Origin of the sequence: Synechococcus sp. NB0720_010 (genome assembly GCF_023078835.1) — a bacterium.
Lineage (GTDB): Bacteria > Cyanobacteriota > Cyanobacteriia > PCC-6307 > Cyanobiaceae > Vulcanococcus.
The window spans coordinates 1611356-1666700 of sequence record NZ_CP090898.1; the positions used below are offsets into that span (position 1 = coordinate 1611356).

The 55345-nt window shown below is 64.7% G+C and carries 53 protein-coding genes (2 of these 53 cut by a window edge); 21 read left to right on the top strand and 32 right to left on the bottom strand.

Going from position 1 to position 55345, the window contains the following annotated elements; genetic code table 11:
• The 3 genes from LY254_RS08475 to LY254_RS08485 all read right to left on the bottom strand — a co-directional run.
• A protein-coding gene (locus LY254_RS08475; protein WP_010313928.1) for an NAD-dependent epimerase/dehydratase family protein crosses the window boundary here: on the bottom strand, positions 1 to 1071 show its 5' portion. It extends 123 nt beyond the left edge of the window; the window shows 1071 of its 1194 coding nt (coding positions 1-1071); it begins with the start codon at positions 1069 to 1071; its stop codon lies off the left edge, out of view.
• Between the two features lie 56 nt (positions 1072 to 1127).
• A complete protein-coding gene (gene psb34 / locus LY254_RS08480; RefSeq protein ID WP_247476626.1) occupies positions 1128 to 1295 on the bottom strand; it encodes a photosystem II assembly protein Psb34 in 168 nt (55 codons plus the stop codon).
• Between the two features lie 69 nt (positions 1296 to 1364).
• Entirely contained in the window at positions 1365 to 2111 is a 747-nt protein-coding gene (locus LY254_RS08485) for a thiazole synthase (RefSeq protein WP_232197223.1), read from the bottom strand.
• A gap of 120 nt (positions 2112 to 2231) precedes the next feature.
• Between LY254_RS08485 and LY254_RS08490 the strand changes: the two genes are divergently transcribed.
• A complete protein-coding gene (locus LY254_RS08490; RefSeq protein WP_247476628.1) occupies positions 2232 to 2759 on the top strand; it encodes a hypothetical protein in 528 nt (175 codons plus the stop codon).
• A gap of 1 nt (position 2760) precedes the next feature.
• On the opposite strand, the gene LY254_RS08495 is transcribed toward LY254_RS08490, so the two are convergent.
• The 3 genes from LY254_RS08495 to rpmI are packed head-to-tail and all read right to left on the bottom strand — an operon-like array spanning position 2761 to position 3913.
• Entirely contained in the window at positions 2761 to 3282 is a 522-nt protein-coding gene (locus LY254_RS08495) for a tetratricopeptide repeat protein (protein ID WP_010313921.1), read from the bottom strand.
• Between the two features lie 41 nt (positions 3283 to 3323).
• Positions 3324 to 3671, bottom strand: coding sequence for a 50S ribosomal protein L20 (gene rplT, locus LY254_RS08500; RefSeq protein ID WP_010313919.1), 348 nt, complete (start codon positions 3669 to 3671; stop codon positions 3324 to 3326).
• A 44-nt stretch (positions 3672 to 3715) separates the two neighbouring features.
• Positions 3716 to 3913 carry a 50S ribosomal protein L35 gene (gene rpmI, locus LY254_RS08505; RefSeq protein WP_010313917.1) on the bottom strand — a complete coding sequence of 66 codons (198 nt, stop codon included), beginning with the start codon at positions 3911 to 3913 and terminating at the stop codon, positions 3716 to 3718.
• A gap of 92 nt (positions 3914 to 4005) precedes the next feature.
• Here rpmI and LY254_RS08510 point away from each other — a divergent pair, with 92 nt between their 5' ends.
• Positions 4006 to 5514 (top strand): SpoIID/LytB domain-containing protein, encoded by a 1509-nt coding sequence (locus tag LY254_RS08510; protein WP_247476629.1) that lies wholly within the window; start codon positions 4006 to 4008, stop codon positions 5512 to 5514.
• A gap of 24 nt (positions 5515 to 5538) precedes the next feature.
• Positions 5539 to 6858, top strand: a complete 1320-nt coding sequence (locus LY254_RS08515) for a glycosyltransferase family 2 protein (RefSeq protein WP_247476631.1) — start codon at positions 5539 to 5541, stop codon at positions 6856 to 6858.
• On the opposite strand, the gene LY254_RS08520 is transcribed toward LY254_RS08515, so the two are convergent.
• The 5 genes from LY254_RS08520 to tig form a co-directional block, all read right to left on the bottom strand.
• Positions 6843 to 8672: a DNA polymerase III subunit gamma/tau gene (locus LY254_RS08520; RefSeq protein WP_247476633.1), complete on the bottom strand. Its 1830-nt coding sequence runs from the start codon at positions 8670 to 8672 to the stop codon at positions 6843 to 6845. The genes LY254_RS08515 and LY254_RS08520 overlap by 16 nt on opposite strands.
• A gap of 9 nt (positions 8673 to 8681) precedes the next feature.
• Complete coding sequence (locus LY254_RS08525; RefSeq protein ID WP_247476634.1) at positions 8682 to 9386, bottom strand: lecithin retinol acyltransferase family protein; 705 nt, start codon at positions 9384 to 9386, stop codon at positions 8682 to 8684.
• Positions 9387 to 9392: 6 nt separating this feature from the next.
• Positions 9393 to 10748: an ATP-dependent protease ATP-binding subunit ClpX gene (gene clpX, locus LY254_RS08530; protein WP_247476635.1), complete on the bottom strand. Its 1356-nt coding sequence runs from the start codon at positions 10746 to 10748 to the stop codon at positions 9393 to 9395.
• Between the two features lie 101 nt (positions 10749 to 10849).
• On the bottom strand, positions 10850 to 11530 hold the full coding sequence (gene clpP / locus LY254_RS08535) for an ATP-dependent Clp endopeptidase proteolytic subunit ClpP (RefSeq protein WP_029626062.1): 681 nt from the start codon (positions 11528 to 11530) through the stop codon (positions 10850 to 10852).
• Positions 11531 to 11568: 38 nt separating this feature from the next.
• Positions 11569 to 13017 carry a trigger factor gene (tig, locus tag LY254_RS08540; RefSeq protein ID WP_247476636.1) on the bottom strand — a complete coding sequence of 483 codons (1449 nt, stop codon included), beginning with the start codon at positions 13015 to 13017 and terminating at the stop codon, positions 11569 to 11571.
• A 430-nt stretch (positions 13018 to 13447) separates the two neighbouring features.
• Here tig and LY254_RS08545 point away from each other — a divergent pair, with 430 nt between their 5' ends.
• From LY254_RS08545 to LY254_RS08555, 3 genes are all read left to right on the top strand, one after another.
• Positions 13448 to 14527, top strand: a complete 1080-nt coding sequence (locus LY254_RS08545) for an aspartate-semialdehyde dehydrogenase (RefSeq protein WP_247476637.1) — start codon at positions 13448 to 13450, stop codon at positions 14525 to 14527.
• The gene (dapA, locus tag LY254_RS08550) at positions 14524 to 15441 is read left to right on the top strand and encodes a 4-hydroxy-tetrahydrodipicolinate synthase (RefSeq protein WP_247476638.1); all 918 of its coding nucleotides are present in this window, start codon (positions 14524 to 14526) and stop codon (positions 15439 to 15441) included. Before LY254_RS08545 ends, dapA begins: the two co-directional genes overlap by 4 nt.
• Before the next feature lie 85 nt (positions 15442 to 15526).
• A complete protein-coding gene (locus tag LY254_RS08555) occupies positions 15527 to 17527 on the top strand; it encodes a ribonuclease J (protein WP_247476639.1) in 2001 nt (666 codons plus the stop codon).
• A gap of 14 nt (positions 17528 to 17541) precedes the next feature.
• On the opposite strand, the gene LY254_RS08560 is transcribed toward LY254_RS08555, so the two are convergent.
• Positions 17542 to 18252, bottom strand: a complete 711-nt coding sequence (locus LY254_RS08560; protein ID WP_247476640.1) for a hypothetical protein — start codon at positions 18250 to 18252, stop codon at positions 17542 to 17544.
• A 58-nt stretch (positions 18253 to 18310) separates the two neighbouring features.
• Positions 18311 to 19294: a tRNA lysidine(34) synthetase TilS gene (tilS, locus tag LY254_RS08565; RefSeq protein WP_247476641.1), complete on the bottom strand. Its 984-nt coding sequence runs from the start codon at positions 19292 to 19294 to the stop codon at positions 18311 to 18313.
• A 62-nt stretch (positions 19295 to 19356) separates the two neighbouring features.
• Between tilS and LY254_RS08570 the strand changes: the two genes are divergently transcribed.
• The 3 genes from LY254_RS08570 to LY254_RS08580 all read left to right on the top strand — a co-directional run bounded on the left by LY254_RS08570 (position 19357) and on the right by LY254_RS08580 (position 24451).
• On the top strand, positions 19357 to 20112 hold the full coding sequence (locus LY254_RS08570) for a DUF561 domain-containing protein (protein WP_247476642.1): 756 nt from the start codon (positions 19357 to 19359) through the stop codon (positions 20110 to 20112).
• Between the two features lie 105 nt (positions 20113 to 20217).
• Positions 20218 to 22227, top strand: coding sequence for an excinuclease ABC subunit UvrB (gene uvrB / locus LY254_RS08575; protein WP_010313886.1), 2010 nt, complete (start codon positions 20218 to 20220; stop codon positions 22225 to 22227).
• 103 nt (positions 22228 to 22330) lie between these two features.
• The gene (locus LY254_RS08580) at positions 22331 to 24451 is read left to right on the top strand and encodes an HAD family hydrolase (protein WP_247476644.1); all 2121 of its coding nucleotides are present in this window, start codon (positions 22331 to 22333) and stop codon (positions 24449 to 24451) included.
• On the opposite strand, the gene LY254_RS08585 is transcribed toward LY254_RS08580, so the two are convergent.
• Positions 24448 to 25479, bottom strand: a complete 1032-nt coding sequence (locus LY254_RS08585) for an LCP family protein (protein ID WP_247476646.1) — start codon at positions 25477 to 25479, stop codon at positions 24448 to 24450. The genes LY254_RS08580 and LY254_RS08585 overlap by 4 nt on opposite strands.
• 63 nt (positions 25480 to 25542) lie before the next feature.
• Positions 25543 to 26724, bottom strand: a complete 1182-nt coding sequence (gene purT / locus LY254_RS08590) for a formate-dependent phosphoribosylglycinamide formyltransferase (protein ID WP_247476648.1) — start codon at positions 26722 to 26724, stop codon at positions 25543 to 25545.
• Positions 26725 to 26768: 44 nt separating this feature from the next.
• On the opposite strand from purT, the gene LY254_RS08595 reads away from it, so the two are divergent.
• Positions 26769 to 26945, top strand: a complete 177-nt coding sequence (locus tag LY254_RS08595; RefSeq protein ID WP_247476649.1) for a cytochrome B6 — start codon at positions 26769 to 26771, stop codon at positions 26943 to 26945.
• Between the two features lie 4 nt (positions 26946 to 26949).
• Here the strand turns inward: LY254_RS08595 and LY254_RS08600 are convergent, their stop codons facing one another.
• Positions 26950 to 27192, bottom strand: coding sequence for a hypothetical protein (locus tag LY254_RS08600; RefSeq protein ID WP_247476651.1), 243 nt, complete (start codon positions 27190 to 27192; stop codon positions 26950 to 26952).
• A 2111-nt stretch (positions 27193 to 29303) separates the two neighbouring features.
• Between LY254_RS08600 and LY254_RS08605 the strand changes: the two genes are divergently transcribed.
• The 3 genes from LY254_RS08605 (at position 29304) to LY254_RS08615 (ending at position 30009) form a co-directional block, all read left to right on the top strand.
• Entirely contained in the window at positions 29304 to 29453 is a 150-nt protein-coding gene (locus LY254_RS08605) for a hypothetical protein (RefSeq protein WP_247476652.1), read from the top strand.
• A gap of 116 nt (positions 29454 to 29569) precedes the next feature.
• Positions 29570 to 29782 (top strand): hypothetical protein, encoded by a 213-nt coding sequence (locus LY254_RS08610; RefSeq protein WP_010313856.1) that lies wholly within the window; start codon positions 29570 to 29572, stop codon positions 29780 to 29782.
• Positions 29779 to 30009, top strand: a complete 231-nt coding sequence (locus tag LY254_RS08615) for a hypothetical protein (RefSeq protein ID WP_029626059.1) — start codon at positions 29779 to 29781, stop codon at positions 30007 to 30009. The genes LY254_RS08610 and LY254_RS08615 overlap by 4 nt, the downstream gene beginning before the upstream one ends.
• On the opposite strand, the gene mraY is transcribed toward LY254_RS08615, so the two are convergent.
• Together mraY and LY254_RS08625 are read right to left on the bottom strand one after the other, a co-directional pair.
• The gene (gene mraY, locus LY254_RS08620) at positions 29992 to 31053 is read right to left on the bottom strand and encodes a phospho-N-acetylmuramoyl-pentapeptide-transferase (protein ID WP_247476654.1); all 1062 of its coding nucleotides are present in this window, start codon (positions 31051 to 31053) and stop codon (positions 29992 to 29994) included. The genes LY254_RS08615 and mraY overlap by 18 nt on opposite strands.
• A gap of 44 nt (positions 31054 to 31097) precedes the next feature.
• Positions 31098 to 31373, bottom strand: a complete 276-nt coding sequence (locus LY254_RS08625) for a DUF3134 domain-containing protein (protein WP_010313850.1) — start codon at positions 31371 to 31373, stop codon at positions 31098 to 31100.
• A gap of 102 nt (positions 31374 to 31475) precedes the next feature.
• Between LY254_RS08625 and LY254_RS08630 the strand changes: the two genes are divergently transcribed.
• Both LY254_RS08630 and LY254_RS08635 read left to right on the top strand, forming a co-directional pair.
• Complete coding sequence (locus LY254_RS08630; RefSeq protein WP_247476655.1) at positions 31476 to 31727, top strand: hypothetical protein; 252 nt, start codon at positions 31476 to 31478, stop codon at positions 31725 to 31727.
• Positions 31727 to 32926, top strand: a complete 1200-nt coding sequence (locus LY254_RS08635; protein ID WP_247476657.1) for an argininosuccinate synthase — start codon at positions 31727 to 31729, stop codon at positions 32924 to 32926. Before LY254_RS08630 ends, LY254_RS08635 begins: the two co-directional genes overlap by 1 nt.
• Before the next feature lie 8 nt (positions 32927 to 32934).
• On the opposite strand, the gene LY254_RS08640 is transcribed toward LY254_RS08635, so the two are convergent.
• The 4 genes from LY254_RS08640 to LY254_RS08655 all read right to left on the bottom strand — a co-directional run bounded on the left by LY254_RS08640 (position 32935) and on the right by LY254_RS08655 (position 35176).
• On the bottom strand, positions 32935 to 33243 hold the full coding sequence (locus LY254_RS08640; RefSeq protein ID WP_247476659.1) for a hypothetical protein: 309 nt from the start codon (positions 33241 to 33243) through the stop codon (positions 32935 to 32937).
• 76 nt (positions 33244 to 33319) lie between these two features.
• Positions 33320 to 33688, bottom strand: coding sequence for a 30S ribosomal protein S6 (rpsF, locus tag LY254_RS08645; RefSeq protein ID WP_029626057.1), 369 nt, complete (start codon positions 33686 to 33688; stop codon positions 33320 to 33322).
• 88 nt (positions 33689 to 33776) lie between these two features.
• Positions 33777 to 34238, bottom strand: coding sequence for a Tic20 family protein (locus LY254_RS08650; RefSeq protein ID WP_010313838.1), 462 nt, complete (start codon positions 34236 to 34238; stop codon positions 33777 to 33779).
• A gap of 26 nt (positions 34239 to 34264) precedes the next feature.
• Positions 34265 to 35176, bottom strand: coding sequence for a shikimate dehydrogenase (locus LY254_RS08655; protein ID WP_247476660.1), 912 nt, complete (start codon positions 35174 to 35176; stop codon positions 34265 to 34267).
• Positions 35177 to 35229: 53 nt separating this feature from the next.
• On the opposite strand from LY254_RS08655, the gene dnaK reads away from it, so the two are divergent.
• Complete coding sequence (gene dnaK, locus LY254_RS08660) at positions 35230 to 37125, top strand: molecular chaperone DnaK (protein WP_010313834.1); 1896 nt, start codon at positions 35230 to 35232, stop codon at positions 37123 to 37125.
• A gap of 126 nt (positions 37126 to 37251) precedes the next feature.
• On the opposite strand, the gene pstS is transcribed toward dnaK, so the two are convergent.
• Genes pstS through psbQ form a run of 3 tightly spaced genes read right to left on the bottom strand, consistent with a single transcriptional unit; the run spans position 37252 to position 39864 of the window.
• Positions 37252 to 38247: a phosphate ABC transporter substrate-binding protein PstS gene (gene pstS, locus LY254_RS08665; RefSeq protein WP_247476661.1), complete on the bottom strand. Its 996-nt coding sequence runs from the start codon at positions 38245 to 38247 to the stop codon at positions 37252 to 37254.
• 52 nt (positions 38248 to 38299) lie between these two features.
• A complete protein-coding gene (locus tag LY254_RS08670; protein ID WP_247476662.1) occupies positions 38300 to 39334 on the bottom strand; it encodes an FAD-binding oxidoreductase in 1035 nt (344 codons plus the stop codon).
• Between the two features lie 44 nt (positions 39335 to 39378).
• A complete protein-coding gene (psbQ, locus tag LY254_RS08675; RefSeq protein ID WP_010313827.1) occupies positions 39379 to 39864 on the bottom strand; it encodes a photosystem II protein PsbQ in 486 nt (161 codons plus the stop codon).
• A gap of 117 nt (positions 39865 to 39981) precedes the next feature.
• On the opposite strand from psbQ, the gene purU reads away from it, so the two are divergent.
• Positions 39982 to 40854, top strand: coding sequence for a formyltetrahydrofolate deformylase (gene purU / locus LY254_RS08680; RefSeq protein ID WP_247476664.1), 873 nt, complete (start codon positions 39982 to 39984; stop codon positions 40852 to 40854).
• Positions 40851 to 42143 (top strand): O-antigen ligase, encoded by a 1293-nt coding sequence (locus LY254_RS08685; protein ID WP_247476666.1) that lies wholly within the window; start codon positions 40851 to 40853, stop codon positions 42141 to 42143. Before purU ends, LY254_RS08685 begins: the two co-directional genes overlap by 4 nt.
• Here the strand turns inward: LY254_RS08685 and LY254_RS08690 are convergent.
• The 3 genes from LY254_RS08690 to acnB are packed head-to-tail and all read right to left on the bottom strand — an operon-like array spanning position 42140 to position 47753.
• Positions 42140 to 43666, bottom strand: a complete 1527-nt coding sequence (locus tag LY254_RS08690) for a radical SAM protein (RefSeq protein ID WP_247479835.1) — start codon at positions 43664 to 43666, stop codon at positions 42140 to 42142. The genes LY254_RS08685 and LY254_RS08690 overlap by 4 nt on opposite strands.
• A 56-nt stretch (positions 43667 to 43722) precedes the next feature.
• Complete coding sequence (locus LY254_RS08695; RefSeq protein ID WP_247476668.1) at positions 43723 to 45132, bottom strand: ClC family H(+)/Cl(-) exchange transporter; 1410 nt, start codon at positions 45130 to 45132, stop codon at positions 43723 to 43725.
• Between the two features lie 5 nt (positions 45133 to 45137).
• Complete coding sequence (gene acnB, locus LY254_RS08700; protein ID WP_247476670.1) at positions 45138 to 47753, bottom strand: bifunctional aconitate hydratase 2/2-methylisocitrate dehydratase; 2616 nt, start codon at positions 47751 to 47753, stop codon at positions 45138 to 45140.
• 137 nt (positions 47754 to 47890) lie between these two features.
• Here acnB and LY254_RS08705 point away from each other — a divergent pair, with 137 nt between their 5' ends.
• Together LY254_RS08705 and LY254_RS08710 are read left to right on the top strand one after the other, a co-directional pair.
• Positions 47891 to 48964, top strand: a complete 1074-nt coding sequence (locus tag LY254_RS08705) for a 3-deoxy-7-phosphoheptulonate synthase (protein WP_247476672.1) — start codon at positions 47891 to 47893, stop codon at positions 48962 to 48964.
• Between the two features lie 144 nt (positions 48965 to 49108).
• On the top strand, positions 49109 to 49444 hold the full coding sequence (locus LY254_RS08710) for a hypothetical protein (protein ID WP_247476674.1): 336 nt from the start codon (positions 49109 to 49111) through the stop codon (positions 49442 to 49444).
• Here the strand turns inward: LY254_RS08710 and LY254_RS08715 are convergent.
• The 4 genes from LY254_RS08715 to LY254_RS08730 form a co-directional block, all read right to left on the bottom strand.
• Positions 49434 to 50102 carry a diacylglycerol/polyprenol kinase family protein gene (locus LY254_RS08715; protein WP_247476676.1) on the bottom strand — a complete coding sequence of 223 codons (669 nt, stop codon included), beginning with the start codon at positions 50100 to 50102 and terminating at the stop codon, positions 49434 to 49436. The genes LY254_RS08710 and LY254_RS08715 overlap by 11 nt on opposite strands.
• 19 nt (positions 50103 to 50121) lie before the next feature.
• Positions 50122 to 51087: an RpoD/SigA family RNA polymerase sigma factor gene (locus LY254_RS08720; RefSeq protein ID WP_029626052.1), complete on the bottom strand. Its 966-nt coding sequence runs from the start codon at positions 51085 to 51087 to the stop codon at positions 50122 to 50124.
• A 193-nt stretch (positions 51088 to 51280) separates the two neighbouring features.
• The gene (gene ppk1, locus LY254_RS08725) at positions 51281 to 53425 is read right to left on the bottom strand and encodes a polyphosphate kinase 1 (protein ID WP_247476678.1); all 2145 of its coding nucleotides are present in this window, start codon (positions 53423 to 53425) and stop codon (positions 51281 to 51283) included.
• Between the two features lie 48 nt (positions 53426 to 53473).
• On the bottom strand, positions 53474 to 54715 hold the full coding sequence (locus tag LY254_RS08730; protein ID WP_247476680.1) for an MFS transporter: 1242 nt from the start codon (positions 54713 to 54715) through the stop codon (positions 53474 to 53476).
• A gap of 288 nt (positions 54716 to 55003) precedes the next feature.
• On the opposite strand from LY254_RS08730, the gene moaC reads away from it, so the two are divergent.
• Positions 55004 to 55345 carry the 5' portion of a cyclic pyranopterin monophosphate synthase MoaC gene (gene moaC, locus LY254_RS08735; protein WP_010313800.1) on the top strand. The gene runs 177 nt beyond the window's last position, so the window shows 342 of its 519 coding nt (coding positions 1-342); it begins with the start codon at positions 55004 to 55006; its stop codon lies off the right edge, out of view.

The following is a 55345-nucleotide window of genomic DNA, read 5'->3' on the forward strand; positions in this document are numbered from 1 at the left end:
ATCCAGGGTGGTGGGGTTGAGGCCCAGCTCGATGAAACAGCGGTTATCAACGATCAGGTCGTTTTCCACCGCCTCGTTGCGGGGGTTGGGGAGGTTGTTGACCTGGGCTCCGGTGAGGGCGGCGACTTTCTTGGCGAGCTCACCCACCTGATGGCTTTCGGTCATCTGGTTGAAGATCTTCACCCGCTCTCCCTTGCTGGGGGGGTTCTCCAGGGCCAGCTGGACGCACTTCACCGAGTCACGGATGTGGATGAAGGCGCGGGTCTGGCCGCCGGTGCCGTGCACGGTCAGGGGATAGCCGATGGCCGCCTGCATCAAGAAGCGGTTGAGCACCGTGCCGTAGTCGCCGTCGTAGTCGAAGCGGTTGGTCAGGCGCGGGTCGCGGTCGGTGGCTTCGGTGTTGGTGCCCCAGACGATGCCCTGGTGCAGGTCGGTGATGCGGACCTGGTCGTTTTTGTTGTAGTAGAGGAAGAGCAGCTGATCCAGCGTCTTGGTCATGTGATAGACGCTGCCCGGGCTGGCCGGGTGGAGGATTTCCTCCTCGAAGCGGCTGCCATCGGGCTGGGGCACCTCCACCTTCAGGTAGCCCTCGGGGATGGTGGCGCCGCGGTGGGAGCCATAGCCATAGACGCCCATGGTGCCCAGGTGCACGACATGGCAGTCGAGGCCGGTCTCAACGATGGCGGCCAGCAGGTTGTGGGTGCCGTTGACGTTGTTGTCGACGGTGTAGCGCTTGGTGGCGCTGCTCTTCATCGAGTAAGGCGCAGCCCGCTGCTCGGCGAAGTGCACCACGGAGTCGGGTCGCTCAGCCAGCAGCAGATCCACCAACCGCTGGTACTCATGGGCGATGTCCATGTGCACGAAGCGCATGGGCTTGCCGCCGATCTCCTCCCAGGCCTTCAGCCGCTCGCCAATGCTGGTGATGGGAGTCAGTGACTCCACTTCGAGGTCAATATCGATCTTGCGTCGGCTCAGGTTGTCGACGATGACCACATCGTGGCCCTGGTCGGCCAGGTTCACGGCACAAGGCCAGCCACAGAAGCCGTCACCGCCGAGAACGAAAACCTTCACCGCTGGACTCCTGCTGAACGAGCATTTGCTCCGTCAGGGCAAGCTACTACAGGGATTCAGCTGATTCCTACCGCAACGGCCATCATCAGGATCACCAACAGAGCGCCGCCGATTAGGAGCACTTTGCTGTTGGCGCCACGGGCCTCACCGGCCTCGATCACCTCCATCCGGGGCTCCCGGGCGAAGGCATTGAGCCTGCCGCCGTCCTCTTCTGTGACCTGCATCGCATGGGCAAGTGGTTGAGGCGACAGTACGGACGAAGTCGGGACTTGACTCGCACCTGTGCGGAAGCTTTATGTGCCGACCCGTCCGCCCGTGGGGGAACTGGGGTTGGCCTCGCCGCGGATGGGCAGACGGCCGGCATGAAAGGCGGTGCGTCCGGCTTCGCAGGCCATGGCCATCGCCCGGGCCATGGCAGCTGGATTCCCAGCTAGGGCGATGGCGCTGTTGATGAGCAGCGCATCGGCTCCCATTTCCATCGCTTGGGCGGCTTCGCTTGGAACGCCCAGGCCGGCATCGACGACGACCGGAACCGAAGCGTTCTCGATGATCAGGGCGATGTTGGCGGCATTGCGGATGCCTTGGCCGGAACCAATCGGTGAGCCCAGGGGCATGACCGTCGCGCAGCCGGCCTCCTCCAGCCGTTTGGCCAAGAGGGGGTCGGCATTGATATAGGGAAGAACGGTGAATCCCTCCTTCACCAGCTGTTCGGCGGCCTCCAGGGTCCCGATTGGATCGGGCAGCAGGTGTTTGGAGTCGGGGATCACCTCCAGCTTGACGAAGGTGTTGTCTTCTTGTCCGGCCAACTTCGCGAGTTCTCGCCCCAGTCGGGCCACGCGAATGGCTTCCTCGGCGGTGGCACAGCCGGCGGTGTTGGGGAGCATCCAGATTCGACTCCAATCCACCGCTTCCATCAGGCCTTCATGGCCTGCGGCTTGGGACTGCACCCGTCGCACGGCCACGGTGACGATCTCGCAGGCGCTTGATTCGAGGCTGGCCTGCATGGCCTGCAGGCTGGGGTACTTACCCGTGCCCGTCATCAAACGGCTGCGGAAGTGTCGCCCGCCGATGATCAGGTCGTCAGCGTGCAGCGGCTCTGCAGACACAGGGATGTGATCAGCTGTGTTGAGACCGTACCGCGCAGCCCTGTCGTCCTTAGCGTGGGGCCACTTGATGGCGCCACCGTGATCCCTTTGCTGTTGGCTGCAGTCCCGCTGACCACCGAGGCCATTGCTCCCAGTCAGAGCACTCCATACGAGGAAAACTTCGGCATGGCGGCCACCGTCCGCCAATTTGATCCGGTCGCGCGTGCGGCGCAGTTGGTGCAGGAGCTGCCTCGGATTTGGTCGGGTAGCTACACGCCTTTTGGCACCGCTCAAGCGGCCAGCGCACGCTTGACCCTTTCGTCGCTGAGGGCCTTAGGGCAAATGGTGGATGTCCGAGGCGAGATCACCCTTGGCTCCTCCACCATTCCTGTGCAAGGCAACTTGAATGCGGCGTCGGATCAATTGGACTTGTTGCTGCTTGGGAATTACCCCAGCGCAGATCTCCAGGACGGCGGCTCGTTCGCGGGTCTGCAGGGCTTCACCTTGTCTGGATGGTCTGCCCCTCGGCTGACGAACCCTGGCGGACAACTCGTGATGACTCCGGAGACCAGCGCCGCTCCAGCCATTCGCGGTCTGTGGTGATCTAGGCGGCCGTGCGCTCCAGCCGCTTGAGCCGACGCTTTGCTGTTTTGTTGGCGGCGTCGAGCTCGAGCACCTTGGCGTAGGTCTCTTTGGCCTCGTCGCTTTTCTGTTGCTTTTCCAGCGCGAAGGCCAGGTTGTTGAGGGCGACGGGGTAGTCCGACTTGGCCCGCAGGGCTGCGCGGTAGTGCTTGATCGCGCCGCTGTAATTGCTTTGGGCCGCCAGGGCAAAGCCCAGGGCGTTTTCGATCAGGGCCTGGGCCTCGCTGGGTTCGCCGCTGGCTCGCTTGGCGGCGAGCTTCAGGTTTTCCGTGGCTTGCCCGTAGAGGCGTTTGCGCAGCTGAACTGAGGCCAATTCGTAGAGGTCGCCGGCACTCTTGTCGCCGGCCTTGGCCTGTGCTTCGAGGCGTGCCAGTGCGGACTCGTCGCGGCGGACCCGCAGGATCTGCCGTGCGACGAGCACCGCTGCGGTGCCCAGCAACAACAAAAGCCCAATCAGGTAGGCCTGTGGGAGTGAAACATCCATTGACCGACCGGACTGGGCTTAGTTGTGATTGAAGGGGGCGTTCAGCTCTTGGCGGCGCCCACGACAGTGGCGAAGCTGGTGGGATCCAGCACGGCCAGCTGGGCCAGCATCTTGCGGTTCAGCTGCACGTCAGCCTTCTTCAGGCCGCCGATCAGACGGCTGTAGCTCAGGCCATTCAGGCGAGCAGCAGCGTTGATACGGGCGATCCAAAGACGACGGAAGTCGCGCTTGCGGCGGCGACGGTCGCGGTAGGCGTTGCAGAGCGCCTTCATCACCCGCTGGTTGGCGGTCCGGAACAGGGTGCCGTTGCCACCACGGAAGCCACGCGCAAGGCGAAGGATCTTGTTGCGGCGTTTACGGGCGACGTTGCCCCTCTTAACGCGGGCCATGAATAGTTCTCAGTGAATGTTGAAACTGCTGTGAGGTGAAGCGATCAGCTGTAAGGGAGCATGGCCTTCACGTTGTCCGCATCACGCTCGTCAACCACGGCCATGGTGCCGAGGAAGCGCTTGCGCTTAGGGCTCTTGTGATCGAGCAGGTGATTGCGGAAAGCGTGCCGGCGCATGAACTTCCCGGTGCCGGTCGCTTTGAACCGCTTGGCGGCTGCTTTGCGGGTCTTGAGCTTCGGCATTGTCTACGCGCTCGTGCACAAACGATGAGAGTAAGACTTCAGAGTGCCTTCCGCCAACTCCCCCTAGGGTTTGGCTCGGATCCAGTCAGGCGATGCAGCGTTCCTTGATGGCGGTCCTCGCCGCGTCCTGTCTCCTGGCGGGCTGCCAAGGAACGGATGCCCAGGCCCAGGCCCTGACCCACCGGCCAGTGCCCGCCCCGCCAAGGGTGGATGGTGCCCAGCCCGTGCTCTGGGTGGCTCTAGCGGACCATCTGGGGGCCGCGCCGCTGCAGCTGGTGGCGGCTGCTTCTGTGGTGAGGCTCAGCGATGCCTCCGGCTTTCAAGCCAGTGGCCAGCGCCTGTCCTTGCGCTGGAGACCCAAGCCGCTGAGCGAGCCGCTCACGATTCGCCGGCGGGTGCTGGGGCCGTTCTCCAGCTTTGAGACCGCTGAGCAGGCCGCCCTGGCTTGGCGTCGTCTCGGAGCAAAGGCGGTGGTCGCCCACCCCGGGGAGTGGGAGGTCTGGGCTGCCCCGGACCAGCCTGTTCCGCCGGCCTACGGCTCCAAGGTTGAAGAGAAGGTTGTCAGTGAGGTCTTGACCCTGCAGCTGGAACGGCCCGATGGCTGGAGAGATCTCCAGGGGCCTGTTCGGATTGAAGCCTCCGCTGGCCTGCGCTGGCAGGGCGGGGTCTTCCAGGGGCCCTTCCGCCTGCAGCCCGACGCCTATGGCAGTTGGACCCTGGTGGAGCAGGTGCCCTTAGAGCGCTATCTCCACGGTGTCGTGCCCCATGAGATCGGTGCTGGAGCGCCGCCTGCGGCTTTGGCTGCCCAGGCGGTGTTGGCGCGCACTTGGGCTCTGGGCAATCAGCATCGTTTTGCCCTGGATGGCTACCACCTTTGCTCGGATACCCAGTGCCAGGTCTATAGCGATCCACGCCTGGCCCGCGCTGGGGTGAAGCAGGCCATTCGATCGACCCAGGGCCAGGTGCTGACCTGGCAGGGGCAACCGATCCATGCCGTGTATCACGCCAGTAACGGAGGAGTCAGTGCAGATGAGGACGAGGCCTGGACCTTGCCCGAACTCGCCTATCTGGAGCCCGCTTTTGATCGGGCCGGAGGCCCTCCCCAGGGATTGGCTTTGCCCCTGACCCAGCGTCAGCAGGTTCGATCGGTCTTGGCGGCGACAGCGGGTGTCTATGGCCAGAACCACCCCTACTTCCGCTGGCAGCGCGTCCTCGGGCAGGACACCTTTGCCCGTGCCCTGGGTACGGGAGCGGCCGCCGTTGGATCGCCGGTGAAGCCGGTTGTTCTGGAGCGGGGCCCGAGTGGTCGCGTGGTGCGGTTGGCCCTCAGGGGGCCCCTGGGAGAAAAGGTGCTGGTGCGGGATGCCATCCGCCGCACCCTGCGTGGCTTACCCAGCACCCTTTTTGTGATTGAACCCGCCGGGGCAGGTCTTTGGCGCTTCGAGGGAGGTGGTTTTGGCCATGGCGCTGGTTTGTCTCAGGCCGGCGCCATCGATTTGGGAGGACGGGGTTGGAGCGTGAAGCAGATCCTTCGTCACTACTACCCGGGAACTGAGTTGGTTCCTCTGCCAGCCATCAAGGCTGCGAAGGGGGGCTCTTAGAGTCCGCACATCCTTGGGATCGCCATGGCCGCTGGGGGCACAGCCACAGGAGCGCGCCGACTGCAGGCCTCCCTCTTTCTCCTCTGCTGTTGCGGTGCGGCAGCGGTTCCCCATCGTCTGCCTGCCTCCCAGGCCCTCTGGCCTGCCACGGCCCTGACGCTGCTGCTGGGTCTGTACGTCCTGCGCGCTGTCTTTCTTCCAGCGCTGAGAGGTGCGAAGGCGGAAGGCCCAGCCGTCTTGGAGGCGTTGCCCGCCGTTGATCTGGTGGTGGCAGCCCGCGATGAAGAAGCTGTGATTGGTCGCTTGGTGGAGCGACTGGCCGCCCTGAGTTACCCGGCCGATCGCCTCAAGATCTGGATCGTCGATGACGGCAGCGAAGACCGCACTCCAGAGGTCCTGAGCGAGTACCAGGCCCGTTTCCCTCAGCTCCAGGTCCTGCGCCGTCCCCGCGATGCGGGCGGCGGCAAGTCGGGTGCTCTGAACGCGGTGCTGCCGAACCTCCAGGGGCGTTGGCTCTTGGTCCTGGATGCCGATGCCCAGTTGCAGCCGGATCTGCTGGAGCGTTTGGTTCGCTTTGCCGAGCAGGGCGGTTGGTCCGCCGTGCAGCTGCGCAAGTCCGTGGTCAATCCCGACCTCAATTGGTTGACCCGCGCCCAGGCCATGGAGATGGCCCTCGATGCCGTCATCCAGCAGGGGCGACTGTTTTCTGGCGGTGTTGTTGAGCTTCGCGGCAATGGTCAATTGCTCCAGCGGGAGGCGGTGCTCAGCTGCGAAGGCTTCAACGAAGCCACCGTCACCGATGACCTCGACTTGAGTTTCCGTCTGCTGGTGCAGCAGCAACCGGTTGCCCTGCTCTGGGATCCCCCGGTGCAAGAGGAGGCGGTGACCGCCTGGAGTGCCCTCTGGCGCCAGCGGCAACGTTGGGCCGAGGGGGGACTGCAGCGTTTCTTCGATTACTGGCCTCAGCTGACCGGAAGCGAGGTCTCTGCGGCGCGCAAGCTCGATCTGAGCTGCTTTTTTCTGCTGCAATACGCCCTGCCCGTGATGGCCGCAGCCGATGCCCTCATGGCCCTGATCACGCGCACGCCACCGCTGAGTTGGCCCCTGTCCTTTGTGGCCTTTGGCCTCTCGGGCGGAGCGATTTTGGCGGGCTGCTCCCGCCGCTCCGAAGGGCCGGACCTACCCGCGATGGGCCCGATCAACCTGGCCTGGGGCATTGCCTATCTGGGCCACTGGTTCGTGGTGATTCCGTACACCACCCTCCGGATGGCGCTGCTACCCAAGCGGCTGGTCTGGGCCAAGACCCTGCATGTAGGGGCTGAGCCTGATCAGGCCGCGGCTTGATCGTCGCTTAGTTCCGGCAGGGGATCCTGCAGGTCCACCACTTCGCCGTTGAAGAATTCGGCCAGCCGTTTGGCCTGGTCATCGATCAGCCCATGGGGTTTCCGTTCAGGCGGTGCTGCTGGTGTTGCTGCCGGTGCTGCTGACGTGGGTGCCGGAGTCGGAGCCTGAGCTGGAGCTGGAGCTGGAGTCTGGGGCTGGGGAGGGTTGGCAGCGGCTGGAGGCTCCTGCGGCGGCGGTGTCTGCGCTTGAGGCGCGGGCTGTGGCGCAGGCGCGGGAACGGGTGGGGCCGGCGCGACGGGTGCTGCTGGTGCTGCGCCGGCCTCGAGAACCACCTGCCTTGGGCTGCCCAGGGCGGAGGCGACGGCTTTCTCCAGCAGGGGTAGGCGGCTCTGGACCATGGCGGTCCAGTTGCCGGCGACCTGGACGACGGCGCGCTGGCTGTCGAGGCGGGCCAGGGAGGCCTGCTGGGAGAGGAGCATGCGGGTCGAGGGCAGCTCCAGCCCCGCCAGGATCTGCTGCCAGAGGGCGGCCAGATCCGGGGTCTCCGTGCTAATCGCCGTGACCGGTTCAGGGGCAGGAGCGGCAGCTGGCGGAGCTACGGGCGCAACGACGACGTCTGGGGCCGGTGGCGCGGGAGCCGGGGCCGCTGGTGTGGGCGTTGCCGCCTGCGGGGTCGGGCGGGGGCTGGTCGTGGGGACACTGGTGGCGACCGCGACGGCGGGTTCAGCCAAGAGACCCAGGAGAAGCACCTCAAGCCAGAGCCGGGGCTGCACGCTTTGGCGCAGTTGCTGTTCGCTGCCTTTGAGTTGCGCCTGCCAGCGCAGCAGGGTCGCTTTGCCGATGCTGCGGGCGAGCTCCGGCAGCTCCCCTCGGATTTGGGGCGAGAAGCTCGTGAGCTCCAGGCGATTGGGGGCAACCCCCGCGAGCACCAGATCCCGCAGCAGGCCGGCCATTCCCTGCAGCACGGCACCGGGTTCGCGGCCGCGCTCGAGCAGGTTGCGGATCGCTTCGATCACCCCCAGAGGCTCAGCCCCGGCGAGGGCCTGGGCCAGTTGCAGCAGTTCCTGCTCGGGCACGGCCCCCAGCAACTCCCAGACCGCCGTCGGTTCGACCGGCCCAGGTAGCAGGCTCAGCTGATCCAGCAGGCTTTCGGCATCCCGCAGGCCCCCCTGGGCCCGCTGGGCCACCACATGCAGGGCTTCTGGCGTGATCTGGATGCTCTCTTCCTTGGCAATCCAGCCCAGGTGCTGCTCGAGGGCATCGAGGGGAATGCGCCGGTAGTCGAAGCGTTGACAGCGGCTGAGGATCGTGGGCAGCACCCGCTGCGGGTCGGTGGTCGCCAGGACGAAGACCACCCGCGGGGGCGGCTCCTCCAAGGTCTTCAGCAGGGCGTTAAAGGCCGCGGTCGAGAGCATGTGGCACTCGTCGACGACGTAGACCTTCCAGCGGGCTTGAACCGGGGCGAATCGAGAGCGTTCAATCAGCTCGCGGATGTTGTCGACCCCGGTGTTGGAGGCGGCGTCGATCTCGATGACATCGAGGGCATTGCCGTTGGCAATGGAGGTGCAGAGCTCACAGCTGCCGCAGGGCTCTGGGGTCGGGTGATCCGAGCTAAGGCAGTTGAGAGAGCGCGCCAGGATGCGGGCGCTGGAGGTTTTCCCTGTCCCTCGGGGCCCACTGAAGAGGTAAGCCGGCGCAATGCGACCGGAGCGCAGGGCATTGCCCAAGGTCGCGGCGATCGCCTCTTGCCCCACAAGCTGGTCAAACCGCTGCGGGCGGTACTTGTGGTGGAGCGGTTGGTAGGCGGCCGGCATCGCTGGAGGCTACTGGCCCTCGACGCCTCTGTTCGGGTTTGAATCCTGCTGCTGATCTGTCAGGAGGCGCTCGAGCTTGGCTTCCATCTCCTCCACCTCGCTGAGCTGATCCGCCAGGGTCTGAGCAGCCAGGCGCAGTCGCTGGAATTGGGGTTGCTCAGCTCCGGCCCCCCAGCGCTCTTCGGCGCGGGACAGCTCGGACTCCAGTTTGGTTTGCAGCTTCAGCCGCAGGGCATCGAGTTGCTCCAGGCTGCGTCTGACGAGTTCGCGTCCCTTCTCCAGCTGGCTCGCCTCCAGGCGTCGCCCCTGACGCAGGAGCAGCTTCGCGCCGCTCAGGACCGCAGCAGGCATGAACTGGCCCAGGGCGAGGGCCCCCCAGCTGCCGGCCTGGAGGACCTCCTCCACCTGGGCGCTGCGATGGCGTCCGGTTTTGCACCAGTGGGCGAAGTGTTCGCAGTTGTTGAAGAGCAGGTTGTAGTTCTGCTCTCCCAGTCGCCCCATGGCTCGGCGCAGGGTTTGCCCTGCCGGCAAACAGGCCCCCTCGGGGTAGGACACCACCGTTAAGGGCTGGCCGCGGCTGAATGCGTCGAGGGGGCTGCGCAGAATCTGGCGCCCCTCCAGGTAGTGGGCGACGCTGCCGTCCCCGAGGTCGATGCCGTGGTGATTGAAGAGACCGTGCTGCCGCGGCACCTCAAGGTGATCAGCGGCAGCCACGGAGCCCTAGGCCGATTCCTGTTGCGCGGACTCGCTGCCCGGAAGAGGGAGGACCTTGGCCTGGGTGCGTTCCTCCACCAGGGCCCGGGTGACCGTGAAGGCCTTGGTGCTCTTGTCGGACGGCAGCTCGTACATCAGGTCGAGCATCAGTTCCTCGACGATCCCGCGCAACGCCCGGGCGCCGGTCTTGCGGCGGTGGGCCTCGGCGGCGATGGCTTCAACGGCCCCGGGCTCAAACTCCAGCCGCACGTCGTCCATGCTCAGCAGCGTCTGGAACTGCTTCACCAGGGCGTCGCGGGGCTCGGTGAGAATCGCCTCGAGTGCGTGGTTGTCGAGGGGCTCGAGCACGGCGTTCACCGGCATGCGGCCGATGAACTCGGGAATCAGGCCGTACTTGACCAGGTCGTCGGGCTGGAGGTGGCGCAGGACCTGGGCGGCCTGTTGGTCCTTGCTCTGGCGGCCGCGGCGACCGCCTTCGGGGATGAAGCCGATGGCGTTCCGGCCCATCCGGCGCTGGACCACGTCATCGAGGCCGACGAAGGCACCACCGCAGATGAACAGGATCTGGCTGGTGTCGATCTGAATGCAGTCTTGGTAGGGATGCTTGCGGCCCCCTTGGGGGGGGACGTTGGCCACGGTGCCCTCCAGCAGTTTCAGCAACGCCTGCTGAACGCCCTCCCCGGAGACATCGCGGGTGATCGAAGGGTTCTCGCTCTTGCGGGCGATCTTGTCGATCTCGTCGATGTAGATGATTCCGCGCTGGGCCTGGTCAACGTCCAGGTCAGCTTTCTGCAGCAACCGCAGCAGGATGTTCTCGACGTCCTCCCCGACGTAGCCGGCTTCGGTCAAGGTCGTGGCATCGGCCACGGCGAAGGGCACATCCAGTAACTCGGCCAGGGTCTGCGCCAGCAGGGTTTTGCCGCAGCCCGTGGGGCCGATCAGGAGGATGTTGCTCTTGTGCAGCTTGGTGGCGGTTTCGTTGCTCTCGCCCTTGCCGTCGCCCTGCCAGGCCAAGCGCTTGTAGTGGTTGTAGACCGCAACGGAGAGGACCTTCTTGGCTTCCTCCTGCCCCACGACCTGGGCGTCGAGGTGGGCCTTGATGTCTTGGGGTTTGGGGATTTCGGCCAGCGTCGGAGCAGGCTTGCTGGCTTTTTTGGCGGGAGCTTTGCCCTTGGCTTCCTGGGCTTGGCGGCCAGCGCCGGCGCCACCATGGCCCTCAACCAGCTCTTCGTCGAGGATCTCGTTGCAGAGATCGATGCATTCGTCGCAGATGTAGACGCCAGGGCCGGCGATCAGTTTGCGCACCTGGTCTTGCGACTTCCCGCAGAAAGAGCACTTCAGGTGGGCGTCGAACTTGGCCATCGGGCAAGGGCTGTGGCGGCGTTGAGCGGGAGGGCTTCGGGGCGGTGTCCCGAAACTTCAGGATCGGTGCGATCCAGCGCTTCGTCAGCCGTCCTTAAGGATCAAACCGGGGTCGTATCGGTGACGACACGATCGATCAGGCCGTATTGAACCGCTTCTGCCGGGGAAAGGAAGTAGTCGCGGTCGGTGTCTTCAGCGATTTTCTCCAGGGGTTGGCCGGTGTGTTCGGACATCAGGCCGTTGAGGGTCTCCTTCAAATAGAGGATTTCCTTGGCCTGGATTTCGATGTCGACAGCCTGTCCCTGGGCTCCGCCAAGGGGTTGGTGGATCATGATCCGCGCGTTCGGGAGCGCCAGGCGCTTGCCCTTGGTGCCGCCGGAGAGCAGAAAAGCTCCCATGGAGGCGGCCAGGCCGTAGCAGATGGTGACGACGTCGGGCGCGACCTGCTGCATGGTGTCGTAGATCGCCAGACCCGCTGTCACTGATCCCCCAGGGGAGTTGACGTAGATCTGAATGTCTTTCTCGGGGTCCTCTGCCTCGAGAAACAGAAGCTGGGCAACCATGGCGTCGGCCACCTGGTCATCAATGCCGCTGCCCAGAAAGATGATGCGTTCCCGCAGCAGACGGGAATAGATGTCAAAGGCCCGATCGCCTCGGCCGGATTGCTCAACCACGGTGGGGAGCACACCCGGTGCGGCGGTCGGACCAGTGACGATCGAGGATTGGGGCCCTTGGCCCAGCCAGCGGTTCTGGATTGGGTGAGGAGTGCTGGCGTTGATCACTCGGCCGGACTGGAGTCAGTCCGGCCAATCTATGGGGATCAGGCCTCGGTGGTGGTCGCCTCGGCGTCGTCGGCCTTGGCTTTTTTCTTCGCAGCCGGCTTGGCTTTGGCCTTGGGCTTCTCCTCGGAGGCCTCAGCCGCCTTCTCCGTGACGGTGGAGTTGCTCTCGAGCCAGCCCAGGAGCTTCTCGCGCATCAGATCCTCCTGAACCGCTTGGCGCAGACGGTTGGGATCAATCCGGGAGCTGTCGCTGAAGCCCCGGCTCAGTTCCTTGACCTTGGCGTCGATCTCGCTGGCTTCCAGTTCCAATTTCTCGGCCGCGGCGAGGGCCTTGAGGGCCAGGCTGCGCTTGAGGCGCTCCTCGGCTTCAGGGCGGGAGCTTTCGCGCAGGCTTTGGATCAGCTGAGGGGTGAAGAGCTTTTTGACGTCCATCCCTTGCTGGGCCAGTTGGCCAGCGGTTTGCTCCAGGAGGGTGACGATTTCCTCTTGGACGAGGGTCTCGGGCAGTTCCACCTCCAGTTGCTCCACCAGGGCGGCGAGCAGGGCGTCGTGGCGGTTGGACTGGTGGCGGCGCTCGGCGTCTTCCTTCAGCCGGGTCTCCAGATCGCTGCGCAGTTCGGCCAGGGTTTCTTTGTCGCTGGCCTGCTGGGCGAAGGCGTCATCGAGGGCCGGCAGCTCACGGCTCTTCAGCTCGCTCAGGGTGATGTCGAAGCTGGCTTTGCGGCCGGCTGCATCCTCCTGGGCGTAATCCTCGGGGAACTCGCACTTAATGGTTTTGCTGTCGCCAGCCTTCATGCCGATCACCCCTTCCACGAAGCCGGGGATCATGCGGCCCTCTTCCAGTTCCACCTCCATGGCGTCGCCGCTTCCGCCTTCGATGGCTTCGCCGTTGTCGCTGTAGGTGCCCTTGAAGCTCAGGACCGCCACATCACCGGCGGCCGCGGCGCGGCCTTCGACCGGCACCAGGGTGGCCATCTGACGGCGGGACTGCTCGATCAGCTCATCGATGCGAGCTGGATCGAAGCTCACGGATTCAGCTTCAGCCTTCAGACCTTTGGTGCTTTTGAGCTTCGGAGTGGGCTCCACATCCATCTCAAGGGTCAAGGTCAGTTCTTGACCGGGCTCAAAGCGCTCGAGGAGGGACTCGAAGCCACCGTCCAGGGCGGGTTGGCCGATGGCGGGGATCTCGGCTTGCTTCAGGGCGTCCTTGAAAACGCTGTCGACGAGCGACTCAAGGGCAGTGGCCCGAATCTGCAGGGGGCCGATTTGCTGCATCAGCACAGCGCGGGGCACCTTGCCCTTGCGGAAGCCGGGGAGTTTCACGCTGCGGCTCAGCTTCTCGACAGCCGCGTTGTGGCTCCCTTGGGTGCGTTCACCAGGAACGGCGATCTCGATGGCCATTCGGCTGCCGGGACGGGCGCTGGTGCTCAGCTTCAGGTCTGCCTGTTTGGCAGTGGCTTTACTGGCGGTGCTAGCGGCAGGGCTCATGGATGTGATCGAAACGGCGGGCCGATGGGTCGGCTGGGGCAGCCCACGATCCTAATTAGTCACCTGTGACGAGCTCCAACAGGGCTGTACGCCTTCGGCCTTGGCCACGTATTGTTTTGAGCAAGAACCAGTGACCTGAAGAGTTTTGTGGCGGTGTCCCTCGGGACTCCGAGCAGCTTCTGCAGGTTGTGCATCCGCCTTTACCGGGATGCTCCACCGTTCGTCTTTCTCGGTCTTGGGTTCGTTGATCGCGCTCACCGTTGATTTTTCGCTCCACCCCTTTTCTCCTTCCACCTCCTTCTGCTGATCGACGCTTCTGATTCAGCCTTTCCCCGTTTCAGCCCTTCTCTCTGTTTGACGGATTCCGCCTCCGAGTGAGGCCCTGTTCAGATCCCAAGGCATAGAGCTCTCCTTATCCCTTGCACCTCCGTTGACTTCCACCGACGTCCGTTCGCTGCCCAGCCGTCCTCTGCATGTCGCCGTTCTTGGGGCGACGGGTGCCGTCGGCCAAGAGTTGTTGACCCTGCTCCAAGAGCGGGCCTTCCCTGTCGGTCAACTCACCCTGCTGGCCTCGCCCCGTTCGGCCGGACAAACCCTGGAATGGAACGGCCAGGTCCTGACGATTCAGCCCGTGAGTGCTGAGGCCTTCGCGGGCGTGGATGTCGTCCTGGCTTCGGCCGGTGGCTCCGTGTCCAAGCAGTGGGCGCCTGTGGCGGCTGCGGCTGGTGCAGTGGTGATCGACAACTCCAGCGCCTTTCGCATGGATGCTGGCGTTCCCCTGGTGGTGCCAGAGGTGAATCCCCATGAGGCGTTCCGCCATCAAGGGGTGATCGCCAATCCCAACTGCACCACGATTTTGATGACCCTGGCCTTGGCGCCTTTGGCCGCCCGCCGGGCCATGCGCCGTGTCGTGGTCAGCACCTACCAATCCGCCAGTGGTGCCGGTGCCCGTGCCATGGAGGAGCTCAGTGAGCTGAGCCGCACCGTCCTCGACGGTGGGACGCCCATGAGCAGTGTTCTGCCCTACTCACTGGCGTTCAATCTCTTCCTGCACAACTCTCCTCTGCAGGACAACGGCTACTGCGAGGAGGAGCTCAAGATGGTCAACGAAACCCGCAAGATCATGGGTTTGCCGGATCTGCGTATCTCGGCCACCTGCGTTCGCGTTCCGGTCCTGCGGGCCCACTCCGAGGCGATCAACATCGAGTTCTGTGAGCCCTTCCCCGTTGAGGAAGCGCGGACTCTGCTGAAGAGCGCCCCCGGCGTTGAGCTGATTGAAGACTTCAGCTCGAATCGCTTCCCCATGCCCACGGACGTCACCGGGCGTGATCCGGTGGCCGTTGGACGTATCCGACAGGACCTCAGCGAACCCAACGCCCTCGAGCTCTGGCTGTGCGGTGACCAGATCCGCAAGGGGGCGGCCCTCAACGCGATTCAGATCGCTGAGTTACTGCTTGATCCGGTGGCCGCTGCCGCCGCTGCTCAGGCCCCAGCTGGAGCGTCGGCATGAGCAAGGCCTTGACCCCAGGCGCCCACTCCCCTGCCCCCTTTGGTCGTGTGATCACCGCGATGATCACCCCCTTCGCGGCCGATGGCTCGGTGGACTTGCCGATGGCGGCCAAGCTGGCGAGCCATCTGGTGGATCACGGTTCCGATGGTCTGGTGATTTGCGGCACCACCGGCGAGTCCCCCACCCTGAGTTGGGATGAACAGCACCAACTGTTCTCCGCCGTGAAGGAGGCCGTCGGTGCCCGCGCCAAGGTGTTGGCGGGAACGGGCAGTAATTGCACGGCCGAGGCCGTCGAGGCCATCGGTGAAGCGGCAGCCCTCGGTGCCGATGGCGCCCTGGTCGTTGTGCCTTACTACAACAAGCCTCCCCAGGAAGGCCTTGAGGCGCATTTCCGGGCCGTGGCCCAGGCGGCGCCCCAGACGCCACTGATGCTCTACAACATTCCTGGCCGCACCGGTTGCAGCCTCAATCCAGAGACCGCCGCACGGTTGATGGATTGTCCGAACGTGGTCAGCTTCAAGGCCGCGAGCGGCACGACTGAGGAGGTCAGCGCCCTGCGTGCGGTCTGCGGCGAGCGTCTGGCGATCTACAGCGGTGACGATGCGCTGACGCTGCCGATGATGGCCGTCGGCGCCGTTGGCGTGGTCAGCGTGGCTAGCCACATTGCAGGCGATCAGATCCAGCGCATGGTCCAGGCCTTCCTGGCCGGAGAACTCAGTGCCGCCCTGGCCGTGCATGAGCAACTGCTTCCGCTCTGCAAGGCCCTCTTCTGCACCACCAATCCCATTCCCGTGAAGGCGGCTTTGGAACTGAGCGGTTGGCCCGTAGGTGCCCCACGTCTTCCTTTGGTTTCTGCATCGAGCGATGTGCGCGAACAACTCACCTCCGTCCTGGCAGCCCTGCGTCCCACTTGACGCCAAGGCCGACCTGACCTGTTGCTGAGCAACCCCTTTCTCAACGTTTGTTCCCCGTGCGGCTGAGCCGCCTCCCCTTTTCTGAATGACTTCTCAAACCCCTGGCCGTAACGGCGCCGCCAAGCAGCCCCACCTGCGGGTGATCCCCCTCGGTGGCCTCCATGAGATCGGCAAGAACACCTGTGTGTTCGAGTACGGCGACGACATCATGCTCGTGGATGCCGGCCTGGCCTTCCCCAGCGATGGCATGCACGGCGTGAACGTCGTGATGCCCGACACCAGCTATCTCAAGGAGAACCAGAAGCGCATCCGCGGCATGATCGTGACCCACGGTCACGAGGACCACATCGGTGGTATTTCCCACCACCTCAAGAACTTCAACATCCCGGTGATCTATGGCCCCCGGCTGGCCATGTCGATGCTCCAGGGAAAGATGGAAGAGGCCGGCGTCACCGACCGCACCACCATTCAGACCGTGGGTCCGCGGGACGTGGTGAAGGTGGGCCAGCACTTCTCGGTGGAGTTCATCCGCAACACCCACTCGATGGCGGACAGCTTCTCGCTGGCCATCACCACTCCGGTGGGAACGATCATCTTCACGGGTGACTTCAAGTTCGACCACACCCCGGTCGACGGTGAGTATTTCGATATGGCCCGCCTCGCCCACCACGGCGAGCAGGGTGTCCTCTGCCTGTTCAGTGACTCCACCAACGCTGAGGTCCCTGGCTTCTGTCCTCCTGAGCGCTCGGTCTTCCCCGCCCTCGATCGCCATATCGCCCAGGCCGAAGGCCGGGTGATCATCACCACCTTTGCGAGCTCCATCCATCGCGTCGCGATGATCCTCGAGCTGGCCATGAAGAACGGCCGCAAGGTCGGCCTCTTGGGCCGCTCCATGCTCAACGTGATCGCCAAGGCCCGTGAACTGGGCTACATGCGCGCTCCGGATGATCTGTTTGTCCCGATCAAGCAAATCCGTGATCTGCCCGATCGCGAGACCCTGTTGCTGATGACCGGTAGCCAGGGTGAGCCCTTGGCCGCCCTGAGCCGCATCTCCCGTGGCGAGCACCCCCAGGTGCAGGTCAAGAGCAGCGACACGATCATCTTCTCCGCCAGCCCGATCCCGGGGAACACCATCTCCGTGGTGAACACCATTGACCGGCTGATGATGCTGGGCGCCAAGGTCGTCTACGGCAAGGGCGAGGGCATCCACGTCTCTGGCCACGGTTTCCAGGAGGACCAGAAGCTGATGCTGGCCCTCACCCGTCCCAAGTTCTTCGTGCCGGTGCACGGCGAGCACCGCATGCTCGTCTGCCACAGCAAGACCGCCCAGTCCATGGGCGTTCCGGCCGACAACATGCTGATCATCGACAACGGAGACGTTGTTGAGCTGACGGCCGATTCGATCAAGAAGGGCGAGCCCGTCAAGGCGGGCATCGAACTGCTCGACGCCTCCCGCAATGGCATCGTCGACGCCCGTGTTCTCAAAGAGCGTCAGCAGCTCGCCGATGACGGCGTCATCACGATGCTCGCCGTGATCAGCACCGACGGTGTGATGGCGGCGCCTCCGCGGGTCAACCTGCGTGGCGTGGTCACCGCCGCGGATCCCCGCAAGCTCAGCCTCTGGACCGAGCGGGAAATCACCTGGGTGCTCGAGAACCGCTGGCAGCAACTGTCCCGGAACACCGGTGGCAAGGCTCCCGAAGTGGACTGGATGGGCGTCCAGCGCGAAATCGAAGTGGGTCTGCAGCGTCGCCTGCGCCGCGAACTACAAGTCGAGCCCCTGATCATCTGCCTGGTGCAGCCCGCCCCTGGTGGCACCCCGGCCTACAAGGGCCGCGCGGATGCAGAGCCCGACACCCGTCCGGCCCCCCGCGGTCGCCGCGACGGCAACCGTGATGGCAACCGCGACCGGGATCGGGATCGCACGCCCCGCCGTGAACTGGCTCCTGTCGGTGCTGCCGCCTCCGCCGCTTCGGCTGCGCCTGCGCCTGCGCCGGTGAAGGCTGCTCCTGTTGCGGCTGCTCCCAAGGTCGAGGAACCTGAAATCGCCGGCCGCACCCGTCGTCGCCGCTCCGCCGCGAGCTGACTGCTGCTGCGGCCCTAGGGCCGTTTCAGCCTGAAGAACCGCCTCCAGTTGCTCCCCTCATGGAGGGGCTCCTGGGGGCGGTTTTCGCTGAAGGGCAGCTCCACCACAAGGTTTCCTTGGCTGTAGTCGGGCCACTCACGCTCGGCTGGCGCCGCGTCGTCCGTTGGCTGAGGCTCAAGCTCAGGTTCATCGGCGAGGACCTCGACGTTGGGTGCGGCATCGCCCCAGGGCGTTGCCGGCGAGCCGTCAATCACCGTCGGCGTTGCGATGACGGGTGGTGGTCCACTGGCGGGCACCTCAGTCCAGGCCGCCTGCAGGGCGGTGAGGGCCTCCTGGGGTTCGCTCAGTTGGTTGAGCCAGGGGGTGGCAGGAAGTTCGGGCAGATCCCCAATCGCTTGCTGGGAGCTGGGCTCCTCCTGGGCTGCTGGTTGCAGTTGACAGCGCTGGAGCCCGGCCTGGGCGAGGTCCACCAGGGTGGAGGGGGCCGTGCTGTCCGCGACAGCTTGGTAGTAGGCCTGCGCGTCCTGGGGCTGCCCCAGTCCGTAGAGGTGAATGTGACCCGTTAGTAGCTGGAGCCGGCTGAGGGCGGTCTCTGACTCAGGCCCAGAGGCGCTGGCTTGCAGCTCGTGCAGCAAGGCCTCAGCCCCCTGGAGCGCATCGCTGAAGCGCCCTTCTCCGTACGCCCGTTCGATGGCTGCGTAGCGATCACTGCTTGCGCTGCTCATGGCGTTGCGCCGTTCCCGCTCCGGTTTAGGTCGTTTTGCCAGACCTGGCCGCGCTTCTTCAGGGCTCCAACCAGATCAGCTCACGGTCCCAGCGCAGGGAGCGCCCCCTGCTGAGATCCCACTGGCCAGGACCGCAGTGGGGCGGCAGGCGATGGAGAAGCTGCTCCAACTGTTCCGCGTTGCCCAGGCTGAGGCCCTCGCGGGTCAGCCAGTGGTGCAGCAGCAGCCGTTGATTGCTGAGGGTCAGGCCGCTGAGGGGGCGTCGCCTTAACGCCGGCTGAGCCTGGGCCGTTTCGGTTTGCAGGCTGCCCAGGGCGAGATCCACCAACTGCTCGCCGCCGTCCTGCTCTTGGGCCAGCCGTTCGCTCAGTTGGCTGATGCGTTCGCTGGCTCCGGGGTGGAGGGCCTCAAGCACAGGCAGCACCTCGTGGCGGATCCGATTGCGACTGAAGCGCGGGTCGCTGTTGCTGGGGTCCAGCCAAATCGGCAGGCCCAGCTGCTGGCAGAGCTGGGCGGTGTCACTGCGGGAGAACCCCAGCAGTGGGCGGACCAGTTCAATCGTGCCGCTGAGCGTGCGCCGTTGCCGGAGGCTGGAGAGCCCGCGGCGATGGCTGCCGCGGGCGAGTTGGAGCAGGACCGTCTCGCTGCGGTCGCTGGCGGTGTGTCCGGTGACGACCCTGCGGCAGCCCAGGCGCTGGGCGTGGGTCTGGAGCTGCCCATAGCGCCAGTCGCGGGCTGAGGCTTCATCCCTCTTTGGACTCTCCCAGTCGTCGACCTGGATCGGCAGGCCCTGGTCCTGGGCCCAGGCCTGGAGTTCGCGGGCTTGCTGCTCGGCTTCAGGGCGCCAACCGTGGTTGCCATGCCAGAGCTGCAGCTGCCAGTGGTGGAGACGTTTCAGGTCGTTCAGGAGCCCCACCAAGGCCATGGAGTCTTGGCCACCGGAGACGGCCAGTAGCAGGGGCTCCCCATCGGGCAGCAGAGCCTGCTGCTGGAGCAGCTGCTGATGCAGGCGCCGATGCAGATCACTCCAGCGTTCAGCCATGCCCCCAGCCTGATTCGCCCTGGCTCAGCGTGTGAGAATCGCAAAACTCCATCTGTACTGGCATGTCCCGCCTCGATCGGCTGCCCGCTTCCCTTCGCATGGCCCTGGCCGAGAAGCGCGCTCTCAAGGTGATTGCTGGCCTCACCAACTTTGACGCCGCCAGCGTCGAGCGCATCAGCCGTGCGGCTGGCCTCGGTGGTGCGGATCTGATCGACGTGGCCTGTGATGCTGAGCTGGTGCAGCTGGCCGCCTCGGTCTCGGGCCTGCCCATCTGCGTGAGCGCCGTCGATCCTGAGTTGTTCCCCGCCGCCGTGGCCGCCGGTGCCGCCATGGTCGAGATCGGCAACTACGACGCCTTCTATCCCCTCGGCCGCATCTTTGATGCCGCTGAGGTGCTCTCCATCACTCGCCGCACCCGCGAGCTGCTGCCCGAGGTGGTGCTGAGCGTGACCGTCCCCCACGTGCTGCCCATCGACCAACAGGAGCAGCTCGCTGCTGATCTGGTGGCCGCCGGTGCCGACATCATCCAGACCGAAGGTGGCACCAGTGCCAAGCCCTTCAGTGCCGGCAGCCTCGGCCTGATCGAGAAGGCCGCTCCCACCCTGGCTGCTGCCCACAGCATCAGCCGCGCCGTCTCGGTGCCGGTGCTCTGCGCTTCTGGACTGTCTTCCGTCACCGTGCCGATGGCCATCGCCTCCGGTGCCGCTGGCGTGGGCGTGGGCTCCGCCGTCAACAAGCTCAACGATCAGCTGGCCATGGTCGCCGTGGTTCGTGGCCTGCGCGAGGCCCTGGGCAGCGCCGTCAAGGCAGCCGTCTGATCCTCAAGGCATCACCGCTTTGGACGTCACCCATGCCCTCCGGGGCATGGGTTTTTTGTTGGTTCGGCAGCCACACCGCCTGGGCGGTTGTCCGAGAATGCCCCGATGCCTAACCCGTTTGAAATCCACGCTCCCTACGAGCCCAAGGGGGATCAGCCCGAGGCGATCAAGGCGTTGGTGGCTGGCGTGGAATCAGGCGAGCGCTATCAGACCCTGTTGGGTGCGACGGGAACCGGCAAGACCTTCACCATCGCCAATGTGATTGCCAAGACCGGCCGGCCGGCCTTGGTCTTGGCCCATAACAAAACCCTGGCGGCCCAGCTCTGCAATGAGCTCAGGGAGTTCTTCCCGAAGAACGCCGTTGAGTACTTCATCTCCTACTACGACTATTACCAGCCGGAGGCCTATGTGCCGGTCTCCGATACCTACATCGCCAAAACAGCCTCGATCAACGAAGAGATCGACATGCTGCGGCACTCCGCGACCCGCTCTCTCTTTGAGCGCCGTGATGTGATCGTCGTGGCCTCCATTAGCTGTATCTACGGCCTGGGAATCCCCAGTGAGTACCTCAAGGCCGCCGTCAAATTTGAGGTGGGCGAGACCCTCAATCTCAGGAGTTCCCTGCGGGACTTGGTCAACAACCAGTACTCCCGCAACGACCTGGAGATCTCCCGTGGACGCTTCCGGGTGCGGGGGGACGTGCTGGAGATCGGCCCCGCCTACGAGGACCGCCTGGTGCGGATTGAACTCTTTGGTGATGAAGTCGAGGCCATTCGCTATGTGGACCCCACTACCGGGGAAATCCTGCAGAGCCTGGAATCGATCAGCATCTATCCGGCCAAGCACTTCGTGACTCCCAAGGAGCGCCTGGAGGATGCGATCAAGGCCATTCGCTCGGAGCTGCGGGAGCGCCTGGACGTGCTCAACGAGCAGGGGAAATTGTTGGAGGCACAGCGCCTGGAGCAGCGCACCACCTACGACCTGGAGATGCTCGAGCAGGTCGGCTACTGCAATGGCGTTGAGAACTATGCGCGCCATCTGGCGGGCCGCGAGGCGGGCACACCGCCGGAGTGCCTGATCGACTATTTCCCTGAGGACTGGTTGCTGGTGGTGGATGAGTCCCACGTCACCTGCTCCCAGCTGCAGGCGATGTACAACGGCGACCAAGCGCGCAAGGGCGTGCTGATTGAGCACGGCTTCCGGCTTCCCAGTGCTGCAGACAACCGTCCGCTCAAGGGGGATGAGTTCTGGGAGAAGGCCCGGCAGAGCATTTTTGTCAGCGCCACACCCGGGGATTGGGAGCTCAAGCAGAGCGATTCCGAGGTGGTCCAACAGGTGATCCGTCCGACCGGGGTGCTGGATCCCATCGTTGAGGTGCGTCCCACCGATGGCCAGGTGGATGACCTCTTGGGTGAAATTCGTACCCGTGCCGAGAAGAAGGAGCGGGTCTTGGTCACGACCCTGACCAAGCGGATGGCGGAAGACCTCACGGACTACCTCGCTGAGAACGGCGTCCGGGTTCGCTATCTCCACTCGGAGATCCACTCGATCGAGCGGATCGAGATCATCCAGGACCTGCGCAATGGCGAGTACGACGTGCTGGTGGGTGTGAACCTCCTGCGGGAGGGCCTGGATCTGCCCGAGGTCTCCCTGGTGGCGATCCTGGATGCCGACAAGGAGGGGTTCCTGCGGGCTGAGCGCTCCTTGATTCAGACCATCGGCCGGGCCGCTCGTCACGTGGAGGGGGTAGCCCTGCTCTACGCCGACAACCTGACGGATTCGATGGCCAAGGCCATCTCAGAAACCGAGCGCAGACGTGCGATTCAGCAGGCCTACAACGAGAAGCACGGAATCACGCCGACGCCCGCTGGTAAGCGGGGCGGCAATTCGATCCTGGCCTTCTTGGAGGTTTCCAGGCGCCTGAACGACGAGCAGTTGGAGCAGGCCACCGAGCAGGCCGAGCACAACGATGTCCCGCTCGATGCCCTGCCGGAGCTGATTCAACAGCTCGAGGACAAGATGAAATCAGCGGCAAAAAATCTTGACTTTGAGGAAGCCGCCAACCTGCGCGATCGCATCAAAAGCCTGCGCCAAAAGCTTGTAGGGAAGCCCTAAGTCAGCGAAAAGCGCGACGCGATCTCAGCTTGATCTTTCCCTTTTCTTCCGACTTCGCCTCTGGAATCGCGGCTAAAGGTGAGCTAATCGCCGAGGAGGCGAATTGGGTTACTACTTGCTCCATCTCCATTTGCATGGCCTGTTCCGCGGCCATGACCTGGAGCTGGGACGTGATGCAGATACCGGTGGTCAGACCACCTATGTGCTCGAGCTGGCCAGAGGATTAGCTGCTCGCCCGGAGGTCGACCGCGTTGATGTGGTCACCCGTTTGATTCAGGACAAGCGGGTTTCCGCTGATTACGCCCAGGCCCATGAACCGCTGGCTGACGGCGCCAGCATCGTTCGCTTCCCCTGCGGACCGCGGCGCTACCTGCGCAAGGAACTGCTCTGGCCCTATCTCGACGAGATGGCTGATGCGGTCACGGCCCACATTGCGGCCCAGCCGCAGCGTCCGAATTGGATCCACGCCCACTACGCCGATGCCGGCTATGTGGGGGCCTTGGTATCCCAAAGGCTTGGGATCCCCTTGGTCTTCACCGGGCACTCCCTGGGCCGCGAGAAGCAGCGGCGCCTGCTCGAAGGCGGCCTGACCCATGAGCAGATCGAGCAGACCTATGCCATTGGCCGTCGCATTGACGCCGAAGAGCGTGCCTTGGCCCAGGCGTCCCTGGTGATCACCAGCACCCAGCAGGAAGCCCAGCAGCAGTACGCCCGCTACAACCGCTTTGAGGCGGAGCAGGCCTGTGTCGTGCCCCCTGGGGTGGACGCCCAGCGCTTCCACCCGGTGGCGATGCCTGGCGAGGCGTCCGATGTGGAGGCCCTGATGGAGCCATTCCTGCGGGAGCCCAACAAGTCACCCCTACTCACGATCTGCCGCGCGGTTCGGCGCAAGAACGTCCCGGCTCTGGTGGAGGCCTATGGCCGCTCCGCCCTACTGCAGGAGCGCCACAACCTCGTCCTGGTGCTGGGTTGCCGTGAGGATCCCCGCTCGCTCGAGAAGCAGCAGCGGGATCAGTTCCAGCAGATTTTTGAGCTGGTGGATCGCTTTGATCTCTACGGCAAGGTCGCCTATCCCAAGCACCATCGCGGTGAGCAGATCCCTGCGATCTATCGCTGGGCGGCACAGCGCTGCGGGATCTTCGTCAACCCGGCCCTGACGGAGCCCTTTGGTTTGACCCTGCTGGAGGCGGCGGCCTGCGGGCTGCCCTTGGTCAGCACCGATGACGGGGGGCCGCGGGACATCCTTCAGCGCTGCTCCAACGGCCAGCTGGCGGATGTGACCGATCTGGATGTGCTGCAGCAAGCCCTGGAAGAGGCGGGTGCGGATCTCGATCGCTGGCGCTCCTGGCGCGACAACGGCATCGAGGCCATCAGCCGCAATTTCAGTTGGGATGCCCATGTCTGCAGCTACCTCGGGGAGGGCGACCGTCGTTGCACCCCCGGGGTGGTGGCTGCGTCCCCGGCCCAACCGGTGAAGGTCGAGGCTCCTCCGGTGCAACGGTTGCTCTTGCTCGATCTCGATGTCTGCCTGCAGTCGGCGCAGCCGGCTGGCCTCGAGGATCTCCGCCGCCGACTGGCCGCTGATCCCCAGTGCGGCATCGGCATGTTGAGCGGTCGCCACTTCGCTTCAGCGCGGCTGCGCTTTGCCGAATTGCATCTGCCAGAACCCCAGGTCTGGATCCTGGAGGCCGGGGCGGACCTGCGCTTTGGCGCTGAGGGCCGGCCAGATGTCAGTTGGCATCAGCACATCGCCCAGGGCTGGCAGCGCAAACGGGTCGAGCAGGTGCTCGAAGGACTCAGCCCCCGCTTGTCGCTGCAGCCGGAGTTGAATCAAGGCAGCTACAAGGTCAGCTACACCCTGGAGGCGCCCACCGCGGGGGTGCTCGAGATGGTGCGGCAGCGGTTGCGCCAGCACCGGCTGGAGGCCCGAGCCCATCTGTTCCATCATTGGTTCCTGGATGTGCTGCCGATGCGGGCGTCCAAGGCGGATGCCATTCGACATCTCTGCCTGAACTGGGGCCTACCCCTGGATCAGGTGCTGGTGGTGGCGGCCCAGCAGGGTGATGCGGAGCTCCTGAACGGCAGCTCGCTTGGCCTGGTGGCCTCCGAGCACGACCACTCCCTGGATCAGCTGCGCCGCCGTCCGAAGGTCTTTTTCGCCTCCAGGCCTCAGGCCTGGGGCGTGCTGGAGGGTCTAGACCACTACCGCTTCTTGAGCCGCTAGGGCAGCAGGGCGTCTGGGTCTTGGCTCAGGTAGCTCTGGCGATTGGGGTTGCTGTCGGGCATCCAGTAGCTGATCTCCTGGTGCCAGAACGGGACTCCCTCGACCCGGCTGGAGGCCAGTTTGGTGGTGGCCATGGCCGTGATCAGCTTGCCCATGTCGATTGGGGAGAGGTCCGTTCGCATGTCCTTGCCAGCGATCTCCATCAACTCTGGAAGTCGGGTCGCCATGACTGGGTTGGCCAGTTTGCGGAAGACCTCCGCCAGCACCAGCTTTTGGCGCTCCATTCGGCCGATGTCACCCAGCTGGTCGTGGCGGAAGCGCAGGAATCCTTCCAGTGCCTCCCCTTTGAGCAGTTGCCGTCCGGGATAGAGGTCGATGTAGAGGCCTTGGCTGTTGTCGACGTAGGCCATCCGTTTGGGGACGTCGACCTCGACGCCGCCGATGGCATCCGCCAGTCGCTGAACGGCGTTCAGGTTCAGCACCAGATAGCGGTCGACCTTCGCGGAGAGGAGCTTGCTGAGCTCCGCCTTGACCATCTCGGGGCCGCCACTGCTGTAGAGGGCGTTGGCCTTCATCACGCCGTAGCGCTCGGAGTCGATGAAGGTGTCCCTGGGGACCTGGGTGAGCTTGGTGCGGCCCTCGTCGAGATGCATCGTCAGCATCACGTCGGTGTTGGTGCTGACGTCGTCGGTGCCCAGGACGACGATGCGTCGATCGCCCGAGGCCACCGGGGCCACCAGTGATCCGATCAGCTGTTTGGGCTGATCAAAGGCTCCCATCACCACGGCGGGCAGGCCATGCAGGGCGTAGCCCAGTCCAAGGCCGGCCACGAACAGGGGCAGGCGGGGGAGCCCCTGCCGGCGCTTGACGGGTTTGGCCGGTGCCGCGGTTGGTCGCCGGCGATCCAGCTGCGTCACGTTGTCGCGGCGGACGCGGCGCTCAGCAGGTTGGAGATCCGCTTTCCCCCGCCTGGGGTCCCGCTGCGGACTGCGCCCTTGGCGCCGGGGATTGGATTGGGCGGGGGACATAAGGCACTCAGATGAGCGCAAAGTACCTCGCGTTATCCCTTGGAGCTAGAGGGGTTTGGGCCTCTAGATCACCTGGATCTTGCCGGCGGCTTGATCGGCTTTTTGCTGTGCGTCCTTGAGGTCCGCACCGCGGGCCAGGGCTACCCCCATGCGCCGGTAGGGACGGGCGTCGGGTTTGCCAAACAGCAGCACCTGCACATCGGTTTCGGCCAGGGCCTCGTCCAGACCGCTGAAGGCCACGCTGTCGCTTTGTCGCTCAGCGAGGATCACGCGGCTGGCGGCTGCCCCCTCGGAACGGATCTCAGGGATGGGCAGCCCAAGGACGGCTCGCAGGTGCAGTTCAAATTCGCTCAGGTTTTGTCCGGCCAGGGTCACCAGGCCGGTGTCGTGGGGGCGGGGCGAGAGCTCGGAGAAGACCACTTCGCTGCTGCCATCGGGTAGGCGGCAGACGAAAAACTCCACGCCAAAAATGCCAGCGCCCCCGAGGTTGTCGGTGACCTCCCGCGCCATGGTCTGGGCGGCGGCCAGTTGCTCCCACTCGAGCTGGGCGGGTTGCCAGCTGCACTGGTAGTCACCCCGCTCTTGGATATGGCCGATGGGCGGGCAGAACAGGGTGGGGCCGTTCCACTGCTTCACGGTCAGCAGGGTGATTTCCTGCTCAAAGTGGAGGAACTCCTCGACGATCACCCGGGCGCCGCTGCCCCGGGCTCCGGCCATGGCGGCCTCCCAGGCGGCGGGAATGCCCTCGGGACCGTCCACCACACTTTGGCCTTTGCCGGAGGAGCTCATCACCGGCTTCACCACCACAGGCCAACCCAGGGGTGCGGCGGCCTGCGCCAACTCCTCGGCGCTGCTGGCGTAGGCGAACCGGGCCGTGCGTAGCCCCAGTTCCGTCGCGGCGAGGTCGCGGATGCGGTCGCGGTTCATGGTCACGGCCGTGGCGCGGGCCGTGGGGATCACGGTGGTGCCCTCGGCCTCCAGCTCCGCCAGGGCGTCCACGGCCAGGGCTTCGATCTCGGGGATCAGGACATCGGGTTGGTGCTGACGGACCACCGCCTTGAGCGCCTCCGGGTCCGTCATCGGTACGACCTCGGCCACATCGGCAACCTGCATCGCGGGGGCCCCGGCGTAGCGATCCACTGCGATCACACGGCAACCCAGGCGTTGCGCGGCGATGGCCACCTCTTTGCCCAATTCACCGCTGCCCAAGAGCATCAGGGTGCGGGGGAAGTTGGAGCTGGCCATGGCCGCCGCGGAGACGAGAGACTTGCGCGATCTTGCATCGCCGCGTGCCCGTGCTGTTGTTCGCCCCGTTTGCTTACGCCACTGCCGGTGATGCAGCGGATGGTCTGCTCAATGGTCTGAGCATTGAGGATCTCCAGCGTTGGACGCTGATCTATCTCGGGATTTCGGTGCTGGCGTTTGTGCTGGTGTGGCTCATCGGTTACCTGCGCCGCGCGGGCTGACCGTTCAGTCCAGTTCGATCAGGTTCAACTGCCGCACCGGTGACTGTTCATCGATGAAGCCATAGGCGGCAAAGACCCCGGCATCCCTGTGGGTGATGTGTTGGCCATCGCTATGGCGCTCCAGCACAAATCCCTCAGAGGCCATCCGACGCATCAGGGCCGCGGCTTCTTCAAAGCGCGAGGCCATCGCCTCGAGGCTGGCGCAGTCGCCTGTCAGTCCTGTTTCCTTCCAGGTGAAGTAAGCCATTATTGAAATACTCCGTAATTAGCTCAGTAACTGAAAGGGTTGCGGGGGCTTGGAGTTCCGTAGAGCACAGTTGGTATGCCGTTGGTATTGCGGCGGCCTGTGGACTTGATACTCACTGCTTCAAACATGGCATGGTCCGATTGCTGTGAAACAGATCGCGGCCGCCTGAAACGGTGCGGCACTTATGCAGTACGTGCATAAACAGGTCTGTGTCCCGCGCCTGGGAACCCGTTGCACGGTCATCAGTGGGTATCCATTTCGTACGGAAGTAGCCGCAGTTCAGGTGCACAGCGGCATCCGAGCGTCCGTTGGTATGGATTGCCGCTGCTGCTGGTATGCACAGGTGAGCTGGAGCCTGAGGCAGGTCCACGGCGGTCCATAAAAAGGGCTGCCAAAGCAGCCCGAGAACCCATGCGAAGACGCTGGTCTTCTTGGTTCCATCAAGGCTCAGCGAGCTTCAAAGCGCCATAACCAATGCCTAACTCGGGCCAGTTCGCCGGGTGGCGTCAAGACCAAAGCTCAAAATCGCGCACTTTTTGGATCGGATAGCTGGGGCAGGGATGTAGCTAGGACTGCCAGGTCCGTTGTCGCGCGTTTTTGGATAGCCGTAGAAACACAGAATTCGTACGTCCCATGAACTGGGCTGGTACTTGCCTCCAGGATCGTCCGAGTGGCTGCGCCACCCCCTTTGCACTCTTGAGCTGACCACTCGGCAGCCCTTGCAACAGGCTCCGCCCAGGCCTAGACCAGTGATAGCCACGGAGAGGTAATGGACCCGCTCACCGACGGCATCCTGCTTGCCCTGCTCGTCACGGCCACAGTGGCGGCGGCTCACGAGGCAACGCGTAAGCAGGCTTCATCAGAAGACTCCTGCAAAGTCATCCTCCGCAAGGGGGATGACCATCCACTGCGCCACTGCTGAGCACTGCAGAGCCACGCCGAAGCCGTAAGGCGGACATGTCAATATAAAGATTCTCTTAAGGGTCTAGCGGTGAGAAGGGCGGTGCTCCTGGCGTCTTTTCTTGGCTTCGCGCATGGAGTATCTGCGCTGGCATTTCCGTTGATCGTGCCCTCAAGCCTGATGTATAGCGCTGAACATAACTTGCACCGACGAGCGCAAATACTCACGCCAGCCTGGTAGCTGTGACTACATAAAGAGGTGAGAGTGAGCTTCTCTCCTTATGGCTAACAACTCCACGCTCCACCAATCCCAAGTCAATCCCTGGGCGATCGGCGGTGTTTTTGTCGGCGTATTTGCCTTGGTCTCGCTGGCTGTTCAATTGGTCGGCACCGGCATGAAGACGACTTCAGGTGGGGAATCCACGATCAGAAGAATTGGAAACCTCCCTCCATCAGCTCGGCAGGTCATGCAGTATCCAGCTGGAGTCCCGACAGGTATTGGTGGGGGTAACGCTGGTGCATCGACCAATCCAGGTCTTGCTCGCTAACCACTCGACCTAGACCAGCGCGTTCATCACTTCGTACGGAAGTCGCCGCAGTTCAGGTGCACAGGCGACCTGCAGCCTGAGGTGGGTCACCTGCGGTCCTGAGTCCTGCACAAAACGTTCAGCCGGTTACAAACGGCACATCACCGCTGAACTGGCTGCCGGATCATCTCCTCACGACCTTCGGGTCGGGCAGAGGGAGATGAGGTGGGGTCGCCAACACCCCCCTTGTCAGCCTTTCCACTGCTGGGTTGCCTGAGCAGTCGCTGCTGCCACTCAAGCTCCAGCTGGTCCAAGCGGGTGAGCACGGCTGGGTTCATTGAGAGTCGCCCAGTTACCGACTAACGCTGGCACTAGATCTAGTGGTGGTGCGAGCTAATGCCAGCAAACGGACACCCCCCTACGGGGCAAGTGGAGTCATTGCTGGTATGTGAAGTAGGCCATGGATCAGGAGTGCTGACTTGACCGTAGGCGCCCTCGGCAGCTTGCGCCGGGGCAATAAAAAAGGGGGTTGCCACACCCCCTTGAGAATCTCCCTTGCCCGACCCGAAGGTCGTGGGTGAATGATGCGCTGCCTCAAGGCTTTGAACTGTTGCTCTTGTAACGCTCTGCGCTCTCTGTGGGCTCCCGCTGACAGGGTTGGGTGATCAAAACAACCGTTTGGCCATGACTTCAACGGGCCGCGCTGTGCGCTTGATCGTGTTGATCCTGTTGCTGGCCCTTGGGGTGGTGATGTGTACCTGGCTCGGGGATGGTCCGCCCCCTGTGAACAACACAGAGACGAATGAAGCAATGCCTGCGCTGCAGGCCCAATAGTTCTGATCGCCCTGGACAACCTGGTTGGCTTGCGTAACGATTAAGACCGAACTTCTTGGTTTGGCGGCAAAGCAAAGCAATGCCCACTCCAAAGCGTTGGCAAGTGGTTTGAGTTGATGGAGATCCTGATCCATCTCCCGGCCGTGATGGTCGCTGCTTCGGCGGCTTTCATGGGCTACTCCTATTACTCCGCGGCCGTCCAGCGGGCAGCCAAGCGGGAGCGACTGCGTCAGCCGGGCTATTCCCAGGTCGTGGGCTTCTCGCCTCGAACCCTGGATCCGCAGCGCTCCGATCTGGAGCAGCCTCGCGATTGGGACGTGGCCGCATGAGTCAGCGCTGGCCTTGGCTCGTGCTGTTGCTCTTGGGGACCCTTGCTGCCGTGGTGGCCTGGTTCTGGGTGGACCACCGCCAGGTCTGTGCCCGCTGGGCCTCGATGCAGCTGACAGATGCCGAGGCGATGCAGCAATTGCGCCTGAAGCCTGGCCGCTACAACGCCTATTCCACGGTTCTTGGCTACTGCCGTTACTACCGAGCGGGCTCAGGCCAGCAGCAGTAACCCCAGGGCGGCCAGGGCCGCACTGATCAGCCAGAACCCAACGACAACCTGCTGTTCGGCTGCTCCGCCCAGTTCGAAGTGGTGATGCAAGGGCGCCATGCGGAGGACCCGCCTGCCGACTCCATCGGGGCCTTTGGTGGCTTTGAAGACCCAGACCTGAACGATCACCGAGAGGGACTCCGCCAGGAAGATTCCCCCCATCAAGAGCAGGGCCCAAAGGCTGTCGCTCAGCAGCGCGACGGCCGCGAGGGCGGCGCCCATCGCCAGGGAGCCGGTGTCTCCCATGAACACCCGTGCCGGGTGTCGATTGAACAGCAGAAAGCCCAGCCAGCAGCCGGCCATGGCGGCGGAGAAGGCGGCCAGGGCGGGGTCCCCCTGGTTTCCCCTCAGCATCAGCTGGACCCCCATGCCGCTGAAGACGATGGCTCCGCATCCGGCCGCCAGGCCATCGAGGCCATCGGTGAGGTTGGTGGCGTTGCTCTCCGCCAGAAAGACAAACAATCCCAGGGGCCAGATCAAGAGGCCCAGCGGCAGGATCCAGCCCAGGGGCAGGGCGATGCTGTCTGTGATCAGTTCATGCCAAGCGGCCCAAGCGAGGAAGCCGCCGGCACTGAGGGCCTGCAGGAGCAGCTTGCCGCTGGGGGAGAGGCCGGTGTTGTGGCGCTTGGTCAAGCTGCGCCAGTCATCGAATCCGCCGATGGCCATGTAGGCCAGGGTGATGGCCGCGACTCCGGGTAGGCGCAGGTCGCTGGGGGCAATCAGCCCACCGATCAGGACTCCGACAGGTACCACCAGCAGTCCACCCATGGTCGGGGTGCCCGCTTTGCTGAGGTGGCTCTGCGGCCCCTCCTGGCGGATGACCTGGCCCAGCTTGAGGTTCCGCAGGCGCGGCACACCCCAGGCGCAGACCACCGCGCTGATCGCTGCGGCCACGAGCAGGGGCACGGTGAGCTGCGGCGTCCGCGTGAACCAGTCGCAGCCGGCAGAGACCCCAAGCAGCAATAAGCCCAGCAGCAGCGCCAGTTGGCGGCTGTTGCTGGGCATCGAGGCGATGAGCCTGCTGGTGGAGACCACAGAGGTGGGGGGAATCAGTCCTCCCAGTTTTCCTCGTTTTGCTCGTCGTCGGCCTTGTAGTCCTCTTTCTCGCCCATCAGTGCGGAGAGTTCTTCTTCTTCCACGGTGCTGACGTCGCTGGTGGCGGCTTCCTCATCGACCACCAGGCGGCCGCTGGTCTCGAGCCAGCTCAACAGGTCGGGCTCTTCCCGCAGGGGCAGCACCGGGGCGGGCTCGCTGCGGCCGTAACGGGTCAGCGAGGGGTTAATGCCATCCAGCTGGGAGAGGCTGGTGCTGAGGTTGCTGCTCATCGCGTGAGGCCCGTCGGACGTCGGTGTACAGGTTTGCCGGGTTCGTAGCTACCCAGCTGGCGCCAATCCGCCATCCTATCTGAGACTCTCCCCAAAGCTCTTATGACATGGCGGCTGTGGCCGGCTTGGGGTGCAGCCCTGGCCATCAGTGCGGGCTTGGTCTGGGCCGGGAAGCGTTGGAGCACGCCCCTGCTGGAGCAGTCCTGGGCCCTCGCGCGGCCTGAGCTGGCAGCGGTTCTGGCCTTGGCCCTGGTGCTGGTTCCGCCTTTGGGCATGGCCGGTTGGCTGGCCTTCCAGATGATCCGCCACCGCGACAGTGGAGAATCGATCGATTGCGCGCATGGAGAGCGTTGATGGGCCGGGCCAAGAAGGCTGTGCTGGCGTATTCCGGTGGTGTGGATACCAGCGTCTGTATTCCCTATCTCAAGAACGAGTGGGGCGTGGATGAGGTCATTACCTTCGCTGCGGATCTGGGACAGGGGGATGAGCTTGAGCCCATTCGTCAGAAGGCTCTGGACTCCGGTGCTAGCCAGTCGATCGTGGGTGACCTGATCGAGCCGTTCATCCGTGATTTCGCCTTCCCGGCGATCCGGGCCAACGCCCTCTACGAAGGTCGCTATCCCCTCTCCACGGCCCTGGCGCGTCCTCTGATCGCCCGCCGCCTGGTGGAGATTGCCCGCGAAGTCGGTGCGGATGCCGTGGCCCATGGCTGCACGGGCAAGGGCAACGACCAGGTGCGCTTCGACGTGGCGATCGGCGCCCTGGCGCCGGATTTGAAGGTCCTGACTCCGGCGCGGGAATGGGGCATGAGCCGTGAGGAGACGATCGCCTACGGCGAGCGTTGCGGGATCCCTTCCCCGGTGAGCAAGAAGTCGCCCTATTCGATCGACCTCAACCTGCTGGGTCGCTCGATTGAGGCCGGACCTCTGGAGGATCCCAACGTGGAACCCCCTGAGGAGATCTATGCCCTCACCGTCAGCGTGGAGGCGGCCCCGGAGCAGGCCCAGGTGGTGGAGATCGGCTTCGAGAACGGCAATCCCGTCAGCATCGATGGCGAGCGCCTGGATCCCGTCAGCCTGATCCGCCGAGCCAATGCCCTGGCCGGCAGCCACGGCTATGGCCGTCTCGACATGATCGAGAACCGCGTGGTGGGGATCAAGAGCCGTGAGATTTACGAAACCCCCGGTTTGCTGCTGCTGATCAAGGCCCACCAGGAACTGGAGAGCCTGACCCTGGCGGCGGACGTGCTGCGCAGCAAGCGTCAGCTGGAGCAGCAGTGGGCCGATGTGGTCTACCAAGGCCTTTGGTACGGCCCGTTGAAGGATGCGCTGGATGGCTTCATCGATCGCACCCAGCGCACCGTCAACGGCACGGTCAAGGTGAAGCTGCACAAGGGCAACGCCACCGTCGTCGGCCGCAGCAGCGCCAACAGCCTCTACGTGCCTGACATGGCCACCTACGACGCTGGGGATCAGTTCGATCACCGCGCCGCCGAGGGCTTCATCTACGTCTGGGGTCTGCCGACCCGTCTCTGGGCGAACAGCCAGCGCTAGGGCCTGCTTCAGGCCGCCACGGACGGGTCCTGGTTCTGGGGCCAGAGCGCCCGCACCCGGGATCCCATCCGGGGCTGCGCCGGCTGCAGTGGAAGAACCAGGGGCTCCTCCCGCTGGGAGCCCTGCTGGAGCCGTTCGTTGTCGGCGCTCAAGAGCCGCTGGCGCTCAAGGATTGGCTCGAGCCGCTGGCTGAACTTCCGCTCAAAAATGCCGGGCAACTCCGCCAGCAGGGCCTCCAGTTCGGCGATCTGCTCCTGTGCGCGCTCCAGCTCCTGTTGGCTTTTGGCCAAGGCCGCCTGCAGGTCTTGGTGCTCCAACGGCTGGTCAATAAAAAACCTCCTGGAACCTAACCAAGGCTCCAGGAGGGAACAAGGGGCGAGATGCCTTTCGAGATCAGGCGTCTGCGGTCTGCAGAGCGGCTTCGTCGCTGGTGGCCTGGGGTGCAGGGCCGCTGCGGGGAGCGGGCAGGGGGCCGTCCTGCTTGACGGTCAGGTAGCGGATCACGTCTTCGCTCAGGCGCATGGCCTTCTCGAGAGCTGCCACCTGTTGGCCGTCGCCGTTGTGGGCAAGCTGCACGTAGATGCCTTCCTTGTGCTTGGCAATGGTGTAGGCCAGGCGGCGCTTGCCGCGCATCTGGCAATCCAGAACCTCAGCACCGGCTTCGGTGACGAGATCGCGGTACTTGGTGATATGGGTTTCCACCTCTTCCTCCGGGATGTCCGGACGAAGGATGTACATCGTTTCGTAGTAGGGCTGCGACATGGCTTACGCGATCCGACGTGGACGCCGAAAGGGACGGTGGCTGATGGGGTGGGGGTGAGCCCGGTTCATCAGCGGCGGATCGTCCACCCTACAGCTGCATGCGAACCGCTTCAGACAGGCTGGGGATGTCGGCTTCCTTGCCGCGCAGGCACTGGATGATCCCGAACAGCACCAGCACGAGCATCCCCAGGAAGACGGTGTTGGCGAGGGTCCGCACCGCAAAGTTCCCGCCCAGGGGGGCGAGCAGCAGGTTGAACGCCAGGGACAGCACGATCAGGATGATGTCCAGCAGGATGGCCTGCAGGGCGTTGAAGCGGATGAAGTAGGGGACCCGCTGGTTGCGCACCACGCCCAGAAAGAGCACCAAAAACAGGATGAACCCGCCGAAGGGAATGGCCTGCTCGATCAGCACCAGCGGCAGGGCCGGCAGACTCAACCACTGCAGAACAGGAAACAGGCTCGTCAGGGAGCGCCCGAAGGGCAGACCATCGCTCCAGGGCAGGAGATAGGTCAGCAAGGCCAGAAGCCGCTGCCAACTGGGGATCGTCATCGCACTCCGTCGCCTTGGGTGTGACGTTAGAGCTGGCGCAGGGCGGCCTGGTGCATGACCTCGATGGGCACCTCGCTCCTGCCGCTCCAGAGGCGCAGGGAGGCGGCCCCCTGCTCCACCAGCATGCGCAGGCCATCCAGGCTGCGGCAGCCTTTGGCCGTTGCCCGCTGCAGTAGCGCGGTCGGCCGAGGTGTGTAGATCAAGTCGTAGACCCAGGCTTCGGCTGAAAGCGCCGCGAGTTCGCTGTCACTCAAGGGGCAGGCCTGGGCGGCGGCGGGGTCCGTGGCTGAGGCCATGCCCACGGGCGTGGTGTTCACCAGCAGATCCGCCTGGGCGAGGGTTGCGGCGATTCCGCTGTCCCAGCTGAGGGTGCTGAGTTGGGGCGCCCAGCTCCGGCAGTCCGCCTGGAAGGCCTCGAGGGCTTCCGGCCGTCGCCCGGCCAGAACGATCTCGGCAAAGCCCAGCTCCACCAGACCGGCGACGACGGCGCGGGCACTGCCGCCGCAGCCGAGCACCAGCGCCCGCTTGCTGCTCCAGCTGACCTCCCGCAGCGGCGCGCAGAAGCCTTCCACATCGGTGTTGGTGCCAAGCCAGCCGCCCCCCTGGCGTGGCACCAGGGTGTTCACGGCCCCCAGTCGCTCCGCCAGTGGACTGAGTTCGCTGCAGAGCGCCGCGACCGCTTGCTTGTGGGGGATGGTCACGTTCAGGCCGCGGCAGCCCATCGCTTCGAGGGCCTGGATAACGGCGCCCAGCTCAGCCGTTGGCGCGGGTAGGGCCAGGTAGGCCCAGTCCAGGCCCATGGCCTCGAGTGCCGCGTTGTGCATCACCGGCGAAAGGGAGTGGCGCACCGGATCGCCCAGTACCCCCACAAGCGCGGTGCTGCCTTGGATTCGGGCCTCGGCGTTCACGGTGGTTCGGGCACTGTTCGGCAACCACACCTAGCCCCACCCGGGTGCCGCTGCAGAGGATGTCTGCAGTTCAGAGGTCACCCATGGGCAAGGTTGTCGGTATCGACCTTGGCACCACCAACAGTTGCGTGTCAGTCATGGAGGGCGGCAAGCCCACCGTGATTGCCAATGCCGAGGGCTTCCGCACCACGCCCTCCGTGGTGGCATACACCAAAAACCAGGATCAGCTGGTGGGTCAAATCGCCAAGCGCCAGGCGGTGATGAACCCGGAAAACACCTTCTATTCCGTCAAGCGTTTCATCGGACGCCGGGTGGACGAGGTGAACGAAGAGTCCAAGGAAGTGAGCTACGGCGTCGAGAAGGCCGGCTCCAACGTCAAGGTCAAGTGCCCCGTCCTCAACAAGCAATTTGCTCCTGAGGAAGTCAGCGCTCAGGTCCTGCGCAAGCTGGCCGAAGACGCCGGTAAGTACCTCGGCGAGACCGTGACCCAAGCGGTCATCACCGTTCCCGCCTACTTCAACGACTCCCAGCGCCAGGCCACCAAGGACGCCGGCAAGATCGCTGGCCTTGAGGTGCTGCGCATCATCAACGAGCCCACCGCGGCTGCCCTGGCCTACGGCCTGGACAAGAAGAGCAACGAGAAAATCCTGGTCTTCGACCTGGGCGGCGGCACCTTCGACGTGTCCGTTCTCGAAGTGGGCGACGGTGTCTTTGAGGTGCTCTCCACCTCGGGCGACACCCACCTGGGCGGTGATGACTTCGACAAGGTGATCGTTGATCACCTGGCCGACACCTTCAAGTCCAACGAAGGCATCGATCTGCGCAGTGACAAGCAGGCCCTGCAGCGCCTGACCGAGGCCGCTGAGAAAGCCAAGATCGAGCTCTCCAGCGCGACCCAAAGCGAGATCAACCTGCCGTTCATCACGGCAACCCCCGAGGGCCCCAAGCACCTCGACCTGACCCTCACCCGGGCCAAGTTCGAAGAGCTGGCCTCCAAGCTGATCGACCGTTGCCGCGTGCCCGTCGAGCAGGCCCTGAAGGACGCCAAGCTCGCCTCCTCCGAGCTGGATGAGGTGGTGATGGTGGGCGGTTCCACCCGCATCCCCGCGGTCCTCGAGCTGGTGAAGCGCGTCACCGGGAAGTCCCCCAACCAAACCGTGAACCCCGATGAGGTGGTGGCCGTGGGTGCCGCCATTCAGGGCGGTGTGCTCGCCGGTGAGGTCAAGGACATCCTTCTGCTGGACGTCACTCCCCTGTCCCTGGGTGTGGAAACCCTGGGCGGTGTGATGACCAAGATGATTCCCCGGAACACCACCATCCCGACCAAGAAGTCGGAGACCTACTCCACCGCTGTGGACGGTCAGACCAACGTCGAGATCCACGTGCTCCAGGGCGAGCGCGAGATGGCCAGCGACAACAAGTCGCTTGGAACCTTCCGCCTCGATGGCATCCCCCCTGCCCCCCGTGGCGTGCCCCAGATCGAAGTCACCTTCGACATCGACGCCAACGGCATCCTGAGCGTCACCGCCAAGGACAAGGGCAGCGGTAAGGAGCAGAGCATCTCCATCACCGGCGCCTCCACCCTCAGCGACAACGAGGTGGAGAAGATGGTCAAGGACGCCGAGGCCAACGCCAGCGCCGACAAGGAGAAGCGCGAGCGCATCGACGTGAAGAACCAGGCCGAAACCCTGGTGTATCAAGCCGAGAAGCAGCTGGGCGAACTGGGCGACAAGGTGGGTGCCGAGGACAAGGCCAAGGTCGAGTCCTCCTCCGCCAAGCTCAAGGAAGCCATCGAGAAGGACGACTTCGACACGATGAAGTCCGAGCTCGAAACCCTGCAGCAGGCCCTCTACGCCGCTGGTGCCGCCGTCTACCAGCAGGCCGCTGGTGCGGAAGGCGCTGCCGCTGGTGCCCCTGGTGCTGATGCTGGTGCCGCCGGCGATGACGTGATCGACGCCGAGTTCACCGAGTCCAAGTGATTCAGCGCTCACGCCCGTGAGCCAAGACCCCCGGCTTCGGCCGGGGTTTTTTTATGTCTCGATGCCCTGCAGCAAAAAGCCCCACTCCAAACGGAGAGGGGCTTTGGGGATTAGACGCTTCAGGGCTTATTCGCCGATGCTGGCGACGGCGGCCCGTGCTTTTTGGAGCACGTTGGCCGGCAGGCTCACGTAGCCCAGGGCCGGGGCATTGGCCTGAGCTGCATCGCTGAGGGTGTAGTTGAAGGCCTGCTGCAGGCTCTTGAGCTTGTCGCCGTTACCGCTCTTGTAGAGCAGGATCCAGGTGAAGCTGACGATCGGGTAGCCCGCCTTGGGATTGGGGTTGCTTCCGGTCAGGTTGGGGCCCAGATCGATACTGCCCAGGGCCTCAGCTGCTGCTTTGGTGGTGGGCTTGGCATAGCTGCCGCCCGCGTTCTGCAGGGCAGCCGCCTGTAGATCACCGCGCACATAGGAGCTCTCGACGTAGCCCAGGGCGCCCTTGATCTGCTGCAGGCTGGCGGCCATGCCCTCGTTGCCCTTGGCGCCGAGACCGATGGGCCATTTGATCGATTTGCCGGAGCCCGGACCCGAGGCCCAGGCGGGGCTGAAGGCCGAGAGGGACTGCGTGAAGTTGTAGGTCGTCCCGGAACCGTCGGAGCGGTAGACGACCTTGATGGCCTGGTCACGGCAACCGAGGTCGCTGTAGTTGGTGATCTTGCCTTCGAAGATCTCCACCAGCTGCTGTTGGGTCAGCTTCAGTTCGCAGCCGGGGTTGTTGTAGGCCACGGCGATCGCGCCGGCGGTCATGGGGACCTGCACGGCACCGCGCTGGATGCCGGCGGCGTCCTCGTCGCTCAGGGGCTTGTCGCTGGCGGCAAAGTCAACGGTGGCGGCCTCGAACTGGCGGATGCCGGCGCCCGAACCCACCGACTGGTAATTGACCTTCACCTCGCCCTTGGAGGCCAAGTCCTGGAACCAGCGCAGGTAAATCGGAGCGGGGAAGGTGGCCCCGGCACCCTGTAGGCGGGCGCTGGACGCACCGCCGCCAGAGCCAGATCCGCCGCAGGCCGTCAGGGCCAGGACGGCCAGGAGGCCCAGGGGGACCAGGGTGCGGGTGCGAAGCATCGTCGGCAGATGTCGACAAGAGCCCCAAGGCTAAAGAAGCCCCTTCCAGTGGTCAGCCTTGTTCGATCTGCTCGGCCACCCAGGCCGCCGTGGCCGGAGCCAGCAGGACGCCATTGCGGTAGTGACCGCTCGCGAGGAGCAGGCCCGGTTCGAGTTGCTCCAGTAGCGGTGCGGGCCGGCCCAGGGGACGGGCCCTCAGCCCCTGCCACTGCCGCAGCACCGTCGCCCGTTGCAGCCAGGCTGGGGCCTTGCCGTCGAGCTCGCGCAGGGCAAGCAGCTGCTCGGGCTGTCCTTGCCGTTGATCAATTTCCACCGTGGCGCCAAGCCAGAGGCGTCCCTGGGGCCGCGGCACCAAGTTGATGCCGCTCCAGCTCAGGCTCCCCGGCCAGTTGAGGGGGGCCTGATCACCGTCTGCGAGTTGCAGTTCTAGGGCCTGGCCGAGCACCGGGTGTTGGGGTCGCTCGTGGCCCAGGGGCTCCAGCAACGCTGAACTGCTCAGGCCGGCACTGAGGACGACCCAGTCGTAGGACCCCTGTCCGCCGACGACGCGCCATTGGCCGCTTCCGCTGCGCTCCAGCCCGCGGACCGCCGTCGCCTTGAGCTGGACCCCAAGCCGTGCCCCGTCCTCCTGCAGCGCCCGCATGGCTGGGATGGGATCGAGTTGGCCATCCTCCGGGGAGAGAAGTCCCCCGAGGGACGGTTGGGGGATGAGCGGCCTGAGGGTCTCGAGTGCTGCGGGATCCAGCAGGCGCAGGTCCTGCCGCTGCTCCGCCAGTTGGGCCTGCGCCTCTTGCTCGGCCGCCGTGGTGGCGAGCTGCAGGAGGCCGGGGCGAAAGGGCAGGACATGGCCTCGCTGCTGGAGCTCCTCGCGCCACTGCCGCCAGAGGGCGTGGGACTGCTGCCGCAGCCTCCAGCCTCGGCCGCTGCTGCGGCGAAAGACGCGAGCCATCAACAGCCCCAGGGCCGCGCTGCTGCCGGCGTCTGGGCCTTGGGCTTGCCCCAGCTGGGGGTCAAACAGCGTGACCTGGTGCCCGCTCCGCTGCAGGTGCCAGGCCACAGAAAAGCCCACCACGCCGGCTCCGATCACGCAGATCGAGGAGGGCCGGCTGGTGGGCAGGGGGTTCAGCGGATTCAGATCTGCTTGAGGTCGGACTGAACCTGCTCAGGAAGGATCTGGGCGTAACGACCGAAACCGCTGGCGACCTTGATGTAGGACTTGCTGAGGTTGTTGGCGTCTTGCAGACGGGCGGCTTCGTCGAGGTCGGCCAGGGCGGCCTTCAGATCGGTAGCCAGTTTGGTGGCCTCAGCGCGGTCGCCGGGCAGCAGACGCTGGTTGATGTAGAGCATCTCGCGGCCCACTTCCTGCATGGGGCCGTGGATCAGGTTGCGGGTGAAGACCCAGTTGCGCTCATTCACCAGGGTGGCGAGCTCAGGCAGACGGTCGCGCGCTGCCAGGAAGCCTTCGGCCTGGCGCTCGATCACGGTGATGTCGTCAGCACTCAGAGTGGGGGCCTTCGCTTTGGCGCCACCGCAGGCGGTCAGGCCAAAGCTGATCACCAGAGCGAGGGCCGCCAGGGCCAGTCGCCGCAGGCCGGAATAGAGCGGTTGAGCAGCCATTGTTGCTGAGCTTGATTGCGGGACTTTACCCAGGGCCACTGGCCTGGGAGCTCTCCATAACGAGCTGCAACGGCTTGAACGGCAGAATTCAGGTCTCCCGGGCTTTGACGCCATTCCATGACGGCTGCCACCGCCATCCTTCAGATGATTTGCCCCGACCAGCCGGGTCTTGTGCGGGAGCTCTCCGGTTGGGTGGCTGGCAACGGCGGCAACATCGTCCACGCCGATCACCACAGCGACCAAGGGGCTGGTCTGTTCCTGAGCCGCATCGAGTGGCAGCTCGAGGGGTTCGGCTTGCCCCGGGAAGCGATTGCTCCGGCGGCGGCCTCCCTGGCGGAGCGCCTTGGTGGTGAACAGAGGGTCACCTTCTCGGATCAGCGCCCGGCTGTGGCGATCTTCGTTAGCAAGCAGGACCACTGTTTCTTGGATCTGCTCTGGCGTGTGCGCACCGGCGAGTTGCCGATGCGGGTGCCGCTGGTGGTCTCCAACCATCCCGATCTGGGTTCGATCGCCGAGGAGTTCGGCGCCCAGTTCGCCCATGTGCCGATCAACAACGCCAACCGCCAGGAGGCCGAGGCCCGTCACCTCGAGCTGTTGAAGGAGCACGGCATTGAGTTGGTGATCCTGGCCAAGTACATGCAGGTGCTGACGCCAGCCTTTTTGGCGGCCTTTGACCCTCCGGATGCCTTCCACCGGGTGATCAACATCCACCATTCCTTCCTGCCGGCCTTCATGGGGGCGCAGCCCTATCACCGGGCCTGGGAGCGGGGGGTGAAGTTGATCGGGGCCACCGGGCACTACGTGACCGATGAACTCGATGCGGGCCCGATCATTGCCCAGTCCACCGTCAACGTGAGCCACCGCGATGAGGTGGAGGATCTGATCCGCAAAGGCCGCGATACCGAGCGTCTGGCCTTGGCACGGGCGGTGCGCTTGCATCTGAAGCGACAGGTGATGGTCTACCGCGGCCGTACGGCGGTGTTCGAATGACCCAGCTCTGGCGCAAGCCGCTGCAGGCCGGCTTGGTGTTGCTCGATGGGGAGCGGCCGGCGGCGGCGACCCTCTGGGGTTGGCGTTGCTTCCAGGTCGCCCTGCTGCTGCTGCCGGCCAGTGCGCTTCTGGCGGGGTTGCTGCTGTTTGTGGCCTTGATCCTGGGGAGTCGTCAGCCGACCGCCTGGCGGGACGATCGGGTCAATTGGCTGCTGGCTGGCATCGGTCTGTGGATGCTCCTGGGCTGCTTCACCGCCTCCAGCGGCTGGCTGGCCTGGGTGGGCCTAGGCAATTGGCTTCCGTTTTTCTGGGCGTTCTGGGCCTATCAGCCCTATCTGGCCACGCCCGAGGCCCGGCGCCGGGTGGCCCTCTGGCTGGTGGCCGGCACCGTTCCGGTTCTGGGGACGGGCTTTGGCCAGATGGTGCTTGGCTGGAGCGGCCCCTATGAACTGTTGGGTGGGGCGATCGTCTGGTGGATCCGCGGTGGGGGCAATCCGCCTGGGCGGCTCTCGGGCCTGTTTGATTACGCCAACATCACGGCGGCCTGGCTGGCCTTGAGCTGGCCTTTGGTGCTGGCGGCCTTTCTGCAGCACTGCCGCCGCTGGCGCTCCGGCCCGCTGGCCTTTGGGCTCTGGGGCATCAGCTTTGCCCTGGTGGTCACCCAGGTGGCCGAGATGCTGGCTACCGATTCCCGCAACGGCTGGGGTGCCCTGGTCCTGGCGGTGTCGATCGTGCTGGGCCCGGGGCGCTGGATTTGGTTGTTGCCCCTGCTGCTGTTGGCGCTGGTGCCCGTTGCCCTGGCCACCCTGCCGGGGGTGCCGGCGGTGATTCAGGCCCCCCTGCGGGAGATCGTTCCCCAGTCGATCTGGGGACGCCTGAACGATTTCAATTCCCATGGGGAGCGTCCCCTGGCGCTGACGCGTCTGAGTCAGTGGGGCACGGCCCTGGGGCTGGTGGGCGAGCGTCCTTGGCTGGGCTGGGGGGCGGCGGCCTTCAGCGTGATCTATCCCCTGCGGACGGGCCATTGGCATGGCCATCCCCACAACATCGCCTTGGATCTGGCCCTCAGTCACGGTCTGCCGGTGGCCGTGGGTCTGGTCGGTCTGGTGCTGTGGCTCTTGATCCGCGGCGTGAGGCTTGGCATGGCCAGTGGCGCGCTGTTTGAGCGGGCCTGGTGGGCCGCGGCGCTGGTGCTGGTGGTGCTCCATGCCACCGACATCCCGATGTACGACAGCCGCCTGAACATCGCCGGTTGGATCCTGCTGGCGGGTCTGCGCTGCCGGCTCTAGGCCAGGGCTTCGTCGTGGTGCTTGCGCAGGGTGGTCTTGGGTAGGGGACCCTTCAGGTGCTCCCAGGGCAGGACTCGATCGGCGTCCCATGTCCCGTGGATGACCTCCTCCCAGGGGGGCAGGGGCGTCTCGGCTTCGCGGTAGGCCTGCTTCCAGCCGCCGAGTTTTTCGTGGCGGCCGCGCACCGCGGCGATCACGGGTGCAAGGCGCCGGTCGCTGCGGGAGAGCAGCGCCTGAATCACGCTCCAGCCGTAGCTCTCGGGGCGCAGGTCGATGCCCTTGGGCTTCAGCCGTTTGGCCAGGAGTTTCAGGCGTTTCTCGGCTTCCGGGCGGACGCCCTGCCACTGGAAGGGGGTGTGGGCCTTGGGCACAAAGGTGCTGACCCCGAGCGATAGGCGCAAGCCTGGGGTGGCCTTCTTGAGCTGCAGCAGCAGGTCGGCGGTGGCCTCAACATCGTCCTCAGTTTCCGAAGGCAGGCCGGCCATGCCGTAGAGCTTCAGGCCGCTGAGGCCGCCTTCTTTGGCGTAGCGGGCCGCGGCGTAGATCTCATCGGTCGCCAGCTTTTTGTTGACCACCTCGCGCATGCGCTCGCTGCCGCTCTCGATGGCGATGGTCAGGGACTTGCTGCCGCGTTTGGCCAGGATCCGCCCGAGCTCGGGGGTGACGGTGGCGGCCCGCACGGAGCTGACGCTGACCCGGGTGTCGTCAAAGCGGTCCTGATCGAGCCACTGCAGTAGGTCGTCGAATTGGGGGTGTTGGGTCACGGAGGCACCCAGTAAGCCCAAGCGTTGGGTGGCCCCCAGGCCCTTTTCCACCGCTGGGATCAGCCCGTCATCGAGGCTCGGCGTGCGGAAGGGCAGGGTGAGATAGCTAGCCAGGCAGAAGCGGCAGAGCTCCGGGCAGCTGCGCACCACCTCGACCATGTGGATAGAAGGCCAGGCCGCCTCCGGGGTGATCACCGTGGAGTGACTCAGGGTGTTGCCGCGCCAGGTCTGCTTTTCCACGGTTTCGGGAATGCCGGCCTCGATCGGTTCGATCGCCAGCAGGTCACCGCCCTCGCCGTAGCGGGGGGCATAGAGCGACGGGACATAGACACCGGGCACGGCCGCCAGGCGCCGCAGCCGCTGCTGGCGCGGGGCGGTTTTGCAGTCCTGCAGGGCATCGATAAAGGCCGGCAGCAGCTGCTCGCCATCGCCGAGCAGCACCGCATCAAAGAAAGGCGCCAGGGGTTCGGGGTTGGCCGTGAGCACCGGCCCCCCGCCGAAGACGATCGGGTCGTTGTCGCCCCGTTCGCTTGCCCAGATCGGGATGCGCTGCTGCTCCAGCAGATCCAGCAGCACCGGCCCGTCGAGTTCCCAACTCAGGGACAGGCCAAAGAGGTCGCAGTGGCGGTGTTGCGGATCGCCCTGGTCGGTGAACAGCCGCCGCACATCCACATCGGTGCGCTGGGCCAAGGTCGCCCAGACCACCTGGTAGCCCAGGCTCGTGATCCCCACGGTGTAGGTGCTGGGGAAGGCCAACACGGCCCGAAGGGCACCCTGCTGCGCAGCAGCTGGCTCAAACAGCAGGGTTTCTTGGTTCAAAGGTCCCGCGGGCTGAGCGGCGTGCCCGGCAGCTTCATCTCCCCTTGAGTGCTGGTGGCACTGCTTTGAAGGGCCAGCTGGCGTTGGTAGATCGAGTGCTCGTGGGTGATGCGGGAGACCACGAAGCTCACCACGGCGCAGACGAACAGGGGCTTAAGGATCAGCAGGTCCTTGGTCAGGGCAAAGACCAGGAAGACGGCAGTGATCGGTGTGCGGGAGCAGGCGGCGATGAAGGCCGCCATTCCGGCGAAGACGTAGGTGCTTGGGGCATGGCCGGAGAGGTGCTCGGCAATGCCTGCGGCGGTCAGCCCCAGGGCGCTGCCCAGGGTGAGCATCGGTGCAAACAGGCCGCCTGGGGCGCCGGTGGCGGCGGCCAGGCCGGTGGCGAAAAACAGCAGCGTGAAGATGCCTACGGCCTTGTTGATCTCGACGTGGCCGTCGACGATCGTGTGCTGCAGGCCCGCGTTGTTGCGGAACTCAGCCGGCAGGGCGGCATAGAGGCAGCCCAGGGCGATGCCGCCCAGCAGCATCCGCACCACAATCTTTCCGGAGAAGAACCGCTGCCCCAGGGACTGCATCTTCACCACGTAGCGGGTGTAGAGCTCCGCCAGCAGGCCCACCACAATCCCCAGGGCCACCAGATAGATCAGGTCCTTGGGCAGGAACTGAATATCCAGGTTGTACTCGCTGCTGATCTGGAAGCCCTTCTGGCCGATGCCCGCGCTTTGCTGCCCAAAGCCAGCCAGGCCCATGACGTCGGCCCAGAAGCTGCCGGCGAAGGCCGTGCCGAGCACCAGCAGCAGCAGGATCGGACCGGATTTACGCAGCAGCTCCTCAATCGCATAGAAGAAGCCCCCTAGGGGGGCATGGAAGACCGCAGCGATGCCTGCGCCGCCGCCGGCCGCCACGATCACCCGCAGCAGTGAGGGCGGGGCTTTGAACCAGCGGGCCATCTGCCAGCCCACGGAACTGCCCATCTGAACCGCCGGACCCTCCGGCCCGAGCGGGAAGCCGCTGCCAATGGCCAGGATCCCCGCCAGCAATTTGACGATGGCCACCTGCAGGTTCATCGGCAGGCTCTGGCGCGAGAGGAAGCGCATCACCTGCGGGATCCCCGAGCCCGCCGCCGTTGGCGCCAGGGTGCTGATCAGCACCGCCGAGAGCAGGCCGCCAATCCCTCCCATCAAGGGCAGGACCAGCCAAGGGCTGGCGGTTTGCAGAAGCCCCAGGCGCCAACTGCCCAGCCAGCCCACGCCGGTTTTGAACAGCAGGCCGGCGGCCGCAGCCCCCAGGCCGGTGACGATCAGGGTGAGGACGACGGCCGGCCAGCGCTGCTGGACCATCCGCTCCAGGTTGCGGCTGGTCCTCCAGGACTGCAGTTCCAGCTTCAGGCCATTGGTCTGCAAGACGCTTAGACCCCTGCCAGGACCTTCGCCTCGTCGTCACTGCTGACCACGCGACCGCTGTCCTCAAATCCCTCGATCTGATCGAAGTTCAGGTAGCGGTAGAGCTCAGCGCCTTTGGGATCGATCTTGGCGGCTGCAATTGCCAGGTACTGCTCCTTGCTGGGGAGCCGGCCCAGCTGGGCGCAGACCGCAGCCAGCTCGGCGCTGCCCAGATACACCTGGGCGCCATTGCCCAAGCGGTTGTTGAAGTTGCGGGTGCTGGTGGAGAACACCGTGGTGTTGTCCTCCACCCGCGCCTGGTTGCCCATGCAGAGGGAGCAACCGGGCATCTCCATGCGGGAGCCGGCCTTCTCGAAGATGGCGTAGTAGCCCTCCTGCTTGAGCATCTCCTCATCCATCCGGGTGGGTGGGCAGACCCAGAGGCGAGCCGTGTTCTCCCCTTGTCCCTCCAGGACGGTGGCGGCGGCGCGGTAGTGGCCGATGTTGGTCATGCAGGAGCCGATGAACACCTCATCGATCTGACTCCCGGCCACATCCGAGAGGGTTTTGACGTTGTCGGGGTCGTTCGGGCAGGCCAGGATCGGCTCGGTGATCTCATCGAGGTTGATTTCGATCACCGCGGCGTACTCAGCGTTGGCGTCGGCTTCCATCAGAATGGGATTGGCCAGCCAGTCCTCCATGGCCTTGATCCGGCGGGCCAGGGTGCGGGCATCGCTGTAGCCCCGCGCGATCATGTTCTTGAGCAGCGCCACGTTGCTGCGCAGGTACTCGCTGACGGTCTCCACAGAGAGCTTGATGGTGCTGCCGGCGCAGGAGCGCTCGGCGGTGGCATCGGTCAGCTCGAAGGCTTGCTCCAGCTTCAGGTCGGGCAGGCCCTCGATCTCCATGATTCGGCCGCTGAAGATGTTCTTCTTGCCGGCCTTCTCCACCGTCAGCAGCCCCTGCTGGATCGCCACGTAGGGAATGGCATTCACCACATCCCGCAGGGTGACGCCGGGCTGCAGGGAGCCGGAGAACTTCACCAGCACCGACTCGGGCATGTCCAGGGGCATCGCACCGATGGCGGCGGCGAAGGCCACCAGGCCCGAGCCGGCGGGGAAGGAGATGCCCAGGGGGAAGCGGGTGTGGCTGTCACCGCCGGTGCCCACGGTGTCGGGCAGCAGCATCCGGTTCAGCCAGCTGTGGATGATGCCGTCGCCGGGGCGCAGGGCTACGCCGCCGCGGGAGCTAATGAAGTCGGGCAGCTCGGCGTGGGTCTTGAGGTCCACCGGCTTGGGGTAGGCCGCGGTGTGGCAGAAGCTCTGCATCACCAGATCGGCGGAGAAGCCCAGGCAGGCCAGCTCCTTCATCTCATCGCGGGTCATCGGCCCGGTGGTGTCCTGGGAGCCGACCGTGGTCATCAGCGGCTCACAGCTGGTGCCGGGGCGCACGCCCGGCAGGCCGCAGGCCTTGCCCACCATTTTTTGGGCCAGGGTGAAGCCCTTGCCGGTGTCGGCGGGGGCACTGGGCCGGATGAAGAGGTCGCTGGCGGGCAGGCCCAGTTGGGCGCGCACCTTGTCGGTCAAGGCACGGCCGATCATCAGGGGGATGCGGCCGCCTGCACGCACCTCATCGGTGATCGTGCTGGGCTTGAGCTCAAAGCGGGCCACCACGTCACCGGCATTGGCCTCGCCCGCTGCCCGCTCGATCGTGCCGGCGTAGGGGCGAATGGTGATGACATCGCCGGAGTTCAGGGCGGTGACATCGCACTCAATCGGCAGGGCGCCGGAGTCCTCAGCCGTGTTGAAAAAGATCGGCGCGATCTTGCCGCCGAGCACCACGCCGCCACTGCGCTTGTTGGGCACGTGGGGGATGTCGGTACCGGTGTGCCAGAGCACCGAGTTGATGGCGGATTTACGGGAGCTGCCGGTGCCGACCACGTCGCCGACGTAGGCCACGGGATGGCCCTTTTTCTTGAGCTCGGCGATCAGATCCAGGCCGCCGGGCATCCGGGTCTCGAGCATCGCCGTGGCGTGCAGCGGGATGTCCGGACGGGTGGTGGCGTGGGTTGCCGGGGAGAGGTCATCGGTGTTGGTCTCGCCTTCCACCTTGAAGACCGTGACGGTGATCTCCGCCGGCAGCTCGGGCTTGGCGGTGAACCACTCGGCATTGGCCCAGCTATCGATGACCCGTTTGGCCTGGGTGTTGCTGGCGGCCAGCTCCAGGACATCGTTGTAGGCGTCGTAGACCAGCAGGGTGCGGCAGAGCCCAGTCGCGGCGGCGTCAGCGATGGCTGCGTCCGCGTGGGAGAGCAGCTCGATCAGGGCGCCGACGTTGTAGCCGCCGATCATGGTGGCCAGCAGCTTCACCGCTTCCACGGGAGCGACCAGGGGGCTGGTGGTTCTGCCCTGGGCCACGGCACTGAGCCAGTCCGCTTTGACGTAGGCCGCCTCATCCACGCCGGGGGGGATGCGCTCCGAGAGCAGATGCAGCAGGAACTCCTCTTCCCCGGAGGGGGGTGCCTGCAGCAGTTCAGTCAGGGCCTGGGTTTCGGCGGCTGTCAGCGGCAGGGCGGGGACCCCTTGGGCTTCTCGCTCCGCAGCGGCGGCGCGGTAGTCGGCAAGGAAGCTGCTGGCGGACATCGGCGCTGGAACCCCAGGGGGCCTCGATCGGTGGACGTCCGACCATTGTTCTTTGCCGCCGGTCCCCCCCGTTGTGACGAACGATGCGACTGGGCTTTTAGGGTGGGTTGCTCCGAGCCCCTGGGATGGTTGCCGGCATGATTCCCACCTCTGATCTCCACGTGGTGGAAACCCGGCCCCTGGTGGCGCCCACCCTGCTGCACGGGGAGCTGCCACTGAGCGAGACCGCTGGGCGCACCGTGCGCGAGGCCCGCGAGCGCATCAAGGCCATCCTTCGGGGTGACGACCAGCGTTTGCTGGTGATCGTTGGACCCTGCTCGGTCCATGACGTGGAGGCGGCCCAGGAATACGCCGCCGCCATCGCTGAAGAACACAAACGTCACCGTGACCAGCTTGAGGTGGTCATGCGGGTCTATTTCGAGAAGCCCCGCACCACCGTCGGCTGGAAGGGGTTGATCAATGACCCGCATCTGGACGGCAGCTACGACATCAACACCGGTCTGCGCCTGGCCCGCGGCCTGCTGCTGCATCTGGCCGACATGGGGCTACCGGCTGCCACGGAGCTGTTGGACCCTGTCGTTCCCCAGTACATCGCTGATCTGATCAGCTGGACGGCCATCGGCGCCCGCACCACCGAAAGCCAGACCCACCGGGAAATGGCCTCTGGGCTGTCCATGCCCATCGGTTTCAAGAACGGCACCGACGGCAGCGCCATCACCGCCATCAATGCGATGGAGGCGGCAGCACGCCCCCACCATTTCCTGGGCATTAATAAGGATGGCCAAGCGGCCATCGTCACCACCACCGGTAACCCCGATGGGCACCTGGTGCTGCGGGGCGGCAAGCAGGGCACCAACTACCACCGAGAGGCGATTGAAGAAGCCTCGGCTGCTCTGGTGAAAGACGGACTGCCGGCTCGGGTGATGGTGGATTGCAGCCACGGCAACTCCAATAAGGACTACCGCCGTCAAGGCGAGGTGGCGGCGCAGGTGGCTGAGCAACTGCGGGCGGGCTCCCGCGATGTCATGGGCGTGATGATCGAGAGCCATTTGGTGGCTGGTAATCAGAAGATCAGCCCCGATCGCTCGGCCCTCACCTATGGCCAGAGCATCACCGACGCCTGCATCGATCTGCAGACGACCCGTGAGGTGCTGGCGAGCTTGGCTGATGCGGTTGCGGCGGCCCAGAGCGCTTCTGCCGTCGCGGTTTAAGCGAAGCGTTTTGCTCAATTAGCACTCGAAGATCGAGAGTGCTAATTGCCTTCGGTGCTCAATAGTGTGGTTTAAAACTGTTGGCAGTGAGCAGAATCTTCTGCCTGTCCAATTACCTTGTCTGCAACTGAAAGGGGGCTGCCTATGGCCTATCTGCTGCAGTTTTTTGGTCTGTCTGATCCGTTGCAGCTGTTTTACCTGCAGCAAAGTTCCGTGGATGGTGCCGGTCCGGTGTTCACGGGCTTTCGCCCGGTTCAGCTGGATGCCTTGATGGCCTGGGCCCTGGAGACTGCCAGTTGCCGCCAGTGGGATCCAGAGCGGACCCAGCGCAGTGTGATCAACGCTTGGATGGAGCGCGCTGAGGCGATCCGCCAGTGGCAGTTGTGTTTGCGCAGTGAACCCGGAGAGACCCAGTTGGTCACCGGCCTTGGCACCCAACGGGACTGGGAGCAGCGCTGTGAGGCGATGCTCAGGGCATAGCGAGTTGCCAGAGATAAGCGGTGGCTAATGGCACGCTCAGGTTGTCGAGGCCAAAGCCACTCAGTTGCTCGAGCCCCGTGGCGGCGATCGCGATGGCAGCCGCAGCCACCAAGCTGGGTGCGGCTGCACCCGTTCCCTGGGCGACTCCGATCAACAGGGCCAGGACCAGCCAGCTGGTGAGGGCCATGGTCGCGGTGCCCGCCAGGGATTTGGTTTGCCCGAAGATCTGCCAACGCGCTGACTGGATCTGGGGGCCCACCAGCCCCGCGAGTCCATCGCCGCAGGCCATTACCAGAACGCCTGCGGCCACGGGTAGCGGTTGCTGGGGCCAGAACAGGGCCAGGAGAATCGTGATCGAGGCGCCGTAGGCAATCGTCCCGTAGCTGTGGCGTCCGACGTCCTCGACGGCAGGCAGCAGGCGGAAGCGGTGGTTCAGGGCGGTGCCCAGCGTGACCAGGGCCGCGGCGCCCAGGGCCAGGCCTCGCGGAATCGCAAAGGCCCAAGCCAGGAGTACGACCGCGCCCGTACCGATGTGGACGACCTTGCGGCTCCACTCCTTCTGTTGCGGCCAGCGCCGGCGTACTGCCAGGGCCGTCAGCAGCACAGCAGCAAGCCAGGCCAAGACAGCGGCCACGCCCAGGAGCTGTTGCGTGACCACAGAACTCAGGCGATACGGCTCAAGCAGCCTGCTGGTAGTTGGTCATCAGGCGCAGCTTGAGAATCGCTTTCGATTCCAACTGACGCACCCGTTCGCGGGAGACGTTGATCTGGCGTCCGATTTCCGCCAGGGTCAGGGGCTCTTGGCCGGCGAGTCCAAAGCGCAGTTCGATGATCTTGCGCTCGCGCTCATTGAGCTGGGAGAGCCAGGTGCCCAGGTGCTCCTTCTGCAGGTTGCGATCCATGGAATCCATGGACTCGTTGCTGTTGGGATCCGCGATCAGCTCGCCGAGGGTGCTCCGGTCATCGTCGCCCCGGGCATGGGCATCGAGGGAGGCGCAGGGGGCGCTTTGGGTGATCAGCTCTTCCAGTTCTTCCGGCTGCATGCCCATGGCATGGGCCAGCTCCAGGCGGTTGGGTTGGCGGCCAAAGCGATGGGAGAGCTCGCGGGTGATGCGACGCATCTTCGAGAGCTTCTCGCTCACGTGAATCGGCAAGCGAATCGTGCGGGCGCTGTTGTCGATGGCCCGGGTCATGCCCTGGCGAATCCACCAGTAGGCATAGGTCGAGAACTTGTAGCCCATGGCGGGGTCGAACTTGTCGACGGCTCGCTCCAGACCAATCGCGCCCTCTTGGACCAGGTCAAGCAGTTCCAGGCCTTGGTTCTGATATTTCTTGGCGACGCTGACGACGAGCCGCAGGTTGGCGGCCATCATTCGATCCCGGGCGCGGGTGCCCATCCGGATCTGATGTTTTTGGCGGGCGGTGAGTTCGGCGGCGGGGAGCTCCTGCAGACGCTTCATCGCCTGCACATGGTGAGCCAACTCAATCTCTTCGGCGGGAGTGAGGAGGGGTACCCGGCCGATATTGCTCAGGTACCAGCCGATCGAGTCAGCACTAAGGCGACCTCCCTGCCGGGACGCGGCGGATCGAGCCGTTGATTTGTTGCTCGAAGAGCCTGAAGCAGCGGGCTTGTTTGCAGGCATGGCAGCAGATGCGCAGGCTTCGGAGGTTGCTTTGGGCGGTTGGTTGTCTCTGCAGGGTTGCAGAACTGAACTAAAGGCCGCAAAACGAATTGATTTGGCCGGAATGTAGCACTCCTGGCCACTGCGAGATGTCAGGAATTGGAAGACTTACTAAGGCCTTTTCGTTCGTTTTTCTTTCTGTTTGTAGCCCTCGCTACGCGCCCGCCTCGACAGGGATCAGGCCCTTTCTCCAGCCATCGATCAAGTTGGCTTGCACGGCGATGTTGTCCTCTTCGGGAATGCGGCGGCTGAAGCTGCCATCGCTCTGCATGTCCCAGGCGGTGCAGTTGTCATTGAGATAGCTGTCGATCAGCCGTGTCAGCCGTTCGTGTAGATCGGGATCTTCGACGGGGACCACCGCTTCGACGCGCCGGTCGAGATTGCGACCCATCCAGTCGGCACTGCCGATATACGTCTCGTGATCACCGCCGTTCTCGAACCAGAACAGACGGGAGTGCTCCAGGAAGCGACCAATGACGCTGCTCACCCGAATGTTGTCGCTGACACCGACCAGCCCCGGTCGCAGGCTGCACATGCCGCGCACCACGAGGTCGATCTGAACACCCGCTTGGGAGGCCTCGTAGAGCAGGGCGATGATGCGCGGGTCCACCAGGGCGTTCATCTTGGCCTTGATGGCGGCCGGCTGACCGGCCTTGGCGTGCTCGATCTCCCGTTGGATGAGCTCTTGCATCCGGCGGCGCAGGCTCACGGGCGCCACCAGGAGGCGCCGGAAGTCCTGTTGCTTGGAGAAGCCCGTCAGGTAGTTGAACAGCTCGGCCAGGTCCTGCCCCAGTTCCGGCCGGGCGGAGAGCAGACCCAGGTCCGTGTAGAGGGCTGCGGTTTTGGAGTTGTAGTTGCCCGTGCCGATGTGGCAGTAGCTGCGCAGCAGATCCTTTTCCTTGCGCACCACCAGCGTGATCTTGGTGTGGGTTTTCAGGCCGATCACCCCGTAGACCACGTGGACGCCTGAGCGCTCCAGTTGGCGGGCCCACTGAATGTTGTTGTCCTCGTCGAAGCGTGCCTTGAGCTCGACCAGCACCATCACTTGCTTGCCGTTCTCTGAGGCGCGAATCAGGGCCGCAATGATCGGGGAGTCTTTCGAGACCCGATAGAGGGTCATCTTGATGGCCAGCACCGAGGGGTCATCGGCGGCCTGATTGATGAACTCCTCGACAGAGGTGGAAAAGAGGTCAAACGGGTGGTGCAGGAGCACATCACCGCGGCGCAGCACCGAGAAGATGCTGGTGAATTCCTCGGCCTTAATCGAGCCGTCCTCCAGCAGGCTCTTCTGAGCCCGAGCCAACTTGGCGTGGGTGCGGCCCCGGTGCGGGGCATCCTTCAAAGCCGGCAGGGGAATGGCCAGCAGGCACATCAGGTCATCGAGGCCCAGCGGACCGCCGATTCGATAGAGATCCTCCGGTTCAACGCCGGTGCCCTCCAGGAGCAGTTCCACCACGGCATCCGGCATCTCATCGGCGACCTCCAGGCGCACCACCTCCCCGCCCATGCGTCGTTTGCGCAGGCCCTGCTGGAGGGCCTCCATCAAGTCGTCGGCTTCCAGGTCCCGCAGCTCCAGGTCCGCATCCCGGGTGACGCGGAAGAAGTAGTGCCCCTCCACCTCCATCCCTGGGAAGAGCAGCTGCAGGTTGAAGGCCACCACCTGCTCCAGGGGGACGGCGGTGAAGACCGGTTGCGGTTCGGTCGTGCTGAGCTCGGCCGGCAGTTCGACAAACCGCGGCAGGTTCTTTTGCGGGACCTTGACCCGGGCAAATTGTTGAACGCCGCTGTCTGGATCGCGGATCAGGGCCGCGATGTTCAAGCTCAGGTTGCTGATGAAGGGGAAGGGGTGAGCCGGGTCCACCGCCAGGGGGGTGAGCACCGGGAAGATGGCGCGCTGGAAGTAGTCGTTGACCCAGGCCTTCTGCTTCTTGTTCAGCCTGCGGTAGTCCAGGAGGTGCACGCCGACTTCGGCCAGCTGGTGCTTCAGGTAGTGGCGGTAGTGGGCCTGTTGTTGCTGCAGCAGCGGTGCGAGTTCCTTGCGCACCAGGGCCAGCTGTTGGGTGGGAGTCAGTCCGTCGTCGCTCAGGGTCTGAACGCCCGCTTCCACCTGTGACTTCAGTGAAGCCACACGGACCATGAAAAATTCGTCGAGGTTATTGCTGAAGATCGCGCTGAATTTGGCCTGCTCCAGCAGCGGCGTGTGCTCGCTCAGGGCCTGGGCCAGCACCCTCTGGTTGAAGGCAATCCAGCTGAGCTCCCGATTGATGTAGAGCTCCGGAGCAACCACTGGATCAGCCATGGATGACCCATCACTTTCTGCTGATCAACGTAGCAATCAGAAGGGATCTCAGGCGTGTTGCTCGCGACGCGGCAGGCCTCCAGCCACCAGGGCTGCGACCCCCGCGAGCACCGTGATGCCCAGCCAGAAGGGACTGCGTTGTCCCACCACGTCGTAGGCCAGGCCGGCGAGGGGAGGGCCGATAAAACTGCCCAGGCTCTGGAGGCCCTGAAGGCTTCCCAGGGCTGCCCCCTGGCCGGAGTCATCCAGGCGCCTGGAGACCAGGGCCCGCAGGCAGGGGGTCACCAGGCCGGTACCGAGGGCCAGGATCGCAACGGCGGGGAAGACGACACGGGTGGCGTTCTCGGCGGTCGCCATCGGCACCAGTAGGCAGCCGGCGATCACGAAGCCCAAGCCAGCCAGGGTCAGTCGCCATTCGCCAAAGCGTTTCACCAGAGGTCCGATCAAGCCCCCCTGGACGACCGTCGCCACGATGCCGACCACCAAGAAGGCATTAGCGGCTAAGCCCGGTCCCCAATCAAAGGCCTGTTTGAAATAGAGGACCAGCACGGCTGTGAAGCCGTTGAAGGCGAGAAAAAAGAGAAAGAACGCCCCACACAAGCGGCGCACCTGGGGGTTGGTGAACACCTTCTGCAGGGCGATCAAGGGATTGAGGTCCCGTTTGCGTGGCATCGCCAGCCGCGCCTCGGGCGGGTGGGTTTCTGGCAAGAGCAGCAGCACCAGCACCAGGTTGATCAGGGCGAAGGCCGCGGCGGCCCACACCGGCAGGGTGACGTTGGTCTGGGAGAGCAGGCCGCCAAAGGCGGGGCCCAGGATGAAGCCCAGGCCGAAGGCCACGCCAATCAGGCCAAAAGCCTTGGCACGGTTTTCTGGGGTCGAGATATCCGCGAGCACTGCCCCGGCCGTGGCGGCGGTACCGCCGCTCACCCCATCAATGAGTCGGGCGGTAAACAGCAGGATCAGGGGAAGGCTCGTCCCGGCGGCCCAGGGAATGGCCTGCCAATCAATGCTGACCGTGATCGCAAAGAGACTCAAGCCGAGCACCGAGCCCGCCACACAAATGCCGATGACGGGTTTGCGGCCAAAGCGATCGCTCAGGGAGCCAATCAGGGGGGTGACGGCGAATTGGGCGATCGCGTAACTCCCGGCCAGCAGTCCCAGGGTGCGGCCGTTGTCCGTGAAGCTCGCCAGCAGGAAGGGCAGCAAGGGGAAAACAATGCTTTCCCCGAGCCGATCGTTCAGCAGTGTGAGGAACGCGCAGAGAGAGGTGGAGGGCCGTTTCCAGCTCACAGGGCTGTCCCCAGTGTTTGCCTCACCTTCCCATGAAGGCTTGAACGCTCCTTAGTGGATCCGTCGGATCAGCTTCAGGATGAACTGACGCAGGGAAAAGGACTGTGCGGATCGGGGGTACTGGCGCTGCGGTGAACTCATCACCAGGCCACACACCATCGAAAAGGATCCAGTCCCGCCTTTGACAAGCATGAGATGAACCGCTTGGTGGGCGAAAGATATGCCCCCTGTCTCGATTGCGCTCGTCAGAAGTGAACGTTTTTAGGTTTTGGATTCGCTCCGGGCAGGATGCATCGTGATGGTTCGCGCGATCGATTCACGGTGAGTTCCACTCCTTCTGGTCTGAGTCACCTCAATGCCAGCGGGGAGGCCCACATGGTGGATGTGGGTGGCCGCGCCGTGAGTGATCGTGTGGCCGTTGCGGAGGGGTTTATTCAGCTCTCGGCGGAGGCTCTGGCCCTGGTGGTGGAGGGGCGTGCGGCCAAAGGGGATGTTCTGGCCGTTGCTCGGGTCGCGGCGATTCAGGGGGCGAAGCGGACCTGGGAACTCATTCCCCTGTGCCATCCCCTGCCCTTAAGCGGGGTCTCCGTGGCGATTGAGCCGGTGGCGGATGGGTTGCGCATCGAGGCC

Coding starts and splice junctions, on each gene's coding strand:
- psb34 (WP_247476626.1), bottom strand. CDS start 1,295: ATGCAGGTCACAGAAGAGGACGGCGGCAGGCTCAATGCCTTCGCCCGG.
- LY254_RS08485 (WP_232197223.1), bottom strand. CDS start 2,111: ATGACGGGCACGGGTAAGTACCCCAGCCTGCAGGCCATGCAGGCCAGC.
- LY254_RS08495 (WP_010313921.1), bottom strand. CDS start 3,282: ATGGATGTTTCACTCCCACAGGCCTACCTGATTGGGCTTTTGTTGTTG.
- rplT (WP_010313919.1), bottom strand. CDS start 3,671: ATGGCCCGCGTTAAGAGGGGCAACGTCGCCCGTAAACGCCGCAACAAG.
- rpmI (WP_010313917.1), bottom strand. CDS start 3,913: ATGCCGAAGCTCAAGACCCGCAAAGCAGCCGCCAAGCGGTTCAAAGCG.
- LY254_RS08510 (WP_247476629.1), top strand. CDS start 4,006: ATGCAGCGTTCCTTGATGGCGGTCCTCGCCGCGTCCTGTCTCCTGGCG.
- LY254_RS08515 (WP_247476631.1), top strand. CDS start 5,539: ATGGCCGCTGGGGGCACAGCCACAGGAGCGCGCCGACTGCAGGCCTCC.
- LY254_RS08520 (WP_247476633.1), bottom strand. CDS start 8,672: ATGCCGGCCGCCTACCAACCGCTCCACCACAAGTACCGCCCGCAGCGG.
- clpX (WP_247476635.1), bottom strand. CDS start 10,748: ATGGCCAAGTTCGACGCCCACCTGAAGTGCTCTTTCTGCGGGAAGTCG.
- tig (WP_247476636.1), bottom strand. CDS start 13,017: ATGAGCCCTGCCGCTAGCACCGCCAGTAAAGCCACTGCCAAACAGGCA.
- dapA (WP_247476638.1), top strand. CDS start 14,524: ATGAGCAAGGCCTTGACCCCAGGCGCCCACTCCCCTGCCCCCTTTGGT.
- LY254_RS08555 (WP_247476639.1), top strand. CDS start 15,527: ATGACTTCTCAAACCCCTGGCCGTAACGGCGCCGCCAAGCAGCCCCAC.
- LY254_RS08560 (WP_247476640.1), bottom strand. CDS start 18,252: ATGAGCAGCGCAAGCAGTGATCGCTACGCAGCCATCGAACGGGCGTAC.
- tilS (WP_247476641.1), bottom strand. CDS start 19,294: ATGGCTGAACGCTGGAGTGATCTGCATCGGCGCCTGCATCAGCAGCTG.
- LY254_RS08570 (WP_247476642.1), top strand. CDS start 19,357: ATGTCCCGCCTCGATCGGCTGCCCGCTTCCCTTCGCATGGCCCTGGCC.
- uvrB (WP_010313886.1), top strand. CDS start 20,218: ATGCCTAACCCGTTTGAAATCCACGCTCCCTACGAGCCCAAGGGGGAT.
- LY254_RS08585 (WP_247476646.1), bottom strand. CDS start 25,479: ATGTCCCCCGCCCAATCCAATCCCCGGCGCCAAGGGCGCAGTCCGCAG.
- purT (WP_247476648.1), bottom strand. CDS start 26,724: ATGGCCAGCTCCAACTTCCCCCGCACCCTGATGCTCTTGGGCAGCGGT.
- LY254_RS08600 (WP_247476651.1), bottom strand. CDS start 27,192: ATGGCTTACTTCACCTGGAAGGAAACAGGACTGACAGGCGACTGCGCC.
- LY254_RS08605 (WP_247476652.1), top strand. CDS start 29,304: ATGACTTCAACGGGCCGCGCTGTGCGCTTGATCGTGTTGATCCTGTTG.
- LY254_RS08610 (WP_010313856.1), top strand. CDS start 29,570: ATGGAGATCCTGATCCATCTCCCGGCCGTGATGGTCGCTGCTTCGGCG.
- LY254_RS08615 (WP_029626059.1), top strand. CDS start 29,779: ATGAGTCAGCGCTGGCCTTGGCTCGTGCTGTTGCTCTTGGGGACCCTT.
- mraY (WP_247476654.1), bottom strand. CDS start 31,053: ATGCCCAGCAACAGCCGCCAACTGGCGCTGCTGCTGGGCTTATTGCTG.
- LY254_RS08625 (WP_010313850.1), bottom strand. CDS start 31,373: ATGAGCAGCAACCTCAGCACCAGCCTCTCCCAGCTGGATGGCATTAAC.
- LY254_RS08630 (WP_247476655.1), top strand. CDS start 31,476: ATGACATGGCGGCTGTGGCCGGCTTGGGGTGCAGCCCTGGCCATCAGT.
- LY254_RS08635 (WP_247476657.1), top strand. CDS start 31,727: ATGGGCCGGGCCAAGAAGGCTGTGCTGGCGTATTCCGGTGGTGTGGAT.
- rpsF (WP_029626057.1), bottom strand. CDS start 33,688: ATGTCGCAGCCCTACTACGAAACGATGTACATCCTTCGTCCGGACATC.
- LY254_RS08650 (WP_010313838.1), bottom strand. CDS start 34,238: ATGACGATCCCCAGTTGGCAGCGGCTTCTGGCCTTGCTGACCTATCTC.
- dnaK (WP_010313834.1), top strand. CDS start 35,230: ATGGGCAAGGTTGTCGGTATCGACCTTGGCACCACCAACAGTTGCGTG.
- pstS (WP_247476661.1), bottom strand. CDS start 38,247: ATGCTTCGCACCCGCACCCTGGTCCCCCTGGGCCTCCTGGCCGTCCTG.
- psbQ (WP_010313827.1), bottom strand. CDS start 39,864: ATGGCTGCTCAACCGCTCTATTCCGGCCTGCGGCGACTGGCCCTGGCG.
- purU (WP_247476664.1), top strand. CDS start 39,982: ATGACGGCTGCCACCGCCATCCTTCAGATGATTTGCCCCGACCAGCCG.
- LY254_RS08685 (WP_247476666.1), top strand. CDS start 40,851: ATGACCCAGCTCTGGCGCAAGCCGCTGCAGGCCGGCTTGGTGTTGCTC.
- acnB (WP_247476670.1), bottom strand. CDS start 47,753: ATGTCCGCCAGCAGCTTCCTTGCCGACTACCGCGCCGCCGCTGCGGAG.
- LY254_RS08705 (WP_247476672.1), top strand. CDS start 47,891: ATGATTCCCACCTCTGATCTCCACGTGGTGGAAACCCGGCCCCTGGTG.
- LY254_RS08710 (WP_247476674.1), top strand. CDS start 49,109: ATGGCCTATCTGCTGCAGTTTTTTGGTCTGTCTGATCCGTTGCAGCTG.
- LY254_RS08720 (WP_029626052.1), bottom strand. CDS start 51,087: ATGCCTGCAAACAAGCCCGCTGCTTCAGGCTCTTCGAGCAACAAATCA.
- ppk1 (WP_247476678.1), bottom strand. CDS start 53,425: ATGGCTGATCCAGTGGTTGCTCCGGAGCTCTACATCAATCGGGAGCTC.